Origin of the sequence: Acidovorax carolinensis, assembly GCF_002157145.1 — a bacterium.
GTDB classification, from domain to species: Bacteria; Pseudomonadota; Gammaproteobacteria; order Burkholderiales; family Burkholderiaceae_C; genus Acidovorax; species Acidovorax carolinensis.
The window spans coordinates 3,867,501-3,924,360 of record NZ_CP021361.1; the positions used below are offsets into that span (position 1 = coordinate 3,867,501).

Below are 56,860 nucleotides of genomic sequence, written 5' to 3' on the forward strand. Positions count from 1 at the left end.
AGCCACCTGGCTGCCGCGCTGCCAGACCAGATCCTGCGGCAGGCAGACCGCCAGCGTGTGCCCGCGCCGCTGCGCCTCGCGCATCATGGCGAAGGTGGTGTCTTTGTAGATCTTGAAGCTTTCCAGCGGATCAGCGATGAACAGGAGTTTCATGGTCTCTCAGGAAAAAGGCGCCCGGGCCAGAAGGACCCGCATGGCGAAAACACGCGGCCGCCCCGAAAGGCATTGCCGCACACTGCATCTGACCGCGTCAGACACTCCCCTTCGGGGAACGCCTGTACTGTTGCACAAATAGCGCCAGGCTGCCGGCGACCACGCCCCAGAACGCAGATCCCACGCCCGCCACCACCACGCCGCTGAGGGTGACCAGGAATGTGATCAATGCCGCCTCGCGGTGGGGCTCGTCGCGCAGCGCGGCGGCCAGGCCATTGCCGATGGTGCCCAGCAGTGCCAGGCCGGCAATGGCAACCACCAGCTCTTTGGGAAATGCCGTCAGCAGGCCCGTGACAACCGCGCCAAAAATGCCAATTGCCACATACAGCAAGCCGCAGGACACCGCCGCCGTGTAGCGCTTGTCGCGGTCCGGGTGGGCTTCCGGCCCCATGCAGATGGCGGCCGTGATCGCGCTGAAATTCAGCGCATAGCCACCAAATGGCGCAAGCACCAGGGTCGCAAGCCCTGTCATGGTGATGAGGCGCGAGACGGGCAGGTCATAGCCCGTGGCGCGGATCACCGCCACGCCCGGCAGGTTTTGCGACGCCATGGTCACAACAAACAAAGGGAGCGCCAGGCTGATGGCTGCAGACAGGGTGAACTGCGGCGCCGTGAACACCGGCATGGCCAGTTCGAAGCGGATGACCGACCAGGACATCTCGCCACGCAGCGCGGCAAAGCCGATGGCCAGTGCCAGCGTGACGACCACCGCATAGCGTGGCAACATGCGGCGCGCCACCAGATAGGTCCCCAGCATCAGCAAGACCAGCGGCAGGGCCGACTGCGCCGCAGCAAAAGCCTGCAGGCCAAACCGCGCCAGCACGCCCGCCAGCAGCGCTGCGGCAATCTCCATGGGGATGCGGTTCATGATGCGCTCGAACCAGCGCGTGACGCCCGCCAGCGTGATCAGCGCTGCACACACCATGAAAGCGCCCACCGCCTCTGCCATGCTGAAGCCCCCGGCCAGCCCGGCGGTGGCCAGCACGGCCGCGCCGGGTGTGGACCAGGCCACCATGACCGGCTTGCGCAGCAGCAGTGACGGCACCAGCGAGCACAGCCCCATGCCCAGCCCCAGGGCCCACATCCACGAGGTGATTTGCGCGGGCGTGGCCTGGAAGGCTTGTGCAGCCTGGAACACGATGGCCACCGAACTCGTGAACCCCACCAGCACCGCGACAAACCCGGCGGTAAAGGCCGACAGGCTCAAGTCTTTGAAGAATTGCATGGCCGCATTCTGGCACTGCACCCGGCCAGGCCGAGCCGGCTGCAGCCCCTGGTGCACGCCTCAATCAGCTATACATTCAATAGCTGCTTGCGCTTTATACATCAGCGCTACCGGCCAAAAACACGCAAAACCGGCTAGATTTCAATCTTGGAGCCCAGCTCGACCACGGCGTTGTTGGGCAGATGCAGAAAGTCGGCAGCGCCGCTGGCGTTGTGGTGCATCTGGGCAAAAAGCTTCTCGCGCCAAGGCGCCATGCCGCTGCCGATGGTGGGGATGATGGTGTCGCGCGACAGGAAATAGCTGGTCGTCATGGGCTCCACATCACAACCGCGCCCGCGCAATTGGCGCAGCGCGCTGGGTATGTCGGGATCGTTCTTGAACCCGTAATGCACCACCACCTGCCAGCAATCATGCCCCAGCGGCTCCACGTTCAGGCGCTTGTCCAGCCCGATCCAGGGCACCTCGTGGTTGTGCACGGTGACAAACAGGTTCTGGCGATGCAGCACCTTGTTGTGCTTGAGGTTGTGCAGCATGGCGTTGGGCACGGCCCCCGGCTCGGCTGTCAAGAACACCGCCGTGCCATCCACGCGGGTGGGCGGGCTCAGGAACACCGACTCGAGAAAACCTTTGAGGTCGATGGCATCGGCGCGCAGCTTCTCGTTGAGCAGGCGACGCCCCTCCTTCCAGGTCATCATCAGCACGAACACGCCACCGCCGATCATCAGCGGGAACCATCCGCCCTGGAACAGCTTGAGCAGATTCGAGGTGAAAAAGGCCAGATCCACCACAAAGAAGCAGCCTGTGGCCGCGATGCACAGCGCCAGCGGATAGCCCCAGCCATAGCGGATGACAAAGAACGTCAGGGTGGTGGTGATCAGCATGTCCAGCGTGACGGCGATGCCATAGGCCGCCGCCAGGTTGCTGGACGAGCGGAACATCACCACCGCCAGCACAATGGCCACGAACAGGCCCCAGTTGACCAGCGGTATGTAGATCTGCCCCGTATCCCGCACGCTGGTGTGCAGGATGTTCAGGCGCGGCAGATACCCGAGCTGGATCACCTGCTTGGTCACGCTGAAGGCGCCCGTGATGAGCGCCTGCGAAGCAATCACCGTGGCCAGCGTGGCCATGACCACCAGCGGCACCAAGGCCCAATCGGGCGCCATCATGAAGAACGGGTTTTTCACCGCCTCGGGTTCGGCCAGCAGCAATGCGCCCTGGCCGAAATAGTTGAGTGTCAGCGCCGGCATGGCCACGCCAAACCAGGCCAGGCGGATGGGGCGCTTGCCGAAATGCCCCAGGTCGGCATACAGCGCCTCGGCCCCGGTCACACACAGCACCACGGCGCCCAGAATGATGAAGCTGATGCCCGGATGCGCCCACATGAACCCCAGCGCGTGGTGCGGGCTCATGGCCCAAAGGATTTCAGGGTGGGTGACGATGTGCGACACGCCCAGCACGGCAATCGTCAAGAACCAGATGAGCGTGACGGGCCCGAAGAACTTGCCGATGCCGCTGGTGCCCCGTTTCTGCACGACAAACAGGCAAAAAAGCACCACCAGCGTGAGCGGAATCACATACTGCTTGAAGTGGGGCGAGACCACCTCCAGCCCCTCCACCGCGGAAAGCACCGAGATGGCCGGGGTGATGACGCCATCACCATAAAACAGCGAGGTGCCGAAGATGCCCACCGCCAGCAGCACCTTGCGCAGCCGGGGCTTGTCTTTCACTGCCTGCGAGGCCAGCGCCAGCATGGCAATGAGCCCGCCCTCGCCATTGTTGTCGGCACGCAGCACCAGCACCACGTATTTGAGGGAGACGATGACCGTCAGGGTCCAGAAGAAGATGGACAGGATGCCGTAGATGTTGTCCGGCGTGAACGGCACATGGCCCGAGCCGAAGACCTCCTTGACCGCATACAGCACGCTGGTGCCGATATCGCCATAGACAACACCGATGGCGCCCAGCGTGAGCGCTGCGAGCGATGATTTGGAGCTTTGCACTGACACCCCCCGCTGCACTGGGCAAGACAGGGTTCCGTAACTTTTGGGAACGCTATTGTGCGCCCGCCCTCGTATTCGTGTATCGGCCCCACGGGTCTTGTTGCAGTGCAACAACTACCCTCTGGCCCCGGCGCCCAAGGCGTGGCATGGGTGGCGCAGTCACCCGGGTCAGTCGTAAATCTCGGCGTCCGGGTTGGTGGCTTCCAGCTCATAGCTGGCGGCCAGCATCGCCAGACGCGCCACCACGCCATACATGTAAAAGCGGTTCGGCGCACTCACGCCAGGGCGCACACCCGGCTGGGGCAGGTGGGTGCTGTGCTCGAAGGCCAGGGGCACGAAGCTGGCGCCCGGGGCGTTGAGGTTCTCGTCCACGCCGCGCTCGGCATGCATGCGATAGAAGCCGCCCACCACATAGCGGTCCATCATGTAGACCACGGGCTCGGCCACGGCCTCATGCACCCGCTCCTGCGTGAGCACCCCTTCCTGGATGATCACATCGCTGACCGGCTGACCATCCTTGATGACGGCCATCTTGTTCTTCGTCTTGCGGTTCAAGGCATCGAGCTCCTTGGCATCGCGCACCGTCATGATGCCCATGCCATAGGTGCCGTTGTTGGCCTTGACGATCACGAACGGTTTTTCGTGGATGCCATATTCCTTGTACTTGCGCCGCACCTTGGCCAACAACGCATCCACGCCGCTTTGCAGCGCATCCATGCCCGTGCCTTCGACAAAGTCCACATCGCCGCACTGGCTGAACATCGGATTGATCAGCCAAGGGTCGATGCCCAGCATCTTGCCAAAACGCTTGGCCACCTCTTCGTAGTTCTTGAAATGCGTGCTCTTCTTGCGCACGCTCCAGCCGGCGTGCAGCGGCGGCAGCAGATACTGCTCGTGGATGTCTTCCAGAATACCGGGCGCCCCGGCAGACAGGTCGTTGTTGAGCAGGATGGTGCAGGGGTCAAAGTCCTTGAGGCCCAGCCGCCCCTTGGTGCGGATCACGGGTTCGAGCATCACCGAGTCGCCATTGGGCAGCTCGATCAACGTGGATTTCTTGATCTCGGGGCTGATGGAGCCCACGCGCACATTCAGGCCCGCCATGTTGAAGATGCGCTGCAGCTGCACCACGTTGGCCAGGTAGAACGTGTTGCGGGTGTGGTTCTCGGGAATGATCAGCAGATTGCGCGCCTCGGGGCAGATCTTCTCGATGGCAGCCATGGCGGCCTGCACGGCCAGCGGCAGCATCTCTTTGGTGAGGTTGTTCCAGCCGCCGGGGAACAGGTTGGTGTCCACCGGCGCGAGCTTGAAGCCGGCATTGCGGATATCGACCGAGGTGTAGAACGGCGGCGTGTGCTCCATCCACTCCAGCCGGAACCAGCGTTCGATGGCGGGCATCGAGTCAAGAATGCGCTGTTCGAGTTCGTTGATCGGCCCCGTGAGGGCCGTGATGAGATGCGGAACCATAGATGCCCTTGGGAAGCGATTGCGGTGGATTGTAGGGATTTGGGGACGGGCCAGGTATTCGCAAGCCGCTGCCGCGGCAGTGCGGATGGCGCCCGCACTAACGGCGCCAGAACGCCGGGGTGAGCAAGGCCATGAAGCTCAGTATTTCCAGCCGTCCCAGCAGCATCGCCAGGGTGCACACCCAGATCTGAAAATCGGTCAGCACCGCAAAGTTGGAGGCGGGCCCAACGGCACCCAGGCCCGGCCCCGCGCAGTTGACACTGGCCAGCACCGCCGAGAACGCGGTCACCGGGTCCAGGTCGGTCAGCAGCAGCACCATGCTCAGCCCGAAGATCGTGGCGCCATACACCAGCATGAAGGCCAGCACAGAGAAGATCACCCGGTTGTCCACCACCGCATCGCCCAGCCGCACGGGCTGCACGGCGCGCGGGTGCACCAGCCGGTTCATTTCGCGGCGCGCCTGCTTGAGCAAGATCAGCATGCGCACCATCTTGATGCCGCAGCCGGTGGAGCCCGCACTGGTGGCCACGCCCGACAGCAACAGCATGAACACCGGCGCAAACACCGGCCAGCCCAGATAATCCACCGTGGCATAGCCGGTGGTCGAGGCCATGGAAACCAGGTTGAACATGCCATGGCGCAGCGCATCCAGCGGCGCATACACGCCCTTCACCCACAGCAATGCAGCCACCAGCAGCCCCCCGCCCACCAGCGTGAACAAGGTCGCACGCAGCTCGGGGTCGTGCCAGAAGCCGTGCCAGTGGCCCTTGCGAATCGCCACGAAATACAGCGCAAAGTTGCAGCTGGCCACCAGCATGAAGACGATGCAGATGGCTTCGAGCAGCGGCGACTGGAAATACCCGAAGCTCTGGTCATGCGGCGACAGCCCGCCCAGGCTGACGGTAGAGAACATGTGCATCAGCGCATCCAGCGGCGCCATGCCCGCCGCCCAGTAGGCCAGGCCGCACAGGGTGGAAAACAGGGCATACACGCCCCACAGCCCTTTGGCCGTGCCAGTCATGCGCGGCGTGAGCTTGGTGTCTTTGAGCGGCCCGGCCGCCTCGGCCTTGAAAAGCTGGCTGCCACCCACCCCGAGCAGCGGCAACACCGCCACCGCCAGGATCAGAATGCCCATGCCGCCCATCCACTGCAAGAAGGTGCGCCACACATTCACCGAAACGGGCAAGCTGTCCAGGCCGGTCAGCACCGTGGAGCCCGTAGTGGTCAGGCCTGACACCGCCTCGAAGTACGCGTGCGTGAACGACATGGGCCGCCCGACGTGGTGCCCCGCCAGCATTAGCGGCACGGCGGCAGCCAACGGCAGCAGCATCCACACCAGCGAGACCAGCATCACGCCGTGGCGCGGCTGCAGCTCCTGCCGGAACAGGCGCAGGCGCCACCACAGCCAGGCGCCCGCCAGCAGCGATCCCGCCATGGCCAGCGGGTACACATGCCACACCCCGTCACCGGTCCAGAGCGAGACCGCCAGCGGCAGCCCCATGGACAGCGAAAAGATCATGACCAGGATGCCCAGCACCCGCAGCACGGGAAACATGTCCACCATGGTTTCTTGCCAGCCTGGTTGGTTCAGAAGAACGTGGCACTCACGCGGAAGAGCTTTTCCACGTCGCGCACCAGCCGCTTGTGGGGCAGGAAGAACACCACATGGTCGTTGCTCTCCAGCACCGTGCTGCTGCGCGGAATGATCACCTGCGGCTCGCGCAGGTCATCGGGCGAGACCTCGTGCGCAACCAGCGAATCCGGCAGGCCGCGCACGATGAGGCCGATGTGCACGTCGCGCGGCAGGGCCAGCTCGCTGACCTTGCGGCCCACCACGCGCGAGGTCTTGCGGTCCCCGCGCACCACGATCTCCAGCGCCTCGGCCACGCCCCGGCGCAGGCTGTGCACGGCCTGCACATCGCCCTGGCGCACGTAGGCCAGCAGCTCGCCCAGCATGGCCTGCGCGGGCGACAGGGCAATGTCGATCTGCGTGCCATGCATCAGGTCGGCATAGCTGCGCCGGTTGATGAGCGCCAGCACGCGGCGCGCGCCCATGCGCTTGGCCAGCAGGCAGGACATGATGTTGTCCTCGTCGTCGTCGGTGAGGGCCAGAAAGAGATCGATTTCGTCGATGCTCTCATCCCCGAGCAGGTTTTCATCGGTGGTGTCGCCCTGCAGCACCAACGTGTCGGACGGCAGGCGCGAGGCCAGCTCGATGCAGCGCGCGCTGTCATCCTCGATGATCTTCACCAGATAGCGCCCAGCCTCCTTGCCCAGCTCCAGCGCCAGGTGCAGGCCCACACGGCCCCCCCCGGCGATCATGATGCGGCGCACCGGCCGCACCGGTGTGGCATCCCGACGGTGCAAGGTGGCCAGCACATGGGCGATGTGCTCGCGCGCGGCCAGCACAAAAACCTCGTCGCCGGGCTCGATGCGGGTTTCGCCGGCACAGGCCACGAAACGATCGGGCTCTTCCGGAAAGCGGCGGTAAATGGCCACCAGGCGCACGGCCACCTCCGGGGTGCTGTTGCGCATCTCGGCCACGGTGTGCCCCACCATGGGCGCGCCGGCACGCGCCCGCACCGACACCAGGCAGGCCCGCCCACCGGCAAACTCGCGCACCTGCATGGCCTCGGGGTACTCGATGAGCTTGCCGATGTAGCGCGTGAGGGATTGTTCGGGGCAGATGATGCGGTCCACTGCAAAGCCCTCGGGGCCCGTGAGCAGCGGATCGGCCTGAAACCCCATGGAGCGCACGCGCGCGATGCGCTTGGGGATGTTGAACAGCAGCTGCGCCACTTTGCAGCACACCAGGTTGGTCTCGTCCTGCGCGGCGCAGGCGATCAACAGGTCGGTGTCCTTGGCGCCCGCCTCGGCCAGCACGGCCGGGTCAATGCCGTCGCCCACCACGCCGCGCAGGTCAAAGCGCGACTCCAGATCACGCAGGCGCTCGGCATCGGTGTCGATGACGGTGATGTCGTTGCGCTCCGACACCAGGCTGTCGGCCACGCTCTGGCCCACGCGGCCCGCTCCGAGGATGATGATTTTCATGTGGTATCGGCCTTCAGCGCAATACTGTCAAGCGCTACCAGCTATGAAATAAGGAGCAAATCAGTTCCGCACCTCACCCTCGCCCAGCACCACGTACTTGAGCGAGGTGAGCCCTTCCAGCCCCACGGGCCCGCGCGCGTGGAACTTGTCGGTGCTGATGCCGATTTCGGCCCCCAGGCCAAACTCGAAGCCGTCGGCAAAGCGCGTGCTGGCGTTCACCATCACGCTGGCCGAATCCACCTCGCGCAAAAAGCGCTGGGCGTGCACATGGTTGGTCGTGAGGATGGCGTCGGTGTGGTGGCTTGAATAGTGGTTGATGTGGGCAATGGCTTCGTCCACACCCGCCACCACCTTCACGCTGATGATGGGCGCGAGGTATTCCTCAGACCAGTCCTGCTCGGTCGCCGCGGCAAGCTTTGCGCCGGGCACGCTGGCCAAAATGGCCATGGCTTCGGGGCAACCGCGCATTTCCACGCCCTTGGCGGCATACACGGCGCCGATCTGGGGCAGAAACTCGGCCGCCACACCGCGCGCCACCAGCAGGCCTTCGCTGGCGTTGCAGGGGCTGTATTTGCTGGTCTTGGCGTTGTCGGCCACCTTCACTGCCATCGCGATGTCGCAGGGATCGTCCACATAGGTGTGGCAGTTGCCATCGAGGTGCTTGATGACGGGCACCTTGGCGTCGCGGCTGATGCGCTCGATCAGGCCCTTGCCGCCGCGCGGAATGATCACATCCACAAACTGCGGCATGGTGATGAGCTGGCCCACGGCCTCGCGGTCGGTGGTCTGCACGAGTTGCACGGCATCCTCGGGCAGACCGGCTTCGGCCAGCGCCTGCTGCACGATTTTGGCCAGCGCCTTGTTGGAATCAATGGCCTCGGAGCCGCCACGCAGGATGCAGGCATTGCCGCTCTTGATGCTAAGGCTGGCCGCCTCGATGGTCACGTTGGGGCGGCTCTCGTAGATCATGCCGAACACGCCAATGGGCACGCGCATCTGGCCCACGCGGATGCCACTGGGCTGCTGCTTCATGCCCGTGATCTCGCCAATGATGTCGGGCATGGCGGCGAGCTGCTCGCAGCCCTGGGCACAGGTTTCCAGCACCTTGGGGCTGAGCTGGAGGCGGTCCACCATGGGTTCGGACAGGCCCGCGGCGCGGGCGCGCGCCAGATCGCGGGCATTGTCGGTCTGCAGGGCTGCGGTGTTGTCGCGCAGCAGCCGCGCCAGGGCCTTGAGCGCTTTGTTTTTAATAGCTGCTGGCGCTTTAGCCATAAGGGCTGAAGCCACTTTTGCCTGTAAACCGAGGGCGTGGGTGTATTCGGTGACGTTGAGGGCGTTCATACGAGGATTTTGCCGCAGATACCTCGCTGCCGCTGCCACGCCTCAATCCCCTGGGCCATACCGCAGCTGCCATGCATGGCGAAAGGCGGCTCAGCCGACTACGGCTTCAGGTGGATTTGTCCGACAGGGGCGTGCGGCCGCCGCGCCTAGCATGGGGGCTTCCCCCACCCTTCGGAGCCCACCATGAGCGTCGCCAAAGTCATTGAAGTCAGTGCCACCAGCAAGACCAGTTTCGAGGATGCCATCAACCAGGGCATTGCCCGCGCCTGCGACACCATCGCCAACGTGCGTGGCGCCTGGATCAAGGAACAGAAGGTGTCCATCGAGGGCGGCCGCATCACCGGGTACCGGGTGAACATGCAGGTCACCTTTGTGCTCGACGAAAAATAAGCACCCCGAACCGCTATCAGCCGAGCGCCAGTTCCGCTGGTGCCTGTCTTAGCCGCGCTGCGGCACGCCCGCGCACACGCGACCCAGCTGCAGCGCCAGGCGCTGCAACGCCTGCCATGGGTCGGTGGGCCAATCGGGCACCTTGAGCCCCTTGACGATGCCGTCGACCAGATGGGCCGATTGCAGCAGGCGGTTGGCGCTGGCGTTGGTCAGGCGCGGCAGGATGCGTTCGTACAGGCGTTCCTTGGCGCCCCAGACGCGGTTCTCGCGCAGCGCCATGGGCAGCGGGCGGCCGGCGCTCATGGCGTCTTTGACGCGTTTGAGGGCGCGAATGTCTTCGGCCAGCGCCCAATGCACCAGCACGGCGGCCTCGCCCTCGGCCTGCAGGCCATCGAGCATGCGCTGCACGCGCGCGATCTGGCCTGCCAGCACCGCCTCGGACAGTTTGAACACGTCGTAACGCGCCACGTTGAGCACAGCGGCCTCCACCTGCTCCAACGTCAACTCGCCCGTGATGCTCGCGTCTCCTTCCTTGACCGGATGCAGCAGGGCCAGCTTCTGGATCTCCTGGTGCGCGGCCAGCAGATTGCCCTCGACCCGGTCGGCAAAAAACTGCAGCGTGCGCTGGCCTTCCTCGCCCGCCACCACGCGCTGGCCTTGGGCTGCCAGGCGCTGGGCAATCCACTGCGGCAGTTGCGCGCGTTCGATGGGGTCGATCTGGATGGAGGTGCCGGTGGCTTCGAGCGACGCAAACCATGCACCGGTGCGGGTGGCCTTGTCCAGGCGCGGCAGCATCACCAGCGTGAGCGTGCTGTCGTTGCCCCGGGCCGATTCGGCCACCTGCTGCAGAGCCACACTGCCGTCCTTGCCGGGCTTGCCCGAGGGGATGCGGATCTCGACGATCTGCTTGTCGGCAAACAGGCTCAGGCTGCCGCCCGCCGCCAGTACCGCGCTCCAGTCAAAGTGCGCGCCCGCCACGGTGTAAGAGTTGCGCTCGGTATAGCCCTGTGCACGGGCCGCGGCGCGAATCGCATCGGCCGCCTCCTGTTGCAGCAGCGGCTCGTCGCCGTGCAGGACATACAGCGGCGAAAGGCCCCGTTGAAGATGCTGAGAGAGTTGGGCCAGGGCGACTTGCATCGGCAAAGTGTAGCGCGTGGCTTGCACGAAAGGACGCCAAAGCAAGGGTTAACACGAAGATCAGGGTGCACCATGTGCACCCTGATCTTCGAAAAGATTGATGCCCATCAAAGCGCTCCCTAACATCCGCCCAACTTCTTGATGCAGGAAAAACCCATGAACGCCAGACTGCCCCCCCACACCATCACCAAGATGGTCGATGAACAAGCCCATGAGTTCCGCGTGGCCACCGCGGCCTACCGCGGCCCTGAGGTTTTCGCGCAGGAAATGGAACAGATCTTCTACAAGACCTGGATCTACTTGTGCCACGAAAGCGAGATTGCGAAGCCGGGTGATTTCAAATCCACCCAGATCGGCACCCGCCCCGTGATCGTGACGCGTGGTCGCGAAGGAGGCATCCACGCCCTCCTGAACGCCTGCACCCACCGGGGCGCCACCATCTGCCGCGAGGAAAAAGGCAACACCCGGGCGTTTGTGTGCCCCTACCACGGCTGGTCCTTTCGCACCTCGGGCGAATTGATCGGCATTCCGGACGATGCCCGCTACCCGGAAGGCTTCAACAAGTCCGACAAAAACCTCAAGTCGGTGCCCCGGGTTGCCGCCTACGGCGGGCTGGTGTTCGGCTCTTTCAATCCCGACGTCGAGCCCCTGGAAACTTTCCTGGGCGGTGCCAAGCAGCACATCGACCTCTGGCTCAAGCGCACCGCAGGCAGCACTTACCGGGTCGCCACCTCGCACAAGTACGGATTCGACGGCAACTGGAAATTCCAGGCCGAAAACGTCTATGACGGTTACCACCCGGGATTTGTGCACCGTTCCGCGTTCAACACCGTGCGCAAGTTCGAAGGCTCCTTCGAGAACCGTGAACTCCATGCCGCCGTGCGCCAGCAGGGCTACACCCGGGGCTACCCCGAAGGCCACGGCACGCTGGAAGCCGGCGCACCACTGGAATCGGGGGGCATCGACCCCGCCGTGCGCGACGCCTACAACACCCAGCTGAAAACGCTGTACGGCGAAGACGGCGCCGCCGAGGTGCTGACCAACCGCCAGTTCCTGATCTTTCCCAACCTGACGATCTTCGACTTCAACATCCGCGTGATCCAGCCCATTGCGCATGACCGCACCGAGGTCTACTCCTACCCGCTGATGATCGACGGCGCCCACGACGAGATCAACGCCAACCGCATGCTCGACGCCCAGACGCGGGTGGGCACAGCCGGAATTCTGTCCGCCGACGACATCGATGTGTTTGCCGGTGGCCAGAACGCCCTCAGAACCGAAGCCTTTGAATGGATCACCCTGAGCCGCGGCCTGGGCAAGGAAGAGGTGAAACCCGACGGCGAACGCGTCGGCGTCTACAGCGACGAAGCCCCGCAGCGCGCCTTCTGGCGCAAATGGCGCGCCCTGATGGCTGCAGCCGCCTGACCCCCTCGGATTCGCGAAAGAAACCCCATGATCCATCCCGTACAGAAACTCATCCTGCGTGAAGCCCAGTTGCTGGACGACATGCAGCTCGACGACTGGCTGGCGCTCTACACCGACGATGCCACCTACTGGGTGCCCATCGACGAAACCGCCGACCCCCTCAAGGAATCCTCGATCATCTACGACAACCGCCTGCGCCTGGCGATGCGGGTGGAACAGATCATGCGGCAAAACCGCGTAGCCCAGAACCCGGGCTCCAACACCTTGCGTATGGTGTCCAACATCGACATCGAGGACATCGACGCACAGACCGCCAGCGCCCGGTTCGCCCTGCTGCTGACCGAGGTGCGCTCCGGCGACTGGCGCCAGAAGGGTCTGGGCGAGACCCGCCTCTTTCCAGGCCACTGCAAGCTCGTCTGCAAGAAAGTGGGCGACACCTGGAAGATCCAGCAAAAGACCATCGTCCTGCTGAGCCGCAAACAACCCATCGTCGGCCTGTCGTTCCTGCTCTGAAACGACCACGCCCCCCTTCATCAATGGCTTTTTATATGCAACAGACACGAAGAACATGGCTTGCCGCTTTTTCCGCATTGACCCTGGCCTTGGGCTTGTCGGCTCACGCACAACAGCCGCGCTATCCAGACAAACCCCTCAAGCTGGTTGTACCGTTCTCGGCGGGTGGCGCGACCGACGTGGTTGCCAGAGCGGTCGCTGAAAAGCTCGGCACCCGTTTGGGCCAAAACATGGTTGTGGAAAACCGTGTCGGCGCGGGCGGCAATATCGCCTACGAACATGTGGCCAAGAGCCCTGCGGATGGATACACCTTGCTGTTTGCCTCCACGGGCCTCGCGACCAACGCCACCCTCTATAAAAAGCTGAATTACGACGCGCTGAAAGACTTTGCCCCGATCAGCCTGGTGGCACGCAGCCCCCATGTGCTGGTGGTGCATCCGTCCGTGCCAGCGAACTCGGTGCTTGAACTGATCGCACTGGGGAAAAAGCAGCCCCTCAGCTTTGGTTCGTCTGGCAACGGAACCATATTGCATCTGGCAGGCGAAATGATGAAAACCATGACAGGTGCTCAGTTGCAGCATGTGCCCTACCGAGGGGGTACGCAGGTTCTCACCGACCTCATGGCAGGCACGGTACAGCTGGCCTTCTTAGACATGTCCATTGCGACACCCCAGATTCATGCGGGGAAGTTGCGGGCACTGGCCACGACGGGCAAAGAACGGACACCCAAGCTGCCGGATTTACCCACCATGAACGAAGCGGGCATCCTTGGCTATGCCATCGATGTCTGGTTTGGCATGTTGGCTCCCGCAGGCACACCACAGCCAGTCGTCGAACGATTGAACAAGGAGTTGCAACAAGTGCTCGTGGAACCCGAAATCAAGCAACGCATGCGCGATATCGGCCAGGAGCTGCAGGCCAGTTCTTCCCAGGATTTCAGCCGATTCGTCCGCACAGAATTGCAGCGCATGGGAGACATCGTGCGCGCCTCGAACGCCACCATTGACTGAACGAATCAACATCATGCTCAAAGTATCTAAGCGTCAATTTGTCTTGTGCTCGACCGCCGCGCTGTGCGCAACGGCCATATTGCCTGTCGCCGCCCAGTCCAGTTTCCCGGACCGCGCCGTCAAGATCGTCGTCCCATTTGCGCCTGGCGGCTCGTCGGACAGTGCCACACGCATTCTGGCCGAGCAGCTTTCGACCAAGTGGAAGCAATCGGTCGTCGTCGAAAACAAGCCCGGCGCCAATGGCAGCATCGGCGCCGCCCAGGTGGTGCGCGCTGCGCCCGATGGCACCACCTTGCTGCTGGCGCCGGTCTCGATCGGCTCGGTGAACCTGTTTCTCAAAAACCCCGGTTTCGATCCGCTGACCGACCTGGTTCCGGTGACGCAGATCGCAGAAGGCGACTATGTGCTGTCGGTGCGCAACGACGTGCCTGCCAAGACCATGGCCGAATTCGGCACCTACGCGCGCAACAACCCAGGCAAGGTCTTTGACGGCACCTTCGGCGGTGGCTCCATGCTGGCCTTCCAGCAGTTTGCGGACCAGATGAAGTTCCAGCGCCAGAGCGTCAGCTACCGGGGCGAAGCTCTGGCCTTGAACGCGCTGATGGCCGGAGAAGTGCATGCGGTACTCTCGACACTGACGGCTGCGCGCCCCTTTATCGACAGCGGCCGTATCAAGGCGCTGGGCATCCCGTCCAAGCTGCGCTCGCCGATCGCCCCGAATATTGCGGCCGCCGACGAAAGTGGCGCCAAGGGCTTTTACGTGAACTTCTGGTTCGGCCTGATGGCGCCCAAGGGAACGCCCGACGAGGTACGCAAGAAAATCAATGCCGATGTGGCCGAGGTCCTGGCGCAGGCCCAGGTCAAGGGCCGGCTCTACAGCATGGGGTTGATCGCCAAGCCCTCGAGTGCAGAGGCCTTCGGCAAGCTGGTGCAATTTGAAAGCACCCGCTGGCTGGAAACGGCCCAGCGCGCCGGCATCCAGCCGCAATAAGGCGAAGGGGAACCCTATGTTGGCCTTGAACAAAATCCGGCCCGGCGTCAACGGGCTGGCCGTGATCGAGCGCGAGGTGCGCGAACCTGGCCCGGGCGAGATGCTGGTGCGGGTGCATGCGGCAGGCGTCTGCGGCACGGACATGCAGCTCTACCACGGTGCAGGCGCTTTCGCGCAGCGCCTGAAGCTCCCCACCACGCTGGGACATGAGATGTGCGGCACCGTCATTGCCCTGGGGCCGGAGGCGGCGACGCCGCAGGGCGCGGGGCGGGTCAAGGTAGGTGACCTGGTGAGCCTGGAAAGCCATATTCCGTGCTGGAACTGCAACGCCTGCCGCACCGGCCGGGCCCATGTGTGCCCGAACACCCGCTACCCGGGGATCGACATCGACGGCTGTTTTGCCCAATACATCACGGTTCCAACCTCGATTGCATGGGTCAACCCACCCGGCACCGCGCCGAAGTTGGCGGCGTTGCTGGAGCCCCTGGGCATTGCGGTGCATGCCACGCTGGAGGGCCGCGGGGTGTCGGGCCAGACGGTGGTCGTCAACGGCTGCGGCCCGATCGGGCTGATGAACGTGGCCGTGGCCCGGCATTTCGGAGCGCGGCGCGTGATCGCCATCGACCCCAACGCCAAACGCCGCAAGATGGCGCTGCAGATGGGTGCAGACGAAGCCCTGGACCCGACTGCGGCACCACCCGTGCAGACAGTGCGCGATCTCACCCACGGCGAGCTGGCCGGTGTGGTCTTTGAATACACCGGCAGTCCTGATGGCGTACGCAACACCTTCGCCATGGTTGGCGCGCTGGGTGACGTGCGCTGGTGCGCCACGCCTGGCCAGCCCATGGACTTTGACTTTGGTGCCTGGCGCAAGAGCCGCCCGACGATCTACAACATCCACGGCCGCCGCCTGTGGGACACCTGGGACGTGGCTGCGCCCCTGGTCTATGAAAACCACATCGACCTGCAGCCGATCGCCAGCCACGAAATCCCGCTGGCGGACAGTCCCCGCGCTTTCGCACTGATTCTGGCAGGCGAAGCCATCAAACCCCTGATCCTTTGCGAGTGAAGCGATGGACACCAAAACAGCTTTGCGCATTGAGCGCATACAAACCGTTGCACAGGATGTGAAGTGCTTTGATTTGGTCTCGGTGAACGAGACCGAACTCGCCCCGTTCGAAGCGGGCGCGCACCTTGAGCTGCAACTGCCCAATCACCTGGCGCGCAGCTATTCGCTGATGAACGCCCCCGGTGAGCGGCACCGCTACCAGATTGCCGTGCACCTGTCTCCCACCAGCAGCGGCGGTTCGCGGTACATGCACGAAAACCTGCAGGAAAACGATGTGCTGCTGGCCAGCGTGCCGCGCAACAACTTCCCCCTGGATGAAAGTGACAACGTGCGCCACTACTGCCTGGTCGCAGGAGGGATAGGGATCACGCCGATGCTGTCGATGGCACAACGGCTCAACGCCCTGGGCCGGTCATGGGAGCTGCACTACGGCGCCCGCACGCGGGCCCATGCCGCGTTTGTAGAGCAGGCCCGCGCATTGGCCGATGCCTGCGGCAACCAGGCCTTTTTCTACTTCGACCAGGAGCCCGGCGGCCAGCCGATGGACCTGACAGCGCTCGCTGCGGCCGCGCCCCGGCACACCCACCTGTACTGCTGCGGGCCGCGCGGCATGCTGGACGCGTTCGAACAGGCAACCAGCCACTGCCGCGAGCAGGCGCATGTCGAATACTTCACCGCCAAGTCCGAAGCGGCGCTGCAAGGCGGTTTCACCCTTGAGCTTGCACGCAGCGGCCTGACCCTGCAGGTGCCGCAGGGCCGCTCGATCCTGGACGTGGTTTTCGATGCCGGCATCTCCGTGCCCTCGTCCTGCCGCGAGGGCATCTGCGGAAGCTGCGAAACCCGCATCCTGGCGGGTGCGGCCGATCACCGCGACGCGCTGCTGTCCGAGGCCGAACAAAATGCGAACCAGACGATGATGATCTGCTGCTCCGGCGCCAAGAGCGCCCGGCTGGTGCTGGACCTCTGAGTGGGCCGAGAGAGGTGGGTTGACCGTAAGATGGGCGCCTCTCTCTTCAGCACAGGCGCCCATGGACCCGACCAGCTCCAGCAGTTACCGGCATTGCCAATCCCTGGTGAAAGGGCTGGATCTGCTGGCGGCGCTGAACCGCCACTCCGGTGCGGCGGCGTCCATCATGGAGCTGAGCCGCAGCACCGGGCAGCATCGCACCACAGTCAAACGCCTGCTCGAAACCCTGCGGGACGCCGGTTATGTGGAATGGGAGCCGCACACCAACCTCTACCGGTTGACCTTTCGGGTCCAGCGCCTGAGTTACGGATTTCGGGACAATGTCTCGGTCACGGAAATCGCCTGGCCTCACATGCGGGCGTTGTCCAAGACCATTGTCTGGCCTTGTTCCCTGGTGTCGCTGGAGGGGGATGAAATGGTGGTCCGGGTTTCCACCCGCTCGTACAGCCCGCTGTCGTTCCACCCCGGCATGCCGGGGCGCCGGCTTCCGTTACTGACAACGGCAGCAGGGCGCACCTACCTGGCGTTTGCCCCCGCAACAGAGCAAACCGCCTTGATCGATCTGCTGCGTGAGCGCCCGGACCACAGCGGGCAGCTAGCAAGGGATCGCCATTTCGTTCGCACCATGATCGAGAAGACTCGCGAGCGTGGTTATGGCGTCAACCAGGGCGAATGGGCGGAAGAGCCCAAATTCGGTGCGGTGGCGGTTCCCCTGCACCGGCGTGGACGCTTGCTGGGTTGTTTGAATGTAATTTTCCTCTCCCGTGGCGTTACTGAGGCCACGGCACTCCAGAAAATTGTGCGCGAATTGCACCACACCGCCAACCGGATTGAAGAGGTGCTGGATTCGGATAGCCCGCGCGGTGGCACGGAGCCAGCAGCAGGGACCCTCAGTCTCTCCCCCTGAACGGGGAGCCCCCGCACCAACGCCCGCCCCTGGATAAAAGCAGCTGCCCCATGCCTTCTTTGCCCCGCCCTCTGCACCTGATCGGCGCCCCCACCGACATCGGCGCGGGCGCGCGTGGCGCCTCCATGGGCCCCGAGGCCTTGCGGGTGGCGGGCTTGCAGGCGGCATTGGAGGGCCGCGGCCTGCACGTGGTGGACGGGGGCAACCTGGCCGGCCCCGCCAATCCCTGGCTGCCGCCCGTGGACGGCTACCGCCACCTGCCCCAGGTCGTGGAATGGAACCAGACGGTATTCAACGCCGTGCTGGACGCACTCCGGCAAGGCCACCTGCCCATCCTGCTGGGTGGCGACCACTGCCTGGGCCTGGGCAGCATCAGTGCCGTGGCGCGCCATTGCGCCGAGGCGGGCAAGAAGCTGCGCGTGCTGTGGCTCGATGCCCATGCCGACTTCAACACCAGCGCGCTCACGCCCAGCGGCAATGTGCACGGCATGCCGGTAGCCTGCCTGTGCGGTTTTGGCCCCGCAGAGCTGACCCGACTGGCACAGATGCCTGGCGGCGGCCCGGCGCTGCAGCCAGCGCAAATCCGCCAGATCGGCATCCGCAGCGTGGACGCGGGCGAAAAACGCTTTGTGCACGAGCAAGGACTGGAAGTTTTCGACATGCGCTTTATCGACGAGGTGGGCATGCGCCAGACCATGCTGCAGGCGCTGGATGGGCTGGATGCCGACACGCATCTGCATGTGAGCTTCGACGTGGATTTTCTCGACCCCGACATCGCGCCCGGCGTGGGCACCACGGTGCCCGGCGGCCCCACCTACCGCGAGGCGCAACTGTGCATGGAGATGATCGCCGACAGCGGGCGGCTCGCGTCGCTGGACATTGTGGAGCTCAACCCCGCGCTCGATGTGCGCAACCGCACGGCCGTGCTGGCGGTAGACCTGGTCGAATCGCTGTTTGGCAAGAGCACGCTGATGCGCGGGCCGACGATCCCGTCACGGTCCGAACCCGGCGGTTCATGAAACGGCCCGCCCCAAGCCGGCCGACGCCGTGGGATGGGCTAGCCCCGGCCACGGGCGTGGTTCGCCTGGGGAAAGACGCCGAAGGCGGCTCCGGCGGGTGCAAGTTCTAGCGCTTGACTGCCGCCAGCCGCCGCAGCAACTGCTGCACGATGTCGGTCTGCATGTTGCGAAACAGCAGGGCCTCTTCGGCCTCCTTGGCCAGGGCAATGGCTTCGTTGTAGCTGACCTCGCGCTGCTGCAGCAGTTCGGTGTCGGGAATCAGTTCATCGCCTGCCGGGGTGCGCAGCCTGAAGCGCACACGCAGACGCAACTCCAGCTCGCGCACCTGGCCGGAGGCGTTCTGGCCCACCACCACGCGTTCGTGCTGCTCCGACAGCAGATCAAGCACGGCCTCGGCGGTCGGCAGGTCGGCGGCATTGCGCAGCACCCGCAGCGTGCTGCCCGATCCTGCCAGGGTGCGCACCAGCTCCCGCGCCAGCGACGAGCCCTGCGGTGCCGCCACATAGAGCGAGGCGAACGAAAACTCGGGCACCCCGCGCAGGCGAAAACCGCAGGCGGTCAGCAGGGCCACGGGGGCGAGGGAGAGCAGTGCGCGCTTGTTCATCATCATGGTCACACCACCACGTTCACCAAGCGTCCCGGCACCACAATCACGCGCTTCGGATGAGCGCCGGCCGCCTGGGCCGAAAAGGCCTCGCTGGCCAGCGCAATGCGCTCGATCTCGGCCTTGTCGGCCTGGGCCGGCACATGGATGGAGCCGCGCAGCTTGCCGTTGACCTGCAGCATGAGTTCGATCTCGTCCTGCACCAGCGCGTTGGCATCGACCTGGGGCCAGGGTGCGTCCAGCAGATCACCCAGGTGCCCGGCGTAGCCCAGTTGCGACCAAAGGCTGTGCGCCACATGCGGCGTGGCCGGGTACAGGCAGCGCAGCAGGATGCCAAAGCCTTCGATCAGCGCGACCTGGGCGCCGGCCGAGTCGGTGGCCTTGAAGTCTTCGAGTGCGTTGATCATCTTCATCGCGCCCGACACCACGGTGTTGTACTGCATGCGCTGGTAGTCGTAGTCCACCTGCTTGAGCACGGTGTGGATCTCCAGCCGCAACGCCTTGGCCTCTTTGCTGAATTCCACGTCTTTCAGGCTGCTGGCGCTTGCCACGCTTGCGCTAGCAGCTTCCATATCCATAGCAGACAGCTTCACACCGAAGTTCCACACGCGGCGCAGGAAGCGGTAGCTGCCTTCGACGGCCGCGTCGTTCCACTCCAGCGTGGCCTCGGGCGGGGCGGTGAACATGGTGTACAGGCGGGCGGTGTCGGCGCCGTATTTTTCGATCAGGTCCTGCGGATCGACGCCGTTGTTCTTGGACTTGGACATGGTGCCCACGCCCTCGTAGTCGATGGGCGTGCCCACGGGCAGCATGCCATCGCCACTGGTAGCTTCGTTCTTGAGCTTGGCGCCGATGATCTTGCCGCCCTCGTCGAGCACATGCTCCACATCGTGCGGCCAGAAGTAGTCCTTGCCGCCCTTGGCGGTGCGGCGGCTGTAGATGTGGTTGAGCACCATGCCTTGCGTGAGCAGCTTGGTGAAGGGCTCATCGACCTTGACGAGCCCCAGGTCACGCATGACCTTGGTCCAGAAGCGCGCATACAGCAGGTGCAGGATGGCGTGTTCAATGCCGCCGATGTACTGGTCCATCGGCATCCAGTAATCCGCGCCGCCAGCCACCATGGCGTCCGCGTTCTTCGGATCGCAATAGCGCATGAAGTACCACGAACTGTCCACGAAGGTGTCCATGGTGTCGGTTTCGCGGCGCGCGGCCTTGCCGCACACCGGGCAGGTCACCCCGGCGTGGAAGCCTTCATGCTTGTGCAGCGGGTTGCCCGAGCCGTCGGGTACGCAGTCGGTGGGCAGCACCACCGGCAGGTCTTTTTCGGGCACCGGCACGGCGCCATGCTCGTCGCAATGGATGATGGGGATCGGCGTGCCCCAATAGCGCTGGCGGCTCACGCCCCAGTCGCGCAGGCGCCAGGTGGTCTTGAGTTCGCCCAGGCCTTTTTGCGCCAGTGCGTGGGCCACGGCAGCCACAGCGTCCTTGTGGGAGAGGCCGCTGAAGCTGTCGGAGTTGATGGTCACACCGCGCTGCTTGTCACCGTACCAGTCATGCCACTGGTGGTAGTCAAAGTGCTCGCCGTCGACCAGCACCACCTGCTTGATCTCGATGCCGTACTTGAGCGCAAACGCGAAGTCGCGCTCGTCGTGCGCGGGCACGCCCATCACGGCGCCGTCGCCGTAGCCGATGAGCACGTAGTTCCCCACCCACACCTCGACGGGCAGGCCCGTGAGCGGGTGCGTGACGGACAGCCCCGTGGGCACGCCCTTTTTCTCTTGCGTGGCCAGCTCGGCCTCGGTGGTGCCACCGCTCTTGCATTCTTCGATGAACGCCGCCAGCGCCGGGTTGGATCTGGCGGCATGGGTGGCCAGTGGGTGCTCGGGCGCCACGGCGCAAAACGTCACGCCCATGATGGTGTCGGCGCGCGTGGTGAACACGTACATCTTGCCGTCGCCAATCAGCGCACCATCGTCACCGCGGATGTCATGCGGGAAGGCAAAGCGCACGCCCTCCGATTTGCCGATCCAGTTCTCCTGCATCAGCTTCACGCGCTCGGGCCAGCCCGGCAGCTTGTCGCCGGTGACAAAGTCGAGCAGCTCTTCGGCGTAGTCGGTGATCTTGAGGTAGTAGCCGGGGATCTCGCGCTTTTCGACCACGGCGCCAGTGCGCCAGCCCTTGCCGTCAATCACCTGCTCGTTGGCCAGCACGGTCTGGTCCACCGGGTCCCAGTTCACCACCTGGGTCTTGCGGTAGGCAATGCCCTTTTCGAGCATCTTCAAGAACAGCCACTGGTTCCACTTGTAATAGGTGGGGTCGCAGGTGGCGACTTCGCGGCTCCAGTCGATGGCCAGGCCCATGGCCTGCATCTGCTTTTTCATGTACGCGATGTTGTCGTACGTCCATTGGGCCGGTGGCACGCCGTTCTTGAGCGCGGCGTTCTCGGCCGGCAGGCCAAAAGCGTCCCAGCCCATGGGCATGAGCACGTTGTGGCCGTTCATGCGCAGGTAGCGCGTGAGCATGTCGTTGATGGTGTAGTTGCGCACATGGCCCATGTGCAACTTGCCGCTGGGGTAGGGCAGCATCGAGCAGGCGTAGAACTTCTTCTTGTTGTTGTCTTCCGTCACGCGGTAGGCGTCGGTGGCGGTCCAGTGGTCGTGCGCGGCGCGCTCGACGTCTTGGGGAGAGTATTTTTCTTGCATGGAGGCTCTGCTGGAGGAGAGGGATGCAGCCGCTGGGCTGCTGCTTTGGCCGATTTTAGGCGGTCGCGGGGGTACAGCCTGGCGGTGCGCCGCACCCGGTGCGGGGTCTGGCCTTGCCGCCAGGGGCTCAGGGCGCCGCAACGGGCTGTTCGGCAACGAACCCGATGCGCTGGAGCCCGGCGCTGTGGGCCGCGCCCATGACTTCAACCACGCGGCCATACGGCACGGCCGCATCGGCCCGCAACTGCACTTCGGTGTCGGGGCGGGCCGCACCAATGCGCTGAAGCCGCTCGGCCAGGGCGGCCTGCGACACGGGCTGGTCATCCAGATAGGCCTGACCGGTGCGATCCACCACCAGGGTCACGAATTCGGGCGCGGCGCCGGGGGTGGCCCCTGCTGCGCGGGGCAGATCAAGCCGGATGGAGCTGGCCAGCAAAGGCGCTGTCAGGATGAAGATGACCACCAGCACCAGCATCACGTCCACCAGCGGCGTCATGTTGATGTCACTCATGGGCTGCGGGCCGGAGGTGCGTTCAAGGCGGCCAAATGCCATGTCACGACTCCGGGTGCTGCGCCAGCAACTCGCGCAGGTCGCGCGCAAAACCTTCCAGGTCGGCCTCGATGCGGCCAATGAAGCGACCGAACACGTTGTAGGCCAGCACCGCCGGAATGGCCACCGCCAGGCCGGCCGCCGTCATCACCAGGGCCTCGCCCACGGGGCCGGCCACGCGGTCGATGGTGATCTGACCGGCGCCCGCCATCGCGCTGAGGGCGTGGTAGATGCCCCAGACCGTGCCGAGCAAGCCGACGAAAGGGGCCGTGGAGCCCACCGTGGCCAGCAACACCTGACCCCACTGCAGCCGCCCGAGGGCGCCATGCAGGGCATCGCGCAGCACACGGGTGATCTGCTGCGAGAGGCTGCCAGATGTGGCCAAGGTGGCCTGCACCCCGGTGCTCACCGGATTTGCTATTGAATTTGCAGCAATCACCAAAGGCAGCACCAGCGCTTCGCGGTCAAAAGACTGCAAACGCTGCGCCGCGACGTCCAGCGAGGGCGCCTGCCAGAACGCCGCGGTGCACCGCGCCACGTCGGCCGTGGCCCGGTGCATGAGGCGCGCCTTCCAGAAAATCACCACCCAGCTGGCCACCGACATGGCAAGCAGCAACAGGGCCGTGCCCTGCGTCACGGCATCTCCCTGGCGCCACCAGTGCAGTGCGTCCATGCCGTCTCGCTTTCGGGCTAGTTCAGGCCCAGCACGTCGAACATGTCGAACATGCCGGTCTTGCGGTCTGCGAGAAAGCGCACTGCACGCAGGCTGCCCTGGGCGTAGGTGGCACGGCTGGACGATTTGTGGGTGATTTCAATGCGCTCGCCAATGCCGGCGAACAGCACGGTGTGGTCGCCCACGATGTCGCCACCGCGGATGGTGGCAAAGCCGATGCTCGACGGGTCGCGCTCGCCGGTCACGCCTTCGCGCGCATACACGGCGCACTCCTTGAGGTCACGGCCCAGCGCATCGGCAATTACTTCGCCCATCTTGAGGGCGGTGCCCGAGGGGGCATCGACCTTGTGGCGGTGGTGGGCCTCGATGATTTCGATGTCGTAGCCGGTTGCCATGGCCTTGGCCGCCATCTGCAGCAACTTGAACGTGACATTCACGCCCACACTCATGTTGGGTGCCATCACGACGGCGGTGCGCTGGGCGCAGGCCGCGATCTCGGACTTTTGCGCGTCCGTGAAGCCCGTGGTGCCGATGACGGCCTTCACGCCCAGCTCGCTGCAAACAGCCAGATGGGCCAGCGTGCCTTCGGGGCGGGTGAAATCGATCAGCACATCAGCGTTCTCCAGGCCCGTGCGCAGGTCTGCCGTGATGGCCACGCCACTTGCATGGCCCAGAAAAGCCGTTGCATCCGAGCCGATGGCGGGGCTGGCCGCCACATCCAGGGCGCCGGCCAGCACCATGTCGTCGCTGGCACGCAGGGCCTCGATCAGCATGCGGCCCATGCGGCCGGACGCACCAGCCACGGCCACACGCATGGGTTTCGAAGCGGGTTGGGAGGGCAAAGAGTTGCCTGTCATGTCATTCCTGTGTCGGTGAATGCGGCGGGCCATGCCGGGTGCCGGCGCCCTGATCCGCTGCCTTTAGCGCGCGGGGCCTTCGAGCGGGGGGTAAGAGGTGGAAACCGGTTCTGCAGGTGCAGCCGCTGGTGCGCTGGGCGCGCGCTCGGGGCCGGGAAACGCGCCAGTTGGGCGTCGGTGGCCTCCAGAACAGGCACCTTGCCCTTGGTGGAGCGCGACCCCAGCGAGGCTACAAACTCGGCTTCAGAGGGCATGGTGTCGCCGTCGAATCGCTGCAGCAAATCGCCCTGGAAAAACAGCGTGAGCTTGCGCGTCTGGAGATCTTCACCGGGACGCTTGATGGTGAACACATATTCCCAGCGCTCGGCATGGAACAGGCTGGTCACCAGGGGCGTGCCGAGAATGTCGCGTACCTGCTGCCGGCTCATGCCCGGCGCAAGCGCTTCTACCTGCTCGCGCGAAACAAAATTGCCCTGCACCACATTCACCTTGTAAGGCGTCACGACGCTGGCCAAGCGATTGCTTGCACTGTCCAGGCTGCTGCAGCCGGCCACGGCAGTCAGGCAGGCACCAATGAACAAGGTCACACCCAGACGGGCGCTGCGATGGGCTTTGACGGGCATGGAAAAGGGTCGTAAGGCTATGATCGACCCATTGTAGCGGCTGGCCCTGAGGGCTTGGTCGAGCCCGCCGACACACGAAAGACAGCGCCATGACGAATATCGACGAACTCAAAAGCACGGGACTGAAGGCAACCCTGCCGCGCCTGAAGATTCTGGAGATTTTTCAGAAGGGCGCACAGCGCCACATGACGGCCGAAGACGTCTTTCGCGTCCTGCTGCAAGAGCGCTCGGACATCGGGCTGGCCACGGTCTATCGTGTGCTCACGCAATTCGAGCAGGCAGGCATCCTGATCCGCAGCAATTTCGAAAGTGGGAAGGCGGTTTACGAACTCAACGAAGGCCAGCACCACGACCATTTCGTGTGCACGACCTGCGGCAAGGTGGAAGAGTTCTACGACCCCGAGATCGAAAAGCGCCAGCAGATCATTGCAAAGGCCAAGGGCTGGGTGGTCCAGGACCACACGATGGCCTTGTATGGGCAGTGCGCCCACTGCGCCGCAAAGAGCAACTAACCCCCTGAGTCGCTTCGCGCCTTCCCCCTGAGAGGGGGGACTCCGCCAGCGCACGCAAGTGCAGCGGCGCCTGAACGGCTTGGCGGCCCTTGCGCGGCGGCCGCTGGCCTGGGCTGCGACGGTTTCGTGGACCTGCGGATCAGCCCCCGCTGTCGCGCTCCATGGCGCGGCGGTGCCGCTCCACGAATTCCTGGTAGGTGTCGATGCCGCGCAACTGCAGGATGGTGTTGCGCACGGCGGCTTCCACCAGCACGGCGATATTGCGCCCCGCCACCACCTGGATCACGACCTTGAGCACCGGCACGCCCAGCACGTCCTGGGTCAGGGGCTCATAAGGCAGGCGCTCGTAGTCGCGCTCCAGCGTCTCCTTGCGCACCAGATGCACGATGAGCTTCAGGCGCATCTTGCGGCGCACGGCCGTCTCGCCAAAGATGGCGCGGATGTCGAGCAAGCCAATGCCGCGCACTTCCAGCAGGTTCTGCAGCAGTTCGGGACACTTGCCTTCGATGGTGGTCTGGTTGATGCGAAACAGATCCACGGCATCGTCGGCCACCAGGCCGTTGCCGCGAGAGATCAGTTCCAGCCCCAGCTCGCTCTTGCCCAGGCCGGATTCGCCCGTAATCATGACACCCAGGCCCAGAATGTCCATGAACACGCCGTGCATCGTGGTGCGGTCGGCAAAGTGCTTGGACAGGTACGCGCGCAGAACGTCGATGACGAACGCCGACGACTCATGGGTAGAGAACATCGGAATCTGCGCCCGCTCGCACATGGACAGCAGCGCATCCGGTGCAGTCTGCCCGTCGGCCAGCACCAGCACCGGCGGCTCCAGCGTGACGATGCGCGCGATCCGGCGTTGGCAGTCGTCAGGGGTGGCGTTGGTGAGATAGGCGATTTCGCGCTCACCCAGAATCTGCACCCGGTAAGGGTGGATGTAATTCAGATAGCCGACGAGATCGGCACCCGATCGGGCCGCGCGCACCGCCACTTCGTCAAAGCGCCGCTCGGACGCGCCCAGGCCCGCCAGCCATTCCCATTTCAGGGTGCCCCGGAATTCCTCGAACAGGACATCAGCGCTGACGACGTTGGGCTTCACGGCAATGCAGCGAATGCGAAGAGCAGGGAAAGGGGCAAGATCACGCGGCCTGGGTGGACTGCCATCCGGCAATCATGCCGTGCAGCACCGCGGCGTCGTCGCAGGCCTTGAGTTTCTCGCGCAGCACCGAGTCGCTCAGCAGCTCGGCGATTTCCGAGAGGATTTCCAGGTGCTTCTGGGTCGCCGCTTCGGGCACCAGCAGAAAAATCAGCAGCCCGACCGGCATTTCGTCGGGCGCATCGAAACCTATCGGTTGCGCCAGCTGAAAAACCGCGGCCATCGGCGCCTTGAGCCCCTTGATACGGCCATGCGGAATGGCCACGCCATGCCCCAGTCCCGTCGAGCCCAGTCGCTCGCGCGCAAACAGGCTGTCGGTGATCAGCGCCCGCGAAAGCCCGTGCTGGCCCTCAAACAGGAGACCGGCTTCTTCAAAAGCACGCTTCTTGCTGGTGGCGTCAACGCTCACAAGCACTTGAGCGGAGGGCAGGATGGATGCAAGTCGGTTCATGGTCAGAGAAACAATTATGCACACATTGGCAGAAACCCTGAGAACAAAACGCGGGGCCGAAAAAAACCGCCCCGGAGGGCGGCTGCGACCGGCAGGCGGTACACCTGCTTGGCCTACGCGAGCATTTCGCGTTTGGATGCGTCGTGGTGGTCCTGGATGCGGTCCTTGTGGCGCACGACCTGGCGATCCATCTTGTCCACCAACTCGTCCACGGCAGCATACAGGTCGAAGTGGGAGCTTTCTGCAAACAGGTCGCTTCCCTTGACGTGGATATTGCATTCCGCTCGCTGCCGCTTCTCTTTTTCCTTCTGTTTCTCTACTGTCAGCAGTACCTTGACGTCGACCACCTGGTCAAAATGGCGAGTGATCCGATCCAGCTTCGTGGTGACATAGTTGCGCAAGGCTGGGGTAACTTCGAGGTGGTGACCGCTGATCGTCAGGTTCATAAAAAGTCTCCTGTGGCTCTCTGTGACAAAAATGCCGCCCTGGATCCAAAGAGCGGCCCGGCTAACTCGGCTACGTCCGTTGACGCGAAATCACTATGCGCCCGCCCCAGGCCAAAAGCAATCCCATACCGCCCCTGGCGGATGGGTTATGCCGCCGAAGGTGCCGCCGCCGCGAAAAGCGCGCACAATGGGCAGGCTTTGGGCGAACCCCTCGTGCACCCGCACCCTGCGCGGCCAATCCGCCAGCCCGGCGCCCGCATTGCAAGGCGCCACGTGCCATGTCGGGGCCTGTCGCCCCAGCCACTCGCCGCCGAGGGCAACCACCCGGTCCACCGCCGCGTAAAATCGGTCGGTTCGAAGCAGATCCTGACCGCTCGCAATATCCAACATTTTTCTGGCGCAGATCCGTCTCCACGCGCTGCAAGCCCGCACCATCACCATGACCCAGTCCAGCACTTCTGCCCTGCACACATCCACCCTGACCTCGCTGCCCCTTCTGGCACGCGGCAAGGTGCGCGACAACTACGCCGTGGGCACCGACCGCATCCTGATGGTGGCCAGCGACCGCCTGTCGGCGTTCGACGTGATCATGGGCGAGCCTATCCCCGGCAAGGGCGAGCTGCTCACCAAAATGGCGCTGTTCTGGTTCGACAAGCTCGGCCACATCTGCCCCAACCACCTGACGGGCGACGACCCCGAAAGCGTGGTGAGCCCCGCCGAAGCGGCGCAGATCCGTGGCCGCTCGATGCTGGTGCAACGTCTGCAGCCCATTCCCGTGGAAGCCGTGGTGCGCGGCTACCTGGCCGGCAGTGGCTGGAAGGAATACCAGGCGTCGCAGTCGGTTTGCGGCGTGCCGCTGCCCGCCGGACTGACCAATGCCGCCAAGCTGCCCGAGCCCATCTACACGCCCGCGGCCAAGGCCGCTGCCGGCGAGCACGATGAAAACATCAGCTTCGAGCGCACGGTGGAAATGATCGGCCCCGAACTGGCCGCAAAAATCCGCGACCTGAGCATCGCCATCTACAAGGCCGCGGCAGAGATCGCCCTGACCAAGGGCATGATCATTGCCGACACCAAGTTCGAGTTCGGCCTGGCCCCCGACGGCACGCTGGTGCTGATGGACGAAGTGCTCACGCCCGACAGCTCGCGCTACTGGCCGGTGGAAGGCTATGCCGAAGCCCTGGCCAAGGGCGAAAACCCGCCCAGCTACGACAAGCAGTTCGTGCGCGACTGGCTCGAGCAGGCCCAGGTCAACGGCAAGCCCTGGGACAAGACGCCGCCTTCGCCCCGCCTGCCGCAGGCCGTGATCGAAAAGACCGCCGCCAAATACCGCGAGGCGCTGGAGAGGCTGACCGGCTAAACCGCACGCGCGATATCTCACCTCCCAAGAAAAAAGGCCCTGCAAGGGCCTTTTGCATTTTCCGAGTCGAACCGCGCTCAGCTGAGCACCACGCTCGACAAGCGGCGCCGGTAGGTGGCCACAACCGGGTCTTCGGGGGAATCTGGCCTTCTGCCACCTTCACCTTGGGCGGCTCGATGATTTCGAGGATGGCCACATAGGTCTTGCGGGCTGCCTCTTCGCTCCAGGCCTTGTCGCGCATCAGGATTTCGAGCAGCTCGTCCATGGCCTCCTGCCAGCGCTGCTGCGCCATCAGCCAGCGGGCGCGGGCAAAGCGCGTGTCAAAGTCGCGCTTGTTCGCGGCAATCTTGGCATCAAATTCACCCCAGCGCTTGATCCATAAGCGCCAGAAGCTAGAAAATCAAGAGCATCCATCCAGCTCTTGAGTGCCCCGAGCTTGCGCGATGTGGCGGCCTTGGCAATCACTGGGGCAAAGGCCACCTTGGCATCGTCCTCGCGGCCCAGCTGCAGCAGCAGCTTGACGTAATCAAAACGCGCATCGTCGTTGGCCGGATCGGTGGCCACAGCGTGCTGCAGCTTTTCAAGCGCTGTGCTGGTGTCGCCTTCGGCCAGTGCGTCCAGGGCTTCTTCTTCCTCGGCTTCTGCCACCACTTCCTCCGCGGAGGGCACATGCTTGTCGAGGAATGCGCGCACCTGGCCCTCGGGCAGCGCGCCCATGAAGCCGTCCACGGGCTGGCCGTTCATCAGCAGCACGCAGGTGGGAATGCTGCGGATGCCGAACATGCCGGCGATCTGCTGCTCCTGGTCCGAATCGATCTTGACCAGCTTGAATCGGCCCGCGTATTCGGTTTCGAGCTTTTCGAGGATGGGGCCCAGCGACTTGCAGGGGCCGCACCAGGGTGCCCAGAAGTCCACCAGGACGGGCACATTCATCGAGGCGGCAACCACCTCGGCTTCAAAGTTCTCTACGGTGACGTCAATCATGATGGTGTGGGGCCTTGGGGCCTGTGAAGCGGTTTTCGCGCTATTTTGGCCCATCGAAACGGCCCCACGCCATGAAGGGAAGCGCAAAAAGTAAAATCGCGGGTTCCACCTACAGCGGTGCAGCGGGCGCAGCCCGCGGTCCGGCACCTCCAACACCATGAAACCCATCCAGATCGGCGTGGTCATGGGTTCCAGCAGCGACTGGGACACCATGCAGCATGCAGTGCAGATTCTTGAACAGTTCGGCATCGCCCATGAGGCCCGCGTGGTCTCGGCCCACCGCATGCCCGATGACATGTTTGCCTATGCCGAAGCCGCTGCGGGCCGGGGCCTGAAGGCCATCATCGCCGGGGCCGGGGGCGCTGCCCACCTGCCCGGCATGATCGCCGCCAAGACGCCCGTGCCCGTGCTGGGTGTGCCCGTGGCCAGCCGCCACCTGCAGGGCGTGGACTCGCTGCACTCCATCGTGCAGATGCCCAAGGGCATTCCCGTGGCCACGTTTGCCATTGGTACGGCCGGCGCCGCCAATGCCGCGCTGTTTGCCGTAGCGCTGCTGGCCAACGAAAGCCCCGAACTGCGCCAGCGGCTCGATGCCTTCCGCGCCGAGCAGACGGAAGTGGCGCGCAACATGACCTTGCCGCCTGCCGCATGACCGACTCTGCCAAGCCACTTTTGCCGGGTAGCACGCTGGGCGTGCTCGGCGGCGGCCAGCTGGGCCGCATGTTTGTGCACCAGGCGCAGGCCATGGGCTACTTCACCGCCGTGCTCGATGCCGACCCCACCAGCCCGGCCGGGCTGGTGAGCCACCACCACATCCAGACCGGCTATGAAGACCCGCAAGGCCTGGCCGAACTGGCCCGCGTGGCCGATGCGGTGACCACCGAGTTCGAGAACGTGCCCGCCGCCGCGCTGGCTGCATTGGCCGCGCGGCTCCCCGTATCGCCCGCCGCCAGCGCGGTCTCAGTGGCGCAAGACCGGGCCCGCGAAAAGGCCCACTTTGTGGCCTGTGGCGTGCCCTGCGCGCCCTATGCCGTGATCGAAACGGCCGAACAACTGGCCGCTGTTGCGCCCGATCTGCTGCCGGGTATTCTGAAAACCGCCCGCATGGGCTACGACGGCAAGGGCCAGGTCCGCGTCAAGACCGCCGCCGAACTGGCCGCCGCCTGGGCGTCGGTGGGCAAGGTGCCTTGCGTGCTCGAAAAGATGCTTCCGCTGGCACTGGAATGCTCGGTGATCGTGGCGCGGGGCCACGATGGCGCCACCGTGCACCTGCCGGTGCAGCGCAACCTGCACCGCGAAGGCATCCTGGCCGTGACGGAGGTTTTTGAGCAAAATCTGCCTCCAGCGCTTATCCAGCAAGCGGTAGCAGCTGCAATTTCAATAGCAAATGGCCTGCATTACGTGGGCGTGCTGTGCGTGGAATTCTTTGTGCTGCAGGACGGCAGCCTGGTGGTGAACGAGATCGCCCCGCGCCCGCACAACAGCGGCCACTACAGCCAGAACGCCTGCGACGTGTCGCAGTTCGAGCTGCAGGTGCGCACCCTGGCCCGCCTGCCGCTGACGCAGCCGCGCCAGCACAGCCCCGCCGTCATGCTCAACCTGCTGGGCGACCTGTGGTTTGCGCACGGCGATGCCGAGCAGACGCCTCCCTGGGCGCAGGTGCTGGCCCTGCCCGGCGCGCATCTGCACCTGTATGGCAAGCGCGAGGCCAAGCGCGGCCGCAAGATGGGCCACCTCAATGTCACCGGCCCTACGCCAGAGGCGGCCCGCGCCACGGCCTTGCAGGCCGCAGCCTTGCTGGGCATCGCGGCGTTTTGACCATGATCCTGGACGGCACCCAGCCCGACTCCATCGCTGCCGCCGCGCGGGCCGTGCGCAGCGGCGCGCTGCTGGGCCTGCCCACCGAAACCGTCTATGGCCTGGCGGCCGACGCCAGCAGCGACGCGGCCGTGGCGCAGATCTTTGCCGCCAAGGGCCGCCCGAGCGACCATCCGCTGATCGTGCATGTGGCCGACGCCTCGGGCATTGCGCACTTTGCCAGTGAGGTGCCCGGCTTTGCACAAAAGCTGGTCGATGCCTTCTGGCCCGGCCCGCTCACCCTCATCCTGCCGCGCCGGCCTGGCGTGGCCACGGCCGCGACCGGCGGCCAGGACAGCGTGGGCCTGCGCTGCCCGGCCCACCCGGTGGCCCACGCACTGCTGGTGGCCTGCGCAGCGCCGGGCCATAGCGCCGATCAGGGTGGCCCGCCCGTGTGGGGCGTGGCCGCGCCCAGCGCCAACCGCTTTGGCCGCGTGAGCCCCACCACCGCCCGGCACGTGCAGGACGAGCTGGGCGCCGACCTGCTGGTGCTCGATGGCGGGCCCTGCGATGTGGGCATTGAAAGCACCATCGTGGACTGCACGCGCGGCGTGCCCGTGCTGCTGCGGCCGGGCGCCATCACGCGGGCGCAGATTGCGGCCGCCTGCGGCATGCAACCGCTATCGAAAGAAGAGCTACCCGCACTTACCCCGCGGGCCTCGGGCACACTGGAGGCCCACTATGCCCCCGCCGCCAAGGTGCGCCTGATGGACGCCAAGGCGCTGCAGACCGCGCTGGACCTGCTGGGCGCCGACGCCGCCCACATCGCCGTCTATGCCCGCAGCGCACTGCGCACGCGCTCGTCCCGGCTGGTCATGCGCCGCATGCCCGACGACGCCACCGCCACCGCCCAGCAGCTTTTTGCCGTGCTGCGTGGCTTTGACGACCAGGCCGTGAAACTGATCTGGATCGAGACCCCGCCCGCCACCCCCGAATGGGAAGGCGTGCGCGACCGGCTGCAGAGGGCAGCCGCGGCCTGAGCCGGCTTGCCTGCCTGCTTGCTTTACATGCGCGGGCTGTGCGTCGTTAAACTAACCCCCACTTTTCTGGAGAAATACATGGCAACAAATTGGATGCGCCGCACCGTGATGGTCGCCGCATGTGCGACGGCAGCGTTGCTCGCGGCCTGTGGTTCGAGCACCATCGAATCGGCACTGACACCCGACCGCTTCATTGCCTTTGGCGATGCCTTCAGCGATGTGGGGCAAAAAGGTCCGCGCTACACCGTCAACGACGGCTCCGTCAACAACTGGACGCAGCAACTGGCGTCGCGCTACGGCAAGACGATCACACCCGCAGCATCGGGCGGCCTGAGCTATGCCACGGGCAATGCGCGCATCACCATCAAGCCCGACGTGGCCGGCGATGCCACCACGCTCACCGTCACCGAGCAGATCGACCGCTTTCTGGCGGGCGGCAGCTTTGGCGCCAACGACGTGGTGTTCGTCAACGCCGGGACCAGCGATGTGATCGCTGGCGTGGCGGCTGTGCGCGCCGGCACGCTCTCTAAAGACGACATGTTGGCAGAGACCCGCAAAGCCGGCCAGCAGCTGGCAACGCAGGTGCGCCGCCTCGTCACGTCGGGTGCGAAATATGTGGTGGTGATGGGCACCTACGACATGACCAAGTCCGTCTGGGCCACCGCCATCAACGAGGCAAGCCTGCTCCACGATGCCAGCACCAGCTTCAACACCGGCCTGTCGGTGGGCATCGTCGATCTGGGCGCGAATGTGCTCTCTATCGATGCGGCCTACTACGTCAACCTGTACACCAACGCTCCGGGCTCCTACGGGTTTGACAACGCCAAGACGCCGGTGTGCACTTCGGTGGATGCGGGCAACGGCATTGGCATCGGCACCGGCCAGGTCAACTCGGCCTTGTGCACTGCCGCCACCTTGCTCCCCGGCGCCAACCAGAACAAGTATGTGTTTGCCGACGCGGTCTACCTCACGCCATCGGCCCACCGCCAGCTGGGCGACTACGCTTACGACCGGCTGCGGGCCCGCTGGTAAGCCGCCCGGCGCACAATCCAAAAGCCGACCTGATGGTCGGCTTTTTTCATGCGCGCAGGGAGCGCCGCTTATTTGACGGCATCGAACACCGCCCGTGCCTGCGCGTGGCAAAACGGCGGCTCGTAGGTGCCGTGGTAGTTGCCGTAATACGTGGCAAACGCCGCCGAGGCCGGATCGGTGGGTGCCTTGCCGGCAGTGCCGTACGTGGCCTGCACCTGGGGATCGACATCGACAGAGGCCACGTTGGTCAGGCCACGGCTGTCAAAGTCGGCCTTCATGGCCTGCTGGTGGATGGCCGGCGGCACCGTGGGGTCGCCCGCGCCACCGCACAGCAGCACGCGCGCCCTGGGGTTCCATCCCAGCAGGTCGTTCTTCCTGGCGGCCAGAAACAGCGGGTTGCTGCCACCGGCCTGGGCCGCAGCCAGAAATTCGGGCTGGAACAGGAGGTCACGCGCCTGATTGGGCGTAACGCCGGGCCCCCCGGGCAATGCGCCCGACGAGACCAGCGTGGTGGTGGTGAGCGTCGGGCTGGGCAGCAAGGTTTCGATATAGCCCGAATAGGGCAATTTGAACGCCGTCTTGACGTCGGTGTAGACGTTGCCATACACCTTTTGCCACGAGGTCACCAGATACGGCACGAAGAACTGCACCCCGGCAATCGCATCGGGCGCCCGCAGCTGGCCTGACAGGTTGTAGGGCCCGGCCAGGTGGGCACCGGCCACCACGTTGAACTCCCCGGCATGGTCGCGCTCTGCCGCCCGGTGGGCGGCCATGGACGCATGCCCACCCTGCGAATAGCCGGCGAACATCACCTTGCCCGACAGGTTGGCGCCCACGCTGGGCGCAGCCGCCCGCGCGGCGCGGATGGAGTCCAGCACCGCCGTGGCTTCGGAGTCCGCATGCAGATAGGGGTGGTAGGCGTAGGCAGACTTGGCAAAACCAAGGTAGTCGGTGGCCACCACGGTGTAACCCTGGGCGGCGTACATCGCGGCGAGCAAAAAGGTTTCGCCGTCTTGCGGATTGGCCAGCGTGCGGGGCTTTTGCACATCGGAGCCCTTGGCATACGCCACCAGCGCTGACGCGCCGGTGCAACTGCCCGCCGGCACCAGCATGACGCCCGAGGCATTGGTGCTTTCGTCGTCCTTGACGCCGACCGTGGTGTAGTTGAGCGCCACCACCTTCACATCACACTTTGCTTTGCCGCTGATCGCCTGCAGGCCGCTGCCCGCCGTTGCGGCATCGATCTGCGCGGCGGTCAGCGTGGTCAGCGTGGCGGGCGGGTCCAGCAACGCGCCCCGTTGCGGGCCATCCGAGCCCCCGCAGGCGACCAGCAACACCGCAGCTGCGGCAACACAGGAAAGGCGGAAATACGTCATGGAGCGACCCCTTGGAGCGGTGAAGAGCGTCGCATCGTGCGCGCGCGCCGGACTACCCGGCACTAGGGATTACGAGGGCACGCCCGGGCCACCTGACGCCTAGGAGACAGGGCCTCCCCCGGGATCCGCGCCGTTCTTCGCCCCACCCCGGCGGCCATAGCGCAGCTTCATGACCAGGATGGTGCCCGCCAGCGCCAGCGTGACGGCATTGGCCGCAACGATGGGCCAGGCGGCCAGCGCCACGCCGTAAGCCAGCCACAGCGCCACGCCCAGCGTGAAAGTGCCGTACATGCTCAGCGAGATGCCGCTGACGTCGCGCGTGCGAAAAGTGTGCAGCGCCTGGGGCAAAAAACTGCAGGTGGTCAGCGTCGCGGCCAGGTAGCCGATGAGGTCGTGAAGAGCCATGGTGTGTTGTGCATCCGGGGCTATTGATCGCGCGCGGTCCAGTCCACCAGCGCATCAAGCACGGGCCGCGCTGCGCCCGCCTGCGGGTGGTTGACGAGGGCCACCAGCACGTAGCGGCGGCCGCTGGCGGCGTGCACATAACCGGCGACGGCCATCACGTCGCGCAGGCTGCCGGTCTTGAGGTGGGCGGCACCGGCGCGGCTCTGGCTGGGGCGCAGCGTGCCGTCCACGCCGGCAATCGGCAGGGACGACACCAGCTCGGGCATCACCGGCGACTGCCAGGCCAGCTGCAGCATGCGCGCCAGGGCCTGCGCGCTGATGCGTGCCTCGCGGCTCAGGCCTGCGCCGTTGTCGGGGGCGGGTGGCTCGGCATCGCCCAGGCGGGCCTGCCACCACTGGCGCAATGCAGCGCGCGCACCGTCGAACGTGGCCGCGCCGTCTTTGCGCAACGCCAGCGTGAGAAACAGCTGCTGCGCCATCACGTTGTTGCTGTATTTGTTCACATCGCGCACCACCTCGGCCAGCGCGGGCGATGTGGCACTGAAGGCCGGCTTGAGCCGCGCAGGCACCGCACCATCGCGCACGGTGCCCGTGAGCTTGCCGCCCAGTTCGCGCCACATGCCTTCCACCGCGCGGGCCGCAAACCCCTTCGGATCGGGAAACGCCGCCGCCCACACGCGCTCGCCACAGCGGGCCGGATAGACGCCCTGGAACACGGTGCGCGCCGGGTCTGACAGCTCGGCACGCACGGCGGCGCGCCAATCGCCACATTCGGCGCCCGGCGCCGCCAGCGGCACCGTGGCCTGGCGCTGCACGCCAGCAAGCGGCGGGTCGTACTGGATGCGTGCCAGCCCGGCGGCGGCATCGGGCACAAAGGTCATGACCACCGCGTTGTAGTTCAGCAGCAAGGCATCGGGCGCCGCGTTGTAGGGGCGCAGCGGCTCGCCGTCGAAGCGGGCGGCATCGTGCTCGGGCACGTCAAAGGCAGTGCGGTCCAGCACGATGTCGCCCACGATGACCTGGATGCCCTGGCCCTGCAGGCGGCGCAGCAGCAGCCACAGGCGCTCCATCACCAGCTTGGGATCGCCCTGCCCCTGGATATAAACGTTGCCCTGGAGGCTGCCGCCCTGCACCTGGCCGTCCACATACACGGGCGTGCTCCAGGTGTAGGCGGGGCCGAGCAGGTCGAGCGCCGCATAGGTGGTCACGAGCTTCATGACCGAAGCCGGGTTCATGGACGCCTGGGGGCGGTGCGCCAGACGCGGTGCCTGGCGGCCGCCCTGCGCATCCACCACCAGCACCGACAGGGCGTCCCTGGGCAGGCGGGCACGCACCAGCGCCGCCTCCACCTCGGCGGGCAGCGGCCCTGTTGCCTGCGCCCGGGCAGCCCCACCACGGTGAGCAGGCACACAAACCACCAGAGACGCCACCAGCGCAGGGTTGCTGCGCGGCAGCCTAAAGGAACAAACATCATCGGCCAAGTCTATCGCCGGGCGAATTGGGCATGTCGGCGGCGAATCCAGCATCCCGCTGGCGCGCCCCTGATAATTGCACCCCGAACCCAGACCCACCCGGCCCCATGAACCTGCTTGCCTTCGACACCAGCACCGACACCCTCTCCATCGCCGTGCAGGCGGGAGATGCCGTGTGGCAACACACCGGTCCGGGTGGCGCGCAGGCCTCGGCCACGCTGATTCCTGCCATCAGCGCGCTGCTGGCACAGGCGGGGCTGTCCTTTGCCACGCTGGACACCATCGTGTTTGGCCGTGGGCCGGGTCGTTTACCGGCCTGCGCACGGCCTGCGCGGTGGCCCAGGGGCTGGCCTTTGGCGCACGCGGCGGCGCGGGCGTGCCGGTGCTGCCGGTGGACACCCTGCTTGCGGTAGCCGAAGAAGCCCGCCACCAGCATGGCTGCACCCAGGTGGTGGCCACGCTGGACGCGCGCATGGACGAGGTGTACGTGGCACGCTGCGAATGGCTGCCAGCCCAGAACGGCGGCACCGGCCACTGGCGCACCGATGGCGACTTCGGTCTGTGCGCCCCCGAGGCCGTGCAGGTGCCCGCGGGCTGGACACTGGCGGGCAACGCCCGGGCCGCCTACGCCGAGCGCCTGGCACCCGGCGCCCTGCACGCCAGCGCGCTGCCCACCGCCGCGGCCCTGCTGCGCCTGGCACCCGCCTTGCTGGCGGCAGGCGGCGCAGTGCCGGCCAGCGAAGCCCTGCCCCGCTACATCCGCGATAAAGTGGCCTACACCGCTGCCGAACGGGCCGCGATGCGTGCCGCCCAGGCCACCCACGCCGCACAAGCCACATAAGACCCACCGACACCATGAGCGCCGTCTTCTCGCCCCCCGCCAACGCCCCCGAGGCACGCTTTGAGCCGCTCACGCTGGCGCGGCTGGACGACGTGCTCGACGTGGAACACAGCGCCTATTCCCACCCCTGGACCCGCGGCAACTTCACCGACGCCATGGCCTCTGGCTACCAGGCCCAGCTGCTGGTGGCGGGCGACCGGTTGCTGGGTTACTTCGTGGCCATGATGGGAGTGGACGAGGTACATCTGCTCAATATCACCGTGGCCCCGGCCTACCAGAAGCAGGGCTGGGCCCGGGTATTGCTCGACGCCCTGGCGCTGTGGTCGCGCGGGCGCGGCGCCCAATGGCTGTGGCTGGAAGTGCGCGTGAGCAATGAGCGCGCCCTGCACGTTTACCTGGCCCATGGTTTTCGCCGCGTGGGCGAACGCAAGCGCTACTACCCGGCCCACGCAGGCCAGCGCGAGGATGCGGTGGTCATGAGCCTTCCCCTGTGAACCCCTTCCTCCCCCATGCACCCGCCTGCACCTGCCCTTGTGAGCCCGCCGCTATGAGCCTTCACCTCGATGCGCGCCAGCGCGCCATGCTGCAAGAGATGGGGGTCACTGTGTGGGCGCCCGCTGAAGCGCTGACGCCGACACCCGCGGCGGACCCCGTGGCCGTTCCCGCGCGCGGGCCGCGGACCGCAAACGCCCCCGCAGCCCCGCCGCGCCGGTGGTTGCGGCAGCCGCCCGCACCGAGCCGGCACCTCGCCCCGTGCGGGAACGTGCAGCGCCCGCCAGCGCTGCCCTGCGGCCCTGCCTTCAGCGCCGCAGGGCGGCGGCGCGTCGCCCGCGTTGATCCTGCATGCGGCGCAGGCGCTGTACCCCACGGCCGATCCGGCGCAGACGCCGGCCGAGCTGGGCGCGGGCTGGCTGGTGGTTGCCGAAAGCCTCTCGCCCACCGAGCCGCTGGCGGGCGATGCCGGCCGCCTGCTCGACAACATGCTGCGGGCCATGCGGCTGCACCGCCACCCGCGCGTTTATCTGGCCGCGCTGGAACGCCCCCAGGCCGGCACCGCCGCAGAGGCCATCGACATCGCCCCGTTATTGCACGACATGGTGGCGGCACTGCGTCCCGCCATGGTGCTGGTGCTGGGCCATGTGGCAGCCCGGGCCGCCCTCGCGCGCACCGAACCCCTGGGCCGCCTGCGCGCCGAGCTGCATCAGCTGGCGGGCTGCCCGGCCATCGTCACCTACGACCCCGCGTTCTTGCTGCGCTCCCAGGGCAACAAGGCCGCCGCCTGGGCCGATCTGTGCCGTGCGCTGGCGCTGGTGCAGGCCGCCAGCCCAGGCACATAAAACCCGCCATTGGCACGGGCTGGCGTCACACGGACGCCATCGATGCAGTGCCATAATCCGCGGCTTGAACTTTGACGGAGAAAACCCCGTGGAAACCTACCCGAGTTGGTAGCTTTCAGCTCCCCGGCCTGCCGTGGGGATGAAAGCACCCCCAAGCCCCACTGCAGATGCCACCTATCACGGGAGTGAGCCATGCTCAATATCTTTTCGCTCGCCAATGGCCGGCTGTTCCAGGAAGAAATCGAATCCCTGGAAGAACTCACCCGCTTCCAGCCCATCTGGGTTGATCTGGAAAACCCCACGCTCGAAGAAAAGCGCTGGATCAAGCAGCACTACGGCCTGTCCATCCCCGAAGACGCGATGGACGAGGACATCGAGGAATCCGCCCGCTTCTACGAAGAAGACAACGGCGACCTGCACATTCGCAGCGACTTTCTCATCGATGACAACGAACAGCCGCGCTCGGTGCGCGTGGCTTTCATCCTGAACCTGACCAACCCCGAGCTGAAAAGCAAGGGCGTTCTGTTCTCGATCCACGATGAAGACGTGCCCGTGTTCCGCCTGCTGCGCATGCGCGCACGCCGGGCGCCAGGCCTGATCGAGGATGCCAAGGAAGTGCTGCTGGCGCTGTTCGACGCCGACGCCGAGTATTCGGCCGACACGCTGGAAAACATCTACGACGAGCTGGAGAAGGTCAGCAAGCAGGTGCTGGCTGGCGATGTGACCGACACCCGCGCTGGCGAGGTGCTGGCCGCCATCGCGCGCCAGGAAGACTTGAACGGCCGCATTCGCCGCAACGTGATGGACACACGCCGCGCCGTGAGCTTCATGATGCGCAGCAAGATGCTCAGCTCCGATCAGTTCGAGGAGGCCCGCCAGATCCTGCGCGACATCGAGTCGCTCGACAACCACACTGCCTTCCTGTTCGACAAGATCAACTTCTTGATGGACGCCACGGTCGGCTTCATCAACATCAACCAGAACAAGATCATCAAGATCTTCTCGGTGGCCAGCGTAGCACTGCTGCCGCCCACGCTGATTGCCAGCGTGTACGGCATGAACTTCCAACACATGCCCGAGCTGGCCAAGGAGTGGGGCTACCCCTACGCGCTGCTGCTGATGCTGGCCAGCGCGCTGGGCCCCATGTGGTATTTCCGCAAGCGTGGCTGGTTGAAGTAGCCCCCTGAGTAACCGTCTTCAAAGTCAAGCACTATGAAGCGAAACATCCCAAGGTTTACCGGTTCTGACCATGGCGTTGAGTATGGTCAGCAGCTAGCGCATGCAAGCGACCAAGGCCACCTTGGGCGCGCCAGTTGAAACCAACGGTCGAATCGGCCACTAGCGCTTACCAGTAAAGCGCTAGCAGCTATTAATTTCATAGTCTTTGTAAAAACGATTGCACCATGTGGTCGGCATAGCGGCTGGCCACGGTCTGCACGAACTGCGCGAAGTCGCCATGCGCGGCATCGTCGGCCCGGTCGGAGATGGTGCGCACCGCCGCAAACGGCACGCCATAGTCAAGGCACACCTGGGCCACGGCGGCGCCTTCCATTTCCACGGCCAGCACGTCATGGCCCGCTTCGCGCAGCGCGGTGCGCAGCCGGTCGGACTCGTGCGCGGCCGATACAAAGCGGTCGCCGCTGGCCATCAGGCCGTGGTGCACCTGCTGGGCAAGATCGCCATTATTTGAGTCAAATAGCCCTTCAGCGCTTATCAAGCAAGCGCGAGCAGCTTCCAAAAGAAGAGCAGACAAAGCCACATCGCAAGCCAGCCGCGCCCGTGCGTAGCCCGGCAGCTCCCAGCGCGGAAACAGGGGCGAGGCGTCCATGTCGTGCTGCACATAGTCCTGCGCCACCACCACATCGCCCACCCGCACGCCATCGCCCACTCCACCAGCCACGCCCGTGAACACGATGCGTGCCGCGCCAAACCGCTCGATCAGTGCCGTGGCCGTGGTGGCGGCTGCCACCTTGCCGATGCCCGAAAGCGCCAGCACCACGCTGTGGCCGTGCAGCGATCCGGTCCAGAAAACACGCCCCGCATGCACCCTGCGCTGGGGGTGCTGCAAGCTGGCCACAAGGCCCGATTGCTCTTCGGCAAGTGCGCTGAGGATGGCGGTGGTCATGGGCCCCATTATTTCTGCATGAAAAAACCCTGGGCCGTCTGGCACCAGGGTCTGGCGGCTGCACGGGGCGGCCAGGAAAATTCAGTACTCGATGTCCACACGGTCGGCGTGGAGGACACGCTATTTCTTGTCGCGCAGTTCGCGGCGCAGGATTTTCCCGACGGGTGTCTTGGGCAGCTCGGTGCGGAACTCGATCACCTTGGGCTGCTTGTACCCCGTCAGTTCGTGGCGGCAGTATTCGCGCACATCGGCTTCGGTGAGATCGGGCGACTTCTTGACGATCACCAGCTTGACGGCTTCCCCCGATTTCTCGTCGGGCACCCCCACCACGGCGCATTCCAGAACGCCGGGACAATTGGCCACGACTTCCTCGACCTCGTTGGGGTAAACATTGAAACCGCTGACCAGCACCATGTCCTTCTTGCGGTCCACGATCTTGAAATAGCCGCGCTCGTCCACCACGCCGATATCGCCGGACTTGAAGTAGCCGTCTTCGGTCATGACCTTGGCGGTTTCATCCGGGCGCTGCCAGTAACCGGCCATCACCTGCGGGCCCTTGATCGCGATCTCGCCGGGCTGGCCGATTGTGGTGACCTCATGACCGTCATCGTCGAGCAGCTTCATGTAAGTGCTGGGCAAGGGCACGCCGATGGTGCCGGTGAACTCCTTGGCGGTCACCGGATTGCAGCTCGCCGAGGGGCTGGTTTCCGACAGGCCATAGCCTTCGCAGATGGGGCAACCCGTCTTTTCGAGCCACAGTTTGGCCACGGCGCCTTGCACGGCCATGCCGCCGCCCACCGAGACCTTGAGGTTCTTCCAGTTGACGGTATTGAAGTCGGGGTGATTAGCCAGCCCGTTGAACAGCGTGTTCACGGCCGGGAAGCTGTGGAAAGTGTGCTTGGACAGCTCTTTGAGCACCGCCGGCAGGTCGCGCGGGTTGGGAATCAGGATGGTCTTGCCGCCCGTGCGCATGGACAGCATCATGTTCACGGTGAACGCGAAGATGTGGTACAGCGGCAGCGCACAGATGCTGGTGGGCTGTTCGCCGGCAGGCACCGTCTGCATGACCGGGTCGTTCCAGGCCTCGGACTGCAGCACATTGGCGATCACGTTGCGGTGCAGCAGAACGGCGCCCTTGCTCACGCCGGTGGTACCACCGGTGTATTGCAGCAGCGCGATGTCATCGGGCTTGATGTCGGGCTTCTTGAACGTGCCACGGGAACCCTGGGCAACCGCGTCATTGAAGCGCACTGCCGCTGGCAGGTTGTAGGCGGGCACCAGCTTCTTGACGTTGCGCACCACGTAGTTGACCAGTGTCCCCTTGAGCAAGCCCAGTTGGTCGCCCATGGCGCACAGCACCACATGCTTGACGGGCGTGTGGGTAATGCACTGCTCCAGCGTGCTGGCGAAGTTCTCGATGATCACGATGGCCTTGGCGCCCGAGTCCTTCAACTGGTGCTCCAGCTCGCGCGGGGTGTACAGCGGGTTCACATTGACCACGACAAAGCCGGCACGCAGGATGGCCGCCACCGTGACGGGGTATTGCGGCACGTTGGGCATCATGATGGCCACACGGTCACCCTTGACCAGACCCAGGCTCTGCAGGTAGACCGCAAAAGCGCTGCTCAGGGCGTCGGTCTGCGCATACGTGACGTCCTTGCCCATGAAGCTGTAGGCAATGCGGTCGGCGTACTTGGTGAATGCCTCGTCCATGAGGGCGACAAGTGACGGGTACTTGGACGGGTCAATGTCAGCGGGAACACCTTGCGGATAGGCGGCCAGCCAGGGGCGGTCGGTCATTTTCATTGTCTCCTGATAAGTTTCATGGTGTCCACGAAAGCCCGCCGATGCCTCCCAGCACGGTCGTGCTTTTCCCGCGAGGGGATTATGCCCCGTCAGCCCTTGAGCGCGGTGAGCACTTCGTCGAGCATCTTCTTGGCGTCGCCGAACAGCATGCGGTTGTTGTCCTTGTAGAACAGGGGGTTGTCCACCCCCGCATAGCCCGATGCCATCGACCGCTTCATCACGATCGAAGTCTTGGCCTTCCACACTTCAAGCACCGGCATGCCCGCAATGGGACTGGATGGATCGTCGAGCGCGCTGGGGTTCACGATGTCGTTGGCGCCAATGACCATGGCCACATCGGCATCGGGGAAGTCCTCGTTGATCTCGTCCATCTCCATCACGATGTCGTAGGGCACCTTGGCCTCGGCCAGCAGCACGTTCATGTGGCCGGGCATGCGGCCCGCCACCGGGTGAATGGCAAAGCGCACATTCACGCCCTTTTCACGCAGGGTCTTGGTGATCTCGTACACCGTGTGCTGGGCCTGGGCCACGGCCATGCCATAGCCGGGCACGATGATGACGCTCTTGGCATCGCGCAGCAGTTCGGCCGTCTCGGCGGAGCTGACAGGCACCACTTCGCCTTGGGGTTCTGCTGCCTCGCCCTTCTTGGCAGGCGTGCCAGCCCCCGAGCCGAAACCACCCGCGATCACGCTGATGAAGTTGCGGTTCATCGCGTTGCACATGATGTACGACAGGATGGCGCCCGAGGAACCCACGAGCGCGCCGGTGACGATGAGCAGATCGTTGGAGAGCATGAAGCCCGTGGCCGCCGCCGCCCAGCCCGAGTAGCTGTTGAGCATGGACACCACCACCGGCATGTCGGCGCCGCCAATAGCCATGACCATGTGGATGCCAAACAGCAGGGCGATCACCGTCATCACGATCAGCGGCAGCATGCCTTGCTCCACCGTTTCGGCCTGCAAAAACGCACGACCGAACCAGATCACGACCAGCAGGCCGGCCAGGTTGAGCCAGTGGCGCCCAGGCAGCAACAGCGGCTTGCCGCCGATCTTGCCGTTGAGCTTGCCAAAGGCAATGAGAGAGCCCGAGAACGTGACGGCGCCGATCAGGATACCGACGTAGATTTCCACCTCGTGGATGGTTTTCTCCACGCCCTGCAACTGGATCGAGGTGTCCACATAGCTGGCGAAACCCACAAGGCAGGCCGCGAGGCCGACCAGACTGTGCATGAGCGCAACCAGCTCGGGCATCTGGGTCATCTTGACGACCTTGGCGGCATACAGGCCGATGCCGCCGCCGATCACCAGCGCGCCAACGATCCAGGCGATGCCCGAGGCGCTGACGCGCGGGCCGAACACGGTGGCCAGCACGGCCAGCGCCATGCCCACCATGCCGAACAGGTTGCCGCGGCGTGAGGTTTCGGGGTTGGAGAGCCCACCCAGACTGAGGATGAACAAAATGGCCGCGCCCAGGTAGGCAACGGTAGCGAGACTTTGGGACATGTTCGTCTTTCCTTGTCTTTGTCGTTGTTATTTGCGGAACATGGCGAGCATGCGACGCGTCACGGCAAAGCCGCCGAACATGTTCACGGCCGTGAGCACCAGTGCGGCGAAGGCCAGCCAGAGAATCAACCCATCCGGGCGCCCATTGATGCCTGCGTCGGGCGGCGCGATCTGCACCAGCGCGCCGATGGCGATGATGCTGGAGATGGCATTGGTCACGCTCATCAGCGGTGTGTGCAGCGCGGGTGTAACGTTCCACACCACCATATAGCCGATGAAGCAGGCCAGCACGAACACCGTGAAGTGCCCCAGGAAGGCCACGGGGGCATAAGCGCCGATGGTCCAGAACAGCGCGGCCAGCACGGCAAAAACGATGGTCAGCGTCTTGGCCGACATGGGCGCGCCCGGACCATGGCTGGATTTCTTCGCGGCCACGGGGGCCGCCGCAGCCTTGGGCGCCGGCGCGGGAGCTTGCTTGAGTGGCGGGGCGGGCCAGGTGATGGTGCCATCTTTCACCACCGTGAGGCCGCGGATCGCGTCGTCCTCCATGTTGACCACGGCCACGCCATCTTTGGCCTTGCACAGCTCTTCGGTCAGGCGAAGCAGGTTGGTGGCGTACAGCGTGGACGACTGCTTGGCCAGGCGCGAGGGCAGGTCGGTGTAGCCGACGATGGTCACGCCATGGCGCACCACGGCTTGGCCAGGCATGGTCAGCTCGCAGTTGCCGCCCTGCTCGGCGGCCATGTCCACGATCACGCTGCCGGGCTTCATGCTCTGCACCATCTCGGCGGTGATGAGCTTGGGCGCGGGCTTGCCCGGGATCAGCGCGGTGGTGATGATGATGTCGGAATCCTTGGCTTGGCTTGCGTACATCTGCCGCTGCGCGGCCTGAAAGCCCTCGCTCATGACCTTGGCGTAGCCGCCACCGCCTGAGCCTTCCTCTTCGTAATCCACTTTGACAAACTCGCCGCCCAGCGACTTGACCTGGTCGGCCACCTCGGCGCGCGTGTCATTGGCACGCACGATGGCGCCCAGGTTGGCAGCGGTGCCAATGGCGGCGAGACCCGCCACGCCAGCGCCCGCGATGAACACCTTGGCGGGCGGCACCTTGCCCGCCGCCGTGATCTGGCCGTTAAAAAAGCGGCCGAAGGCATTGGCCGCCTCGATGACGGCGCGGTAACCCGAAACGCCGGCGGTGGACGTCAGCGCGTCCATTTTCTGGGCCCGGCTCAGGGTGCGCGGCAGGCAGTCGATGGCCAGCACCGTGGCCTTGCGGGCGGCCAGCTGCTGCATCAGTTCGGGGTTCTGGGCAGGCCAGATGAAGTCGATGAGCGTCGTGCCCTCGCGCATCAGCGCCACTTCGTCGCTGCTGGGCGGGCGCACCTTGAAGACGATGTCCGAAGCTGCCCACAGTGCAGCAGCGTCGCCCACGATCTTCGCGCCCGCTGCGCGGTAAGCGTCGTCGCTGAAATTGGCGGCATCCCCGGCACCCGACTCCACGGCGACAACAAAGCCCAGCTTGATGAGTTTTTCCACCGTATCGGGCACGGTGGCCACGCGCTTTTCTCCGGGGAAGGTTTCCCTCGGCACGCCGATACGCTGCGGCTGCGGGACTGGGCTTGTCTGCATCAGAGATCTCCTCAAGTTTCGTAATCGTTATGCCAGGCCGTGAGACACGGGAACTGGCGTGCGCGAGTGACTGGAAGGGGGCACAGAAAACAGGAACAGCGAAATGACCAAATGGGTACTTTTTTGAAGGCGACTTGGTATCAGACATTTCGCACGGCACCCTCCCCGGGCAAGCTGACCGCGAGCTTACATGAAGACAATCGAATGTCTGTCGCATTCCCACCATACGGGCAAGGCTCACCTGCACTTTCCCGCCGCACCACAAAAAAAGCCGGAGACACGCAGTTCCCCGGCTTTTTCCGGGGCCGCTGGCTGCGGCCCCACAGTGCTGCAGATCAGTTCACCCGTTGCGCCAGCGCGCCCGAGGCGTATTGGCCGGCCACCACCTGCAGGCTGTGGCCCTTGATCTTGGCGCCCTGGCCCTCGCAGCCGAATTCGATATAGCGCTGCTTGCAAATCGCCTTGGCGGCTTCGCGCGCAGGCTTGAGCCATTCGCGGGCATCGAATTTTTCGGGGTTCTCGGCCAGGAACTTGCGCACCGCACCGGTCATGGCCAGACGGATGTCGGTGTCGATGTTGATCTTGCGCACGCCGTGCTTGATGGCCTCCTGGATTTCCTCGACGGGCACGCCGTAGGTTTCCTTCATCTTGCCGCCGTACTGGTTGATGATGGCCAGCAACTCGGCCGGCACCGACGACGAGCCGTGCATCACCAGATGGGTGTTGGGAATGCGCTGGTGGATTTCCTTGACACGGTTGATGGCCAGGATGTCGCCCGTGGGCTTGCGGCTGAACTTGTAGGCGCCATGGCTGGTGCCGATCGCAATGGCCAGCGCGTCGAGTTGCGTGGCCTTCACGAAAGTGGCGGCTTCTTCGGGGTCGGTCAGCATCTGGCTGTGGTCGAGCTTGCCCTCGGCGCCAATGCCATCCTCTTCACCGGCTTCACCGGTTTCCAGGTTGCCCAGACAGCCCAGTTCGCCCTCCACCGTGACGCCCACCTTGTGCGCCATCTCCACCACCTTGCGGGTGACTTCCACGTTGTAGTCGAACGACGAGGGGGTCTTGCCGTCTTCCATCAGCGAGCCGTCCATCATCACCGAGCCGAAGCCCAGATCGATGGCGCCCGCACAAACCTTGGGCGAGGTGCCGTGGTCCTGGTGCATCACCAGCGGAATGTGGGGATACATTTCGGCAGCGGCCTGGATCAGGTGCTTGATGAAGGCCTCGCCCGCGTATTTGCGCGCGCCGGCGCTGGCCTGCAGAATCACCGGGGCGCCCACCTCGTCGGCCGCAGCCATGACGGCCTGCACCTGTTCCAGGTTGTTGACGTTGAAGGCAGGGATGCCATAGCCGATGGTGGCAGCATGGTCGAGCAGTTCGCGCATCGAGACGAGGGGCATGGTGGTGAAGTCCGTTCAGGGTTGATGGGGGCGCTGCCAGGCAGCCGCTGCGGCGGTAACCGCTTGGTAACCCGCAATTTTACCCGGCTGCCGCAGCGGCGGGGGGCGGGAAATCCAGACGGTAGCAAGTGGTGAATGGCGCCGGCGCTGCCACCGCACCAAAGGCACCGCCATGCATTTGCGCCACGCGCAGCACGATTTCATGCCCCAGGTGCAGGCTGTCCACGGGGCGCGCCACCCTGGCATTGCCCATATCCGCCAGGAGCCGCCCGCCGTCATCACACACCTGCAGCCAGGCTGCACCGGTGTCGAGCTGTCCGATCTGCACGGAAATCCGGGTGCCCTGCGGCGTATGTTTGAGGGCGTTCTCGACCAGATTGCGCACCGCCAGGTCCAGCAGGACCGCATGCCCTGTCAGTTCCAGTGTGTCGGGCGCCTCCAGGGCGATATCGCCCCCCCGTTGCCATGCGGCCTGCGCATAGTCGGCACACACCGCACGCGCCATGGCCGCCAGGTCCACCGGTGCCTTGGCTTCGTGCAACTGTGCGCGGCTGGCCCGTGCGAGCGCCAGCAACTGGTTCAGCACATGGCCGGCACGCAAGGCGTCCTGCCCGATCCGCGCCACGGCCTGAGCCTGCGCCTGCGGATCCAGCGCGCCCGCCAGCGCACTGGCCTGCAGCGCGATGGAAGACAACGGCGTGCGCAGCTCGTGGGCCACTTCATTGGCCAGCCGCCGCTCGCGCACCAGCGCGTCATGGTGCCGGTCCAGCAGGGTGTTGATGGACACCACCACCGACTCGAACTCGGTCCAGGCGTGACGCGACGCCAGCCGCTGCGAGCTGGCAGGGTCCAGCGCTGCCACGTCCGCAGACAGGGCATACAAGGGCCGCAAGCCGCGCCGCAACGCCAGGCCCAGGGCCAGTGCCACCACGGGCAGCAGCCATAACCCGGGCACGACCATCTGCTCGGCGATGTCTTGCGCCAGCTCGTCACGCTCGCGCAATTCCAGCAGCACCATGACCTTGCGGGTTTTTGCCGCATCCCATTGCGAAAAACTGCGCCAGGCCACGGCCTGTGGACCCAGGCGCAAGTCGGCAAACCCCTCCGAGACCGCGAAGACGGGCAATGGCGCACTGCCGCTTTGCGCCAGCACACGCCCGGCGGCATCCCACTGCACCACGCTGATGGATTGCTGGTAGTCATGTGATTTGAGCCACGGCATCGGCGCGCGCTGCGTGGTGACGGACGTCTCCACGGCCTCGGAAGCGCGCAGATTGATGAGCAGCGCTGCCACACTGGCCAGATGGCCATCGGTCAGTTCATCGGCTTCGTGCACACCGGCGCGGTAGCCCATGAACACAAAGCTGGCCCACACCAGCACCAGTGCGCCCAGGGACCACAGCAACAGGTGCCGGGTCAGGGAATGGCGACCCGCTCCCGTGGCGGCCGGCTGTTCAGCGGCACCTGGTGCCGGCATCACACAGCCTCCTGCGGCATGAAGTACCCCACACCCCGCATGGTCTGGATGCAACCGCTGCCCAGCTTGCGGCGCAAATGGTGGATGTGCACTTCCACCGCGTTGCTTTCGATGGCTGATTGCCAGCTGTAAAGGCGCTCTTCGATCTGCTGGCGTGACAGCACACGGCCCCTGGCCTGCAGCAGCACCAGCAAGACGGAAAACTCGCGGGGCGACATCTCGACCGGTTTGCCATCCTGTACCACCGTGCGCGCGGCCGGGTCCACTTCGATATCCCCGTAGCGGATGGTGGGAGAGGCCCGGCCCGCAGCACGGCGCAGCAACGCACGCAAACGTGCGTCGAGTTCATCGACATCAAAGGGTTTGACCAGATAGTCGTCGGCGCCCTGGTCCAGGCCGGCAATGCGCTGGCTGACCTGGTCGCGGGCCGTCACGATGAGCACCGGGGTCGCAGGATCAGGCAACGCCGGCGCGCATGCCCCCAGGCCGGCAGTCGGCGGGCTGGTTCGCAGCCGCTGCAACAGTTCACTGCCTTCACCGTCGGCCAGCCCCAGGTCCAGCAGCACGGCGTCGAAGGGCTCGGCGCGCAACGCGTTCCAGGCCGAGGCAACGCCATCGCACACATCCACGGCATAACCGCGTTGCTGCAGGTTGGTGCGCAGCCCGTCGGCAATGCCCGCATCGTCTTCCACCACAAGGATTCGCATGGCCCCATTGTCGCCGTGACGGGACTTCGCGGAAAAGGTTAAGACCCCGTTAAGCGCCTGCGCCTATGGTGCCCCCCATGCCGCATTCGAGCCTTCACCCTGCCTTGCCTCCCAGTTCCCCACGCACCAATCTGGCCTGGACCATTGGCACCCTCATGTGCCTGCTGGCCTGGGACGCCCTGGGGCAAGACCGGGCGCTGGCCCATGCTTTCGGCTCGGGCAACGGCTTCCCGCTGCGCGAGCAGTGGTTTTTTGTCCAAGTGCTTCACGAGGGTGCGCGCCGCACGGCCTGGCTTTTTTTACTGCTGCTGACCCTGGGCGTATGGTGGCCGATGGGCTTGCTGCGGCGTATCGACCTGGGGGAGCGGCTGCAGCTGGCCGTCAGCGCGCTGGTGGCACTGTTTGTGGTGAGCAGCCTCAAAAGCCTGAGCGCCACCAGTTGCCCCTGGGACCTGGCCGAGTTCGGCGGCGTGGCTCGCTATGCATCGCACTGGGCCCTGGGTATCGTCGATGGGGGGGGCGGGCGCTGCTTTCCGGCGGGCCATGCCTCGGCGGGGTTTGCCTTTCTGGGCGGCTACTTTGCCCTGCGGCGGCGCCAGCCGCGCGCTGCGCGCCTGTGGCTGGCGGCATCGCTGGCCGCAGGCCTGATTCTGGGCGGAGCCCAGCAGGTGCGCGGCGCCCATTTCATGAGCCACACCCTGTGGACGGGCTGGCTGTGCTGGACCACCGGCTGGCTGTGCGACCTGGCGGCGGGCTTGTTGCGCCAGCGCTTTGCGTTTGTCGACAGCCAATTGCCGCCAGACCCACCGCCCCATGCGACAACGTGACCTGGCCATCCGTCAAGCGGAAAGCGCCATCAACTGGCGCGGCAGATTTTTAACATGTTGGTGCCGCCAGGTGCGCCCATGGGTTCGCCGCAGGTGATGGCATACACATCGCCGCGCTGCACGATGCCGCGGCTCTTGAGATGGCCTTCGGCCTGCTCCAGTGCCGTGTCGCGGTCGGCGCTGGTGTCCATCAGCAAGGGCCGCACATTGCGGTACATGGCCATCTTGCGCTGCGTGGCGACCTTGGGCGTGAGCGCATAGATCGGGATATGGCTGCGGTGGCGGCTCATCCACAGGGCGGTGGCGCCGCTGTCGGTCATCGCCACGATGGCCTTGGCCTCCAGGTGGTGGGCCGTGAACAGCGCACCCATGGCAATGGACTGGTCGATGCGGCCAAAGGTGCGGCCGGTAAAGTCGGCGTCCAGCCGGTGGTCCTCGGCCGCCTCGGCAGCGGCGCAGATCTTGGCCATCTCTTCCACGGTCTCCAGGGGATATTTGCCCGCCGCCGTCTCGGCGCTGAGCATCACCGCGTCGGTGCCGTCCAGCACGGCGTTGGCCACGTCGCTCACTTCGGCCCGGGTGGGCACCGGATTGGTGATCATGCTTTCCATCATCTGCGTGGCGGTGATGACCACCTTGTCAAGATCTCGCGCCATGCGGATCATCTTTTTCTGCAAGGCCGGCACGGCTGCGTTGCCCACCTCCACCGCCAGATCACCGCGCGCCACCATGATGCCGTCGCTGACGCGCAAGATGGCCTCGAGGTGCGGGATGGCCTCGGCGCGCTCAATCTTGGCGATCAGCCCGGGCTTGTGGCGGTATTCCGTAGCCGCCACATTGCACAGCTGGCGCGCCATCTCCATGTCGGTCGCATTCTTGGGAAAGCTCACGGCCACATAGTCGGCCTGGAAACCCATGGCCGTGCGGATGTCGTCCATATCCTTGGCGGTGAGGGCGGGCGCCGTGAGGCCGCCGCCCTGCTTGTTGATGCCCTTGTTGTTGGACAGCTCGCCTCCGATCTTCACCGTGGTGTGCACGGCCTCGCCGCGCACCGCGTCCACCGTGAGAACGATCAGGCCGTCGTTGAGCAGCAACACATCGCCCGGCTTCACGTCACGCGGCAGCTCCTTGTAATCGAGCCCCACGCCGGCCAGGTCACCCGGCTCGGTGCGCGAGGCATCCAGCACGAACGGCGCGCCCTGCTGCAGGTGCACCTTGCCTTCGGCAAACTTGCCGACCCGGATCTTCGGGCCCTGCAGGTCCGCCATGATCGCCACCTCGCGCCCGGCCCGCTGCGCGGCCGCGCGCACTGCCGTGGCGCGGTCGATATGGTCCTGCGCCTTGCCGTGGCTGAAGTTCAGCCGGACCACATTGACCCCTGCGCGGATCATGGCCTCCAGCAATGCCGGGTCGCTGGATGCGGGGCCCAGGGTGGCAACAATCTTGGTGGCGCGACGGTTGGACATGGATGCGTCTCTTTCACTGAACATGTAATTGAGTTTCCATTTTTACACGAATGCGGTTACACCCACGAAACCAACGCTCCCCGCGCGCCCGCGCCGCTCGCCCGGTTCAAGAGATGGGCGCGCAGCCGCTTCAGGCGCGCATCAGGGCTTCGATTTCGTCGGCCTTCACCGGCACACCGCGCGTGATCAGCTCGCAGCCGGACTCGGTGACGATGGCGTCGTCCTCGATGCGGATGCCAATGTTGTGGAACGCCTCGGGCACGCCCGCAGCAGGCCGCACATAGAGGCCCGGCTCGATGGTCAGCACCATGCCCGGGCGCAGCACGCGGCTGGGGCGGTTGGTGATGAGCTCGCCCGAAAGCGGGTCCTTGCGCTGGCTCACCTGGCCCAGCTCACCGGGCTCCACATAGCTGCCGCAGTCGTGCACGTCCATGCCCAGCCAGTGGCCGGTGCGGTGCATGTAGAACTGGAAATAGGCCCGCTGGTCGATCACATCCTGCACCGAGCCCACCTTGTTCTTGTCGAGCAGGCCCAGATCCAGCAAGCCCTGCGCCAGCACGGCCACGGTGGCATCGTGCGGGTCGGTGAAACGGGCGCCCGCGCGCGTGGCGGCCACGGCGGCGTCCTGGCTGGCCAGCACCAGGTCGTACAGCGTGCGCTGCGGCCCGGTGAAACGGCCATTGGCCGGGAAAGTGCGCGTGATATCGCTGGCATAGCCGTCGAGCTCGCACCCGGCGTCGATCAGCACAAGCTCGCCATCGCGCACGGGCGCGGTGTCGGCGCGGTAGTGCAGCACGCAGGCATTGGCGCCCGCCGCCACGATGGAGCCGTAGGCCGGGTATTGCGAGCCATGCTGGCGAAATTCGTGCAGCAGCTCGGCATCCAGGTGGTATTCGCGCACCTCTTCGCCGGCACGCAGCATGCGGGCCGAGCGCTGCATCGCCCGGACATGGGCGCCCGCGCTGATCTGGCTGGCGCGGCGCATGATGGCCTGCTCGTGCGCATCCTTGACCAGGCGCATTTCATCGAGCAGCGTGCACAGGTCGTTTTGCACCGCCGGGCACAGCGCGCCGTAGCGCACGCGGGCGCGCACGGCGTTCAGCCAGCCCTCCACCCGGGCGGCCAGACCGCTGTGGGTGGCGAACGGGTACCAGACGCAGGCCCGGTTTTCCAGCAGGCGCGGCAGTTGTGCATCCAGCTCGCCGCTGGCATGGGCGGCATCCACGCCCAGCGCGGCAGGCGCTGCCTGCGGGCCCAGCCGGTAGCCGTCCCAGATCTCGCGCTCCAGGTCCTTGGGCTGGCAAAACAGCGTGCTGCGGCCGTCATGGGTGATGACCAGGCAGGCGCCCGGCTCGGTAAAGCCGGTCAGGTAATAAAAGTAGCTGTCGTGGCGAAAAAGGAAATCGCTGTCCCGGTTGCGCTGGCGCTCGGGCGCCGTGGGGATGATGGCGATGCCGCCTTCGCCGAGCATCGAGGCAAGACGGGCACGACGCTGGGCGTAGATGGATGACTGTAGACTCATTCGCACATTTTGGGCCCATCTGGCGATGGGCCACCCGCCTGCTGGCGAATTTCCTTCCAAATCCCGGCCTTTCGGCGCCGCAGCGTGCGGGCCCCTTCAGTTTCTCCAACGCATGTCTGACCTGTTCACGTCCCTCTTGCAGTTCATCATCGCAACCTTCATCCCCTTGGTCGGGCTCGTGCTGGCAACCGCACTGCTGGTCTACGTTGTGTATGCGCGCTGGATCGACATCCCCCACAAGTGGCTGCTGACCCGGCGCACCGTGCAAGTGCTGCTGGCGGTGGCGCTGCTGTGCAATGCCTGGCTGGGTTTGCGGCTTTATCTTTCGCACAGTGCACAGCAGGCCTGGCGGGACAGCGCGGCAGTGCGCCTGGGCCGGGAGCGGTTTGTGCTGCCACAGGACTATGTTTATGGCGAGCTGACCATCCCTGCGGGCAGCCTCATCAACCGCAAAGACCCGTTCGACAAGGGCGAACCCGCCCGCCCGCTGGCGCCGCATGGGCTGGAGGCCGTGCGATTCTCGCAGCCGGTGCAGGTGGCGGGTGTCTGGGCCAGCGCGCTGCAGACCGTGCCCATGCGCGTGGAACTGGCGCAGGACCAGCGCATCGGCCCGCTCTACCGCTTTGACAGCGCCAGCCAGAGCTGGGTGCCCAACACCGTGGTGCCCGCACTGGCCTGCAAGAAAGGTCAGATTGCCCTGTTCCAGGTGCCGCACATCGCGTACGACATCCAGGCAGAGCTGGGCAAACCCGCCCCCGATGGACCGCAGGCACGGTTTCTGCCCAGCCAATGGCTGTTTCGCAACTGCGAGGTCGGCCCGGCGATTGCCCTGGAACCCGCGCATGGCACCGTTGCCGCTACGGCTGCCCCTTAGCCGGCTCAGCGGTTGAGTTCTGCGAGCCGCTCGGGCGTGCCGACATCGGTCCAGCGGCCGGTGTAGAGCGCGGCGGACACACGGCCTGCGTCCATCGCACGGCGCAGCAGCGGGGCCAGCGGGGCCTTGACGCCCCCCGGGTTACCCGCCGGGATGTCACACCAGGGCGCAGCAAACAGCTCGGCGCGCAGCAGTGCAAGGGTGCTGTAGGTGTAGCGCGGCGCGGGGTCGTCTGCGGACAGGTTGAGTGCCAGGCCTTCACGGGACAAACCGAAGTCGCCGTGCGGGTTGTGCGCCGGGTTGGGCACCAGCCACAGGTGGGCCAGATGGTTGCTGGCCGCAAACGCCTGCACGGCGGCGCTGTCGAACACGAAGTCGGGTGCAAACACATCGCCCGCGGCCAGCCAGAAAACAGGCCCCAGCTGCGGCAGCGCGCGCGCAATGCCGCCCGCCGTTTCCAGCGCGCCACCAAAATCCACGCCTTCGTGCGAGTATGAAATTGATAGCTTATCGCGCTTATCCCATAAGCGCTGCAGGCCATTTTCATTGGAAAAATACGCCGGAATCTGCGCTCCCAGCCAGGCGGTGTTGATCACCACGCGCGACACACCAGCATCGGCCAGTGCCTGCAAATGCCACTGCAGCAGCGGCCGGCCCTGCACCTGCAGCAAGGGTTTCGGGGTGGTGTCGGTAAGGGGCCGCATGCGCTCGCCACGGCCTGCCGCCAGCACCAGCGCGGGCACTTGCAAAAATGCCGGCTGCGTCATCGCACGGCCCCGCTGGCCTGGCCCACGGCGCCGCGCTGCAGGGCATGGCGTTGCACTTCGGTGGGCTCGAACAGGGCCAGCAGCGCATCCATCAGCGTCTGGGCCTTGACCGAATGGTCGGCGCCGAAGTTGCACACATACACATCCAGCGTGACGGCGGTCTGCTCGGGCCAGGTGTGCACGCACAGGTGCGATTCGGCCAGCAACACCGTGGCCGTGACACCGCCCGGGCCTTGCGCCGTGGCCGGAAAGCGGTGGAACAACTGGTCCACCGCCTGCAGCCCCGCAGCGCGCACGGCATGCGTGCAGGCCAGGGCCAATGCGGCGGCATCCAGCAGGCGCTGGGGGGCGCAGCGGCAGCCACGCAGATCGGCAGTGAGATGCAGTCCTTGCATGGCCAGCACTGTAGTGCATAGCCACCCGCCCGGCGGCGTGCGCGGGGGTCCGCCAGGCCCCCTGCGGGCCGCACCGGTAAAATGCCGGGTTTCCCTGAACCTCCCACCCGGAGCCGCCCACCCCATGGCCAACACCCAGCAATCCCACCAGATGGCCAACGCAATTCGCGCGTTGGCCATGGACGCAGTTCAACAAGCCAATTCCGGCCACCCCGGCGCCCCCATGGGCATGGCCGACATGGCCGTGGCGCTGTGGGGCCGCCACCTCAAGCACAACCCGTCCAACCCCCAGTGGTTTGACCGCGACCGTTTCGTGCTGAGCAATGGCCACGCCTCGATGCTGCTGTATGCACTGCTGCACCTGACGGGCTACGACCTGCCGCTGCAGGAACTCAAGAATTTCCGCCAGCTCGGTTCCCGCACGGCGGGCCACCCCGAAGTGGGCCACACGCCCGGCGTAGAAACCACCACCGGCCCACTGGGCCAGGGCATCACCAACGCCGTGGGCTTTGCGCTGGCAGAAAAACTGCTGGCCGCCGAATTCAACCGCGAAGGCCATGCCGTGGTGGACCACCACACCTACGCGTTCCTGGGCGATGGCTGCCTGATGGAAGGCATCAGCCACGAAGCCGTGTCGCTGGCCGGCGCCTGGAAGCTCAACAAGCTGATCGCGCTGTATGACGACAACGGCATCAGCATCGACGGCCAGGTCGCCCCCTGGTTCATCGACAACACCCCCCAGCGCTTTGCCGCCTGCGGCTGGAACGTGATCAACGCGGTCGATGGGCATGACGTGGACGCCCTGGCCGCCGCCATCGCCACGGCAAAGACCAGCACCGACAAGCCCACGCTGATCGTCTGCAAGACCGCCATCGGCAAGGGCAGCCCGAACCGCGCCAACACCGCCAAAGCCCACGGCGAGCCCCTGGGTGCCGAGGAAATCAACCTCACCCGCGCCGTGCTGGGTTGGTCGCACGAGCCCTTCGTGATCCCAGAGTCGGTCTATGCCGACTGGGATGCCAAGGCCGCTGGCGAAGCCTTTGAAACCGAATGGACCCTGCGCTTTGCCGCCTACGAGGCCGCCTACCCGGAACTGGCGTTTGAGTTGACCCGCCGCATGCGCGGTGACCTGCCCAAGGACTTCGCCCAGGTGGCGGTGGACACCGTGGTCGCCGCCCACACCAAGGCCGAAACCGTGGCCAGCCGCAAGGCCAGCCAGCTGGCGCTGGAAGCCTTCACCGCCGCGCTGCCCGAGCTGCTGGGCGGCAGCGCCGACCTGACCGGCTCGAACCTCACCAACACCAAGAGCACGCCCGCGCTGCGCTTCGACGACGAAGGCAAGGTGGTCAAGACCGAAGGCGGTCAGATCGGCCGCCACATCAACTACGGCGTGCGCGAGTTCGGCATGGCCGCCATCATGAAC

The 56,860-nt window shown here is 65.4% G+C and carries 51 protein-coding genes and 4 pseudogenes (2 of these 55 only partly in view); 22 read left to right on the forward strand and 33 right to left on the reverse strand.

Features of this window, described 5'->3' with window-relative positions:
- From gshB to CBP34_RS18210, 7 genes are all read right to left on the reverse strand, one after another.
- Window positions 1-153, reverse strand: the 5' portion of a protein-coding gene (gene gshB, locus CBP34_RS18180) for a glutathione synthase (protein WP_086928361.1). 801 nt of this gene lie to the left of the window's left edge; the window shows 153 of its 954 coding nt (coding positions 1-153); the start codon lies at window positions 151-153; the stop codon falls past the left edge of the window.
- A gap of 97 nt (window positions 154-250) precedes the next feature.
- Window positions 251-1,438: a benzoate/H(+) symporter BenE family transporter gene (locus CBP34_RS18185; RefSeq protein ID WP_094099262.1), complete on the reverse strand. Its 1,188-nt coding sequence runs from the start codon at window positions 1,436-1,438 to the stop codon at window positions 251-253.
- Window positions 1,439-1,572: 134 nt separating this feature from the next.
- A complete protein-coding gene (locus tag CBP34_RS18190; RefSeq protein WP_086928363.1) occupies window positions 1,573-3,441 on the reverse strand; it encodes a potassium transporter Kup in 1,869 nt (622 codons plus the stop codon).
- 168 nt (window positions 3,442-3,609) lie between these two features.
- Entirely contained in the window at window positions 3,610-4,905 is a 1,296-nt protein-coding gene (gene gshA / locus CBP34_RS18195) for a glutamate--cysteine ligase (protein ID WP_086913652.1), read from the reverse strand.
- Between the two features lie 97 nt (window positions 4,906-5,002).
- A complete protein-coding gene (locus CBP34_RS18200) occupies window positions 5,003-6,469 on the reverse strand; it encodes a TrkH family potassium uptake protein (RefSeq protein WP_086928364.1) in 1,467 nt (488 codons plus the stop codon).
- A gap of 23 nt (window positions 6,470-6,492) precedes the next feature.
- Window positions 6,493-7,956, reverse strand: a complete 1,464-nt coding sequence (gene trkA / locus CBP34_RS18205; RefSeq protein ID WP_094098841.1) for a Trk system potassium transporter TrkA — start codon at window positions 7,954-7,956, stop codon at window positions 6,493-6,495.
- 60 nt (window positions 7,957-8,016) lie between these two features.
- Window positions 8,017-9,297 (reverse strand): glutamate-5-semialdehyde dehydrogenase, encoded by a 1,281-nt coding sequence (locus CBP34_RS18210; protein ID WP_094098842.1) that lies wholly within the window; start codon window positions 9,295-9,297, stop codon window positions 8,017-8,019.
- Window positions 9,298-9,480: 183 nt separating this feature from the next.
- Between CBP34_RS18210 and CBP34_RS18215 the strand changes: the two genes are divergently transcribed.
- On the forward strand, window positions 9,481-9,687 hold the full coding sequence (locus CBP34_RS18215; protein ID WP_086913656.1) for a dodecin family protein: 207 nt from the start codon (window positions 9,481-9,483) through the stop codon (window positions 9,685-9,687).
- A 48-nt stretch (window positions 9,688-9,735) separates the two neighbouring features.
- Here CBP34_RS18215 and holA read toward each other — a convergent pair whose 3' ends face one another.
- A complete protein-coding gene (holA, locus tag CBP34_RS18220; RefSeq protein ID WP_094098843.1) occupies window positions 9,736-10,824 on the reverse strand; it encodes a DNA polymerase III subunit delta in 1,089 nt (362 codons plus the stop codon).
- 156 nt (window positions 10,825-10,980) lie between these two features.
- Here holA and CBP34_RS18225 point away from each other — a divergent pair, with 156 nt between their 5' ends.
- The 8 genes from CBP34_RS18225 to rocF all read left to right on the forward strand — a co-directional run bounded on the left by CBP34_RS18225 (window position 10,981) and on the right by rocF (window position 18,725).
- Entirely contained in the window at window positions 10,981-12,249 is a 1,269-nt protein-coding gene (locus CBP34_RS18225) for an aromatic ring-hydroxylating oxygenase subunit alpha (protein ID WP_162290880.1), read from the forward strand.
- A 27-nt stretch (window positions 12,250-12,276) separates the two neighbouring features.
- Window positions 12,277-12,762 (forward strand): aromatic-ring-hydroxylating dioxygenase subunit beta, encoded by a 486-nt coding sequence (locus tag CBP34_RS18230; protein WP_086928369.1) that lies wholly within the window; start codon window positions 12,277-12,279, stop codon window positions 12,760-12,762.
- 35 nt (window positions 12,763-12,797) lie between these two features.
- A complete protein-coding gene (locus tag CBP34_RS18235; RefSeq protein WP_086928370.1) occupies window positions 12,798-13,772 on the forward strand; it encodes a Bug family tripartite tricarboxylate transporter substrate binding protein in 975 nt (324 codons plus the stop codon).
- 13 nt (window positions 13,773-13,785) lie between these two features.
- Window positions 13,786-14,763, forward strand: coding sequence for a Bug family tripartite tricarboxylate transporter substrate binding protein (locus tag CBP34_RS18240; RefSeq protein ID WP_086928371.1), 978 nt, complete (start codon window positions 13,786-13,788; stop codon window positions 14,761-14,763).
- Window positions 14,764-14,779: 16 nt separating this feature from the next.
- On the forward strand, window positions 14,780-15,832 hold the full coding sequence (locus CBP34_RS18245; RefSeq protein ID WP_094098844.1) for an alcohol dehydrogenase catalytic domain-containing protein: 1,053 nt from the start codon (window positions 14,780-14,782) through the stop codon (window positions 15,830-15,832).
- A 4-nt stretch (window positions 15,833-15,836) separates the two neighbouring features.
- Entirely contained in the window at window positions 15,837-16,799 is a 963-nt protein-coding gene (locus CBP34_RS18250; RefSeq protein ID WP_086928373.1) for a PDR/VanB family oxidoreductase, read from the forward strand.
- Window positions 16,800-16,860: 61 nt separating this feature from the next.
- Window positions 16,861-17,706, forward strand: coding sequence for an IclR family transcriptional regulator domain-containing protein (locus tag CBP34_RS18255; protein ID WP_086928374.1), 846 nt, complete (start codon window positions 16,861-16,863; stop codon window positions 17,704-17,706).
- Window positions 17,707-17,756: 50 nt separating this feature from the next.
- The gene (gene rocF, locus CBP34_RS18260) at window positions 17,757-18,725 is read left to right on the forward strand and encodes an arginase (RefSeq protein ID WP_094098845.1); all 969 of its coding nucleotides are present in this window, start codon (window positions 17,757-17,759) and stop codon (window positions 18,723-18,725) included.
- A 106-nt stretch (window positions 18,726-18,831) separates the two neighbouring features.
- Here the strand turns inward: rocF and CBP34_RS18265 are convergent, their stop codons facing one another.
- From CBP34_RS18265 to CBP34_RS18290, 6 genes and pseudogenes are all read right to left on the reverse strand, one after another.
- Entirely contained in the window at window positions 18,832-19,329 is a 498-nt protein-coding gene (locus tag CBP34_RS18265) for an LPS-assembly lipoprotein LptE (RefSeq protein ID WP_086914242.1), read from the reverse strand.
- Window positions 19,330-19,337: 8 nt separating this feature from the next.
- Window positions 19,338-22,031, reverse strand: a complete 2,694-nt coding sequence (leuS, locus tag CBP34_RS18270; protein ID WP_094098846.1) for a leucine--tRNA ligase — start codon at window positions 22,029-22,031, stop codon at window positions 19,338-19,340.
- Window positions 22,032-22,158: 127 nt separating this feature from the next.
- Entirely contained in the window at window positions 22,159-22,584 is a 426-nt protein-coding gene (locus tag CBP34_RS18275; protein WP_086913660.1) for an ExbD/TolR family protein, read from the reverse strand.
- A gap of 1 nt (window position 22,585) precedes the next feature.
- A complete protein-coding gene (locus CBP34_RS18280; protein ID WP_086913661.1) occupies window positions 22,586-23,254 on the reverse strand; it encodes a MotA/TolQ/ExbB proton channel family protein in 669 nt (222 codons plus the stop codon).
- A 17-nt stretch (window positions 23,255-23,271) separates the two neighbouring features.
- Entirely contained in the window at window positions 23,272-24,111 is an 840-nt protein-coding gene (gene dapB / locus CBP34_RS18285) for a 4-hydroxy-tetrahydrodipicolinate reductase (RefSeq protein WP_418134690.1), read from the reverse strand.
- 63 nt (window positions 24,112-24,174) lie between these two features.
- A pseudogene (locus CBP34_RS18290) lies at window positions 24,175-24,734 on the reverse strand (outer membrane protein assembly factor BamE).
- An 89-nt stretch (window positions 24,735-24,823) separates the two neighbouring features.
- Here CBP34_RS18290 and fur point away from each other — a divergent pair.
- Entirely contained in the window at window positions 24,824-25,246 is a 423-nt protein-coding gene (fur, locus tag CBP34_RS18295; protein WP_086913664.1) for a ferric iron uptake transcriptional regulator, read from the forward strand.
- Window positions 25,247-25,385: 139 nt separating this feature from the next.
- Here fur and hprK read toward each other — a convergent pair whose 3' ends face one another.
- From hprK to hpf, 3 genes are all read right to left on the reverse strand, one after another.
- The gene (hprK, locus tag CBP34_RS18300; RefSeq protein WP_086913665.1) at window positions 25,386-26,342 is read right to left on the reverse strand and encodes an HPr(Ser) kinase/phosphatase; all 957 of its coding nucleotides are present in this window, start codon (window positions 26,340-26,342) and stop codon (window positions 25,386-25,388) included.
- 40 nt (window positions 26,343-26,382) lie between these two features.
- Window positions 26,383-26,850: a PTS sugar transporter subunit IIA gene (locus CBP34_RS18305; protein WP_086913666.1), complete on the reverse strand. Its 468-nt coding sequence runs from the start codon at window positions 26,848-26,850 to the stop codon at window positions 26,383-26,385.
- Between the two features lie 113 nt (window positions 26,851-26,963).
- Entirely contained in the window at window positions 26,964-27,296 is a 333-nt protein-coding gene (hpf, locus tag CBP34_RS18310) for a ribosome hibernation-promoting factor, HPF/YfiA family (RefSeq protein ID WP_086913667.1), read from the reverse strand.
- A 439-nt stretch (window positions 27,297-27,735) separates the two neighbouring features.
- On the opposite strand from hpf, the gene CBP34_RS18320 reads away from it, so the two are divergent.
- On the forward strand, window positions 27,736-28,656 hold the full coding sequence (locus CBP34_RS18320) for a phosphoribosylaminoimidazolesuccinocarboxamide synthase (protein WP_086928381.1): 921 nt from the start codon (window positions 27,736-27,738) through the stop codon (window positions 28,654-28,656).
- Between the two features lie 77 nt (window positions 28,657-28,733).
- Here CBP34_RS18320 and trxA read toward each other — a convergent pair.
- Window positions 28,734-29,640 (reverse strand): annotated as a pseudogene (gene trxA, locus CBP34_RS18325) (thioredoxin).
- 157 nt (window positions 29,641-29,797) lie between these two features.
- Here trxA and purE point away from each other — a divergent pair.
- From purE to CBP34_RS18345, 4 genes are all read left to right on the forward strand, one after another.
- Window positions 29,798-30,292, forward strand: coding sequence for a 5-(carboxyamino)imidazole ribonucleotide mutase (purE, locus tag CBP34_RS18330; RefSeq protein WP_086928383.1), 495 nt, complete (start codon window positions 29,798-29,800; stop codon window positions 30,290-30,292).
- Window positions 30,289-31,458 (forward strand): 5-(carboxyamino)imidazole ribonucleotide synthase, encoded by a 1,170-nt coding sequence (locus CBP34_RS18335; RefSeq protein WP_094098849.1) that lies wholly within the window; start codon window positions 30,289-30,291, stop codon window positions 31,456-31,458. Before purE ends, CBP34_RS18335 begins: the two co-directional genes overlap by 4 nt.
- 2 nt (window positions 31,459-31,460) lie before the next feature.
- On the forward strand, window positions 31,461-32,477 hold the full coding sequence (locus CBP34_RS18340; RefSeq protein WP_094098850.1) for an L-threonylcarbamoyladenylate synthase: 1,017 nt from the start codon (window positions 31,461-31,463) through the stop codon (window positions 32,475-32,477).
- 78 nt (window positions 32,478-32,555) lie between these two features.
- The gene (locus CBP34_RS18345; RefSeq protein ID WP_094098851.1) at window positions 32,556-33,509 is read left to right on the forward strand and encodes an SGNH/GDSL hydrolase family protein; all 954 of its coding nucleotides are present in this window, start codon (window positions 32,556-32,558) and stop codon (window positions 33,507-33,509) included.
- Between the two features lie 68 nt (window positions 33,510-33,577).
- Here CBP34_RS18345 and CBP34_RS18350 read toward each other — a convergent pair whose 3' ends face one another.
- The 3 genes from CBP34_RS18350 to dacB form a co-directional block, all read right to left on the reverse strand.
- A complete protein-coding gene (locus CBP34_RS18350; RefSeq protein WP_094098852.1) occupies window positions 33,578-34,885 on the reverse strand; it encodes a lipase family protein in 1,308 nt (435 codons plus the stop codon).
- A gap of 99 nt (window positions 34,886-34,984) precedes the next feature.
- Complete coding sequence (locus tag CBP34_RS18355; protein ID WP_094098853.1) at window positions 34,985-35,290, reverse strand: SemiSWEET transporter; 306 nt, start codon at window positions 35,288-35,290, stop codon at window positions 34,985-34,987.
- A gap of 20 nt (window positions 35,291-35,310) precedes the next feature.
- The gene (gene dacB, locus CBP34_RS18360; protein WP_094098854.1) at window positions 35,311-36,816 is read right to left on the reverse strand and encodes a D-alanyl-D-alanine carboxypeptidase/D-alanyl-D-alanine endopeptidase; all 1,506 of its coding nucleotides are present in this window, start codon (window positions 36,814-36,816) and stop codon (window positions 35,311-35,313) included.
- 53 nt (window positions 36,817-36,869) lie between these two features.
- Here dacB and tsaB point away from each other — a divergent pair.
- From tsaB to corA, 4 genes and pseudogenes are all read left to right on the forward strand, one after another.
- A pseudogene (gene tsaB, locus CBP34_RS18365) lies at window positions 36,870-37,603 on the forward strand (tRNA (adenosine(37)-N6)-threonylcarbamoyltransferase complex dimerization subunit type 1 TsaB).
- Between the two features lie 14 nt (window positions 37,604-37,617).
- Complete coding sequence (gene rimI / locus CBP34_RS18370; RefSeq protein WP_086913677.1) at window positions 37,618-38,097, forward strand: ribosomal protein S18-alanine N-acetyltransferase; 480 nt, start codon at window positions 37,618-37,620, stop codon at window positions 38,095-38,097.
- 339 nt (window positions 38,098-38,436) lie between these two features.
- On the forward strand, window positions 38,437-38,940 hold the full coding sequence (locus CBP34_RS18375; RefSeq protein WP_094098855.1) for a uracil-DNA glycosylase family protein: 504 nt from the start codon (window positions 38,437-38,439) through the stop codon (window positions 38,938-38,940).
- Between the two features lie 192 nt (window positions 38,941-39,132).
- The gene (gene corA, locus CBP34_RS18380) at window positions 39,133-40,119 is read left to right on the forward strand and encodes a magnesium/cobalt transporter CorA (RefSeq protein ID WP_086913678.1); all 987 of its coding nucleotides are present in this window, start codon (window positions 39,133-39,135) and stop codon (window positions 40,117-40,119) included.
- Between the two features lie 24 nt (window positions 40,120-40,143).
- Here the strand turns inward: corA and CBP34_RS19545 are convergent.
- From CBP34_RS19545 to CBP34_RS18415, 8 genes and pseudogenes are all read right to left on the reverse strand, one after another.
- Window positions 40,144-40,242: pseudogene (locus tag CBP34_RS19545) on the reverse strand (IS110 family transposase); the annotation flags it as partial.
- 73 nt (window positions 40,243-40,315) lie between these two features.
- Window positions 40,316-41,065 carry a 5'-methylthioadenosine/adenosylhomocysteine nucleosidase gene (locus CBP34_RS18385; RefSeq protein ID WP_094098856.1) on the reverse strand — a complete coding sequence of 250 codons (750 nt, stop codon included), beginning with the start codon at window positions 41,063-41,065 and terminating at the stop codon, window positions 40,316-40,318.
- Between the two features lie 120 nt (window positions 41,066-41,185).
- Complete coding sequence (locus tag CBP34_RS18390; RefSeq protein ID WP_086914247.1) at window positions 41,186-42,865, reverse strand: long-chain-fatty-acid--CoA ligase; 1,680 nt, start codon at window positions 42,863-42,865, stop codon at window positions 41,186-41,188.
- Window positions 42,866-42,960: 95 nt separating this feature from the next.
- The gene (gene pntB, locus CBP34_RS18395) at window positions 42,961-44,373 is read right to left on the reverse strand and encodes a Re/Si-specific NAD(P)(+) transhydrogenase subunit beta (protein WP_094098857.1); all 1,413 of its coding nucleotides are present in this window, start codon (window positions 44,371-44,373) and stop codon (window positions 42,961-42,963) included.
- Between the two features lie 27 nt (window positions 44,374-44,400).
- Window positions 44,401-46,002 carry a Re/Si-specific NAD(P)(+) transhydrogenase subunit alpha gene (locus CBP34_RS18400; protein ID WP_094098858.1) on the reverse strand — a complete coding sequence of 534 codons (1,602 nt, stop codon included), beginning with the start codon at window positions 46,000-46,002 and terminating at the stop codon, window positions 44,401-44,403.
- 335 nt (window positions 46,003-46,337) lie between these two features.
- Complete coding sequence (gene fba, locus CBP34_RS18405; protein ID WP_094098859.1) at window positions 46,338-47,402, reverse strand: class II fructose-bisphosphate aldolase; 1,065 nt, start codon at window positions 47,400-47,402, stop codon at window positions 46,338-46,340.
- 79 nt (window positions 47,403-47,481) lie between these two features.
- A complete protein-coding gene (locus CBP34_RS18410) occupies window positions 47,482-48,879 on the reverse strand; it encodes a histidine kinase dimerization/phospho-acceptor domain-containing protein (RefSeq protein WP_094098860.1) in 1,398 nt (465 codons plus the stop codon).
- A complete protein-coding gene (locus CBP34_RS18415; protein WP_094098861.1) occupies window positions 48,879-49,586 on the reverse strand; it encodes a response regulator transcription factor in 708 nt (235 codons plus the stop codon). Before CBP34_RS18415 ends, CBP34_RS18410 begins: the two co-directional genes overlap by 1 nt.
- Before the next feature lie 77 nt (window positions 49,587-49,663).
- On the opposite strand from CBP34_RS18415, the gene CBP34_RS18420 reads away from it, so the two are divergent.
- The gene (locus tag CBP34_RS18420) at window positions 49,664-50,413 is read left to right on the forward strand and encodes a phosphatase PAP2 family protein (RefSeq protein WP_094099263.1); all 750 of its coding nucleotides are present in this window, start codon (window positions 49,664-49,666) and stop codon (window positions 50,411-50,413) included.
- A 29-nt stretch (window positions 50,414-50,442) separates the two neighbouring features.
- On the opposite strand, the gene pyk is transcribed toward CBP34_RS18420, so the two are convergent.
- Together pyk and CBP34_RS18430 are read right to left on the reverse strand one after the other, a co-directional pair.
- On the reverse strand, window positions 50,443-51,879 hold the full coding sequence (pyk, locus tag CBP34_RS18425) for a pyruvate kinase (protein WP_094098862.1): 1,437 nt from the start codon (window positions 51,877-51,879) through the stop codon (window positions 50,443-50,445).
- Between the two features lie 130 nt (window positions 51,880-52,009).
- Complete coding sequence (locus CBP34_RS18430; RefSeq protein ID WP_094098863.1) at window positions 52,010-53,401, reverse strand: aminopeptidase P N-terminal domain-containing protein; 1,392 nt, start codon at window positions 53,399-53,401, stop codon at window positions 52,010-52,012.
- 112 nt (window positions 53,402-53,513) lie between these two features.
- On the opposite strand from CBP34_RS18430, the gene CBP34_RS18435 reads away from it, so the two are divergent.
- A complete protein-coding gene (locus tag CBP34_RS18435) occupies window positions 53,514-54,275 on the forward strand; it encodes a hypothetical protein (RefSeq protein ID WP_094098864.1) in 762 nt (253 codons plus the stop codon).
- A gap of 5 nt (window positions 54,276-54,280) precedes the next feature.
- Here CBP34_RS18435 and CBP34_RS18440 read toward each other — a convergent pair whose 3' ends face one another.
- Window positions 54,281-55,042, reverse strand: coding sequence for a nucleotidyltransferase family protein (locus CBP34_RS18440; RefSeq protein WP_094098865.1), 762 nt, complete (start codon window positions 55,040-55,042; stop codon window positions 54,281-54,283).
- Window positions 55,039-55,437 (reverse strand): adenosylmethionine decarboxylase, encoded by a 399-nt coding sequence (gene speD, locus CBP34_RS18445; RefSeq protein WP_094099264.1) that lies wholly within the window; start codon window positions 55,435-55,437, stop codon window positions 55,039-55,041. The genes CBP34_RS18440 and speD overlap by 4 nt, the downstream gene beginning before the upstream one ends.
- A 124-nt stretch (window positions 55,438-55,561) precedes the next feature.
- On the opposite strand from speD, the gene tkt reads away from it, so the two are divergent.
- Window positions 55,562-56,860: the 5' portion of a transketolase gene (gene tkt / locus CBP34_RS18450; RefSeq protein WP_094098866.1), read on the forward strand. 744 nt of this gene lie beyond the right edge of the window; only the first 1,299 of its 2,043 coding nucleotides appear in the window; the start codon lies at window positions 55,562-55,564; the stop codon falls past the right edge of the window.

Coding starts and splice junctions, on each gene's coding strand:
- CBP34_RS18185 (WP_094099262.1), bottom strand. CDS start 1,438: ATGCAATTCTTCAAAGACTTGAGCCTGTCGGCCTTTACCGCCGGGTTT.
- gshA (WP_086913652.1), bottom strand. CDS start 4,905: ATGGTTCCGCATCTCATCACGGCCCTCACGGGGCCGATCAACGAACTC.
- CBP34_RS18200 (WP_086928364.1), bottom strand. CDS start 6,469: ATGGTGGACATGTTTCCCGTGCTGCGGGTGCTGGGCATCCTGGTCATG.
- trkA (WP_094098841.1), bottom strand. CDS start 7,956: ATGAAAATCATCATCCTCGGAGCGGGCCGCGTGGGCCAGAGCGTGGCC.
- CBP34_RS18210 (WP_094098842.1), bottom strand. CDS start 9,297: ATGAACGCCCTCAACGTCACCGAATACACCCACGCCCTCGGTTTACAG.
- CBP34_RS18215 (WP_086913656.1), top strand. CDS start 9,481: ATGAGCGTCGCCAAAGTCATTGAAGTCAGTGCCACCAGCAAGACCAGT.
- holA (WP_094098843.1), bottom strand. CDS start 10,824: ATGCAAGTCGCCCTGGCCCAACTCTCTCAGCATCTTCAACGGGGCCTT.
- CBP34_RS18225 (WP_162290880.1), top strand. CDS start 10,981: ATGAACGCCAGACTGCCCCCCCACACCATCACCAAGATGGTCGATGAA.
- CBP34_RS18230 (WP_086928369.1), top strand. CDS start 12,277: ATGATCCATCCCGTACAGAAACTCATCCTGCGTGAAGCCCAGTTGCTG.
- CBP34_RS18235 (WP_086928370.1), top strand. CDS start 12,798: ATGCAACAGACACGAAGAACATGGCTTGCCGCTTTTTCCGCATTGACC.
- CBP34_RS18240 (WP_086928371.1), top strand. CDS start 13,786: ATGCTCAAAGTATCTAAGCGTCAATTTGTCTTGTGCTCGACCGCCGCG.
- CBP34_RS18245 (WP_094098844.1), top strand. CDS start 14,780: ATGTTGGCCTTGAACAAAATCCGGCCCGGCGTCAACGGGCTGGCCGTG.
- CBP34_RS18250 (WP_086928373.1), top strand. CDS start 15,837: ATGGACACCAAAACAGCTTTGCGCATTGAGCGCATACAAACCGTTGCA.
- CBP34_RS18255 (WP_086928374.1), top strand. CDS start 16,861: ATGGACCCGACCAGCTCCAGCAGTTACCGGCATTGCCAATCCCTGGTG.
- rocF (WP_094098845.1), top strand. CDS start 17,757: ATGCCTTCTTTGCCCCGCCCTCTGCACCTGATCGGCGCCCCCACCGAC.
- CBP34_RS18265 (WP_086914242.1), bottom strand. CDS start 19,329: ATGAACAAGCGCGCACTGCTCTCCCTCGCCCCCGTGGCCCTGCTGACC.
- leuS (WP_094098846.1), bottom strand. CDS start 22,031: ATGCAAGAAAAATACTCTCCCCAAGACGTCGAGCGCGCCGCGCACGAC.
- CBP34_RS18275 (WP_086913660.1), bottom strand. CDS start 22,584: ATGGCATTTGGCCGCCTTGAACGCACCTCCGGCCCGCAGCCCATGAGT.
- CBP34_RS18280 (WP_086913661.1), bottom strand. CDS start 23,254: ATGGACGCACTGCACTGGTGGCGCCAGGGAGATGCCGTGACGCAGGGC.
- dapB (WP_418134690.1), bottom strand. CDS start 24,111: ATGACAGGCAACTCTTTGCCCTCCCAACCCGCTTCGAAACCCATGCGT.
- fur (WP_086913664.1), top strand. CDS start 24,824: ATGACGAATATCGACGAACTCAAAAGCACGGGACTGAAGGCAACCCTG.
- CBP34_RS18305 (WP_086913666.1), bottom strand. CDS start 26,850: ATGAACCGACTTGCATCCATCCTGCCCTCCGCTCAAGTGCTTGTGAGC.
- hpf (WP_086913667.1), bottom strand. CDS start 27,296: ATGAACCTGACGATCAGCGGTCACCACCTCGAAGTTACCCCAGCCTTG.
- CBP34_RS18320 (WP_086928381.1), top strand. CDS start 27,736: ATGACCCAGTCCAGCACTTCTGCCCTGCACACATCCACCCTGACCTCG.
- purE (WP_086928383.1), top strand. CDS start 29,798: ATGAAACCCATCCAGATCGGCGTGGTCATGGGTTCCAGCAGCGACTGG.
- CBP34_RS18335 (WP_094098849.1), top strand. CDS start 30,289: ATGACCGACTCTGCCAAGCCACTTTTGCCGGGTAGCACGCTGGGCGTG.
- CBP34_RS18340 (WP_094098850.1), top strand. CDS start 31,461: ATGATCCTGGACGGCACCCAGCCCGACTCCATCGCTGCCGCCGCGCGG.
- CBP34_RS18345 (WP_094098851.1), top strand. CDS start 32,556: ATGGCAACAAATTGGATGCGCCGCACCGTGATGGTCGCCGCATGTGCG.
- CBP34_RS18350 (WP_094098852.1), bottom strand. CDS start 34,885: ATGACGTATTTCCGCCTTTCCTGTGTTGCCGCAGCTGCGGTGTTGCTG.
- CBP34_RS18355 (WP_094098853.1), bottom strand. CDS start 35,290: ATGGCTCTTCACGACCTCATCGGCTACCTGGCCGCGACGCTGACCACC.
- dacB (WP_094098854.1), bottom strand. CDS start 36,816: ATGCTGGATTCGCCGCCGACATGCCCAATTCGCCCGGCGATAGACTTG.
- rimI (WP_086913677.1), top strand. CDS start 37,618: ATGAGCGCCGTCTTCTCGCCCCCCGCCAACGCCCCCGAGGCACGCTTT.
- corA (WP_086913678.1), top strand. CDS start 39,133: ATGCTCAATATCTTTTCGCTCGCCAATGGCCGGCTGTTCCAGGAAGAA.
- CBP34_RS18385 (WP_094098856.1), bottom strand. CDS start 41,065: ATGACCACCGCCATCCTCAGCGCACTTGCCGAAGAGCAATCGGGCCTT.
- CBP34_RS18390 (WP_086914247.1), bottom strand. CDS start 42,865: ATGACCGACCGCCCCTGGCTGGCCGCCTATCCGCAAGGTGTTCCCGCT.
- pntB (WP_094098857.1), bottom strand. CDS start 44,373: ATGTCCCAAAGTCTCGCTACCGTTGCCTACCTGGGCGCGGCCATTTTG.
- CBP34_RS18400 (WP_094098858.1), bottom strand. CDS start 46,002: ATGCAGACAAGCCCAGTCCCGCAGCCGCAGCGTATCGGCGTGCCGAGG.
- fba (WP_094098859.1), bottom strand. CDS start 47,402: ATGCCCCTCGTCTCGATGCGCGAACTGCTCGACCATGCTGCCACCATC.
- CBP34_RS18410 (WP_094098860.1), bottom strand. CDS start 48,879: ATGCCGGCACCAGGTGCCGCTGAACAGCCGGCCGCCACGGGAGCGGGT.
- CBP34_RS18415 (WP_094098861.1), bottom strand. CDS start 49,586: ATGCGAATCCTTGTGGTGGAAGACGATGCGGGCATTGCCGACGGGCTG.
- CBP34_RS18420 (WP_094099263.1), top strand. CDS start 49,664: ATGCCGCATTCGAGCCTTCACCCTGCCTTGCCTCCCAGTTCCCCACGC.
- pyk (WP_094098862.1), bottom strand. CDS start 51,879: ATGTCCAACCGTCGCGCCACCAAGATTGTTGCCACCCTGGGCCCCGCA.
- CBP34_RS18430 (WP_094098863.1), bottom strand. CDS start 53,401: ATGAGTCTACAGTCATCCATCTACGCCCAGCGTCGTGCCCGTCTTGCC.
- CBP34_RS18435 (WP_094098864.1), top strand. CDS start 53,514: ATGTCTGACCTGTTCACGTCCCTCTTGCAGTTCATCATCGCAACCTTC.
- CBP34_RS18440 (WP_094098865.1), bottom strand. CDS start 55,042: ATGACGCAGCCGGCATTTTTGCAAGTGCCCGCGCTGGTGCTGGCGGCA.
- speD (WP_094099264.1), bottom strand. CDS start 55,437: ATGCAAGGACTGCATCTCACTGCCGATCTGCGTGGCTGCCGCTGCGCC.